Origin of the sequence: Pantoea sp. ACRSC (assembly GCF_022346785.1) — a bacterium.
GTDB classification, from domain to species: domain Bacteria; phylum Pseudomonadota; class Gammaproteobacteria; order Enterobacterales; family Enterobacteriaceae; genus Pantoea; species Pantoea alvi.
Genome location: NZ_JAKRNN010000009.1, coordinates 57,247 through 114,917, shown reverse-complemented (window position 1 = coordinate 114,917; position 57,671 = coordinate 57,247). Strand labels below are relative to the sequence as shown.

Annotated in this window: 45 protein-coding genes, 1 tRNA gene, 1 other RNA gene and 1 pseudogene (2 of these 48 only partly in view); 35 read left to right on the top strand and 13 right to left on the bottom strand. The window is 59.8% G+C overall.

The window, feature by feature from the left end; all coding sequences use genetic code 11:
• The 4 genes from hslV to priA all read right to left on the bottom strand — a co-directional run.
• Positions 1-313: the 5' portion of an ATP-dependent protease subunit HslV gene (gene hslV, locus MHZ97_RS11110; RefSeq protein WP_103797267.1), read on the bottom strand. It extends 218 nt beyond the left edge of the window; only the first 313 of its 531 coding nucleotides appear in the window; its start codon is at positions 311-313; the stop codon falls past the left edge of the window.
• A gap of 90 nt (positions 314-403) precedes the next feature.
• Positions 404-1,351: a cell division protein FtsN gene (gene ftsN / locus MHZ97_RS11105; protein ID WP_239314570.1), complete on the bottom strand. Its 948-nt coding sequence runs from the start codon at positions 1,349-1,351 to the stop codon at positions 404-406.
• 153 nt (positions 1,352-1,504) lie between these two features.
• Positions 1,505-2,539, bottom strand: coding sequence for a DNA-binding transcriptional regulator CytR (cytR, locus tag MHZ97_RS11100; RefSeq protein ID WP_103797265.1), 1,035 nt, complete (start codon positions 2,537-2,539; stop codon positions 1,505-1,507).
• A gap of 145 nt (positions 2,540-2,684) precedes the next feature.
• Positions 2,685-4,880, bottom strand: coding sequence for a primosomal protein N' (gene priA / locus MHZ97_RS11095; RefSeq protein ID WP_224481573.1), 2,196 nt, complete (start codon positions 4,878-4,880; stop codon positions 2,685-2,687).
• Positions 4,881-5,113: 233 nt separating this feature from the next.
• On the opposite strand from priA, the gene rpmE reads away from it, so the two are divergent.
• Positions 5,114-5,329, top strand: coding sequence for a 50S ribosomal protein L31 (rpmE, locus tag MHZ97_RS11090; protein WP_033754439.1), 216 nt, complete (start codon positions 5,114-5,116; stop codon positions 5,327-5,329).
• Between the two features lie 412 nt (positions 5,330-5,741).
• Here the strand turns inward: rpmE and metJ are convergent, their stop codons facing one another.
• Positions 5,742-6,059, bottom strand: a complete 318-nt coding sequence (gene metJ / locus MHZ97_RS11085; protein WP_033754441.1) for a met regulon transcriptional regulator MetJ — start codon at positions 6,057-6,059, stop codon at positions 5,742-5,744.
• A gap of 265 nt (positions 6,060-6,324) precedes the next feature.
• Between metJ and metB the strand changes: the two genes are divergently transcribed.
• From metB to metF, 3 genes are all read left to right on the top strand, one after another.
• A complete protein-coding gene (gene metB / locus MHZ97_RS11080; RefSeq protein ID WP_103797263.1) occupies positions 6,325-7,485 on the top strand; it encodes a cystathionine gamma-synthase in 1,161 nt (386 codons plus the stop codon).
• Positions 7,486-7,487: 2 nt separating this feature from the next.
• Positions 7,488-9,923 (top strand): bifunctional aspartate kinase/homoserine dehydrogenase II, encoded by a 2,436-nt coding sequence (locus tag MHZ97_RS11075; RefSeq protein WP_239314569.1) that lies wholly within the window; start codon positions 7,488-7,490, stop codon positions 9,921-9,923.
• Between the two features lie 212 nt (positions 9,924-10,135).
• The gene (metF, locus tag MHZ97_RS11070; protein WP_239314568.1) at positions 10,136-11,032 is read left to right on the top strand and encodes a methylenetetrahydrofolate reductase; all 897 of its coding nucleotides are present in this window, start codon (positions 10,136-10,138) and stop codon (positions 11,030-11,032) included.
• A gap of 34 nt (positions 11,033-11,066) precedes the next feature.
• Here the strand turns inward: metF and MHZ97_RS11065 are convergent, their stop codons facing one another.
• Together MHZ97_RS11065 and MHZ97_RS11060 are read right to left on the bottom strand one after the other, a co-directional pair.
• A complete protein-coding gene (locus tag MHZ97_RS11065; RefSeq protein WP_239314567.1) occupies positions 11,067-12,668 on the bottom strand; it encodes a gamma-glutamyltransferase family protein in 1,602 nt (533 codons plus the stop codon).
• A 139-nt stretch (positions 12,669-12,807) separates the two neighbouring features.
• Positions 12,808-12,996, bottom strand: a complete 189-nt coding sequence (locus MHZ97_RS11060; protein ID WP_239314566.1) for a hypothetical protein — start codon at positions 12,994-12,996, stop codon at positions 12,808-12,810.
• Positions 12,997-13,191: 195 nt separating this feature from the next.
• Between MHZ97_RS11060 and MHZ97_RS11055 the strand changes: the two genes are divergently transcribed.
• Positions 13,192-13,485: an HTH-type transcriptional regulator gene (locus MHZ97_RS11055; RefSeq protein ID WP_033754453.1), complete on the top strand. Its 294-nt coding sequence runs from the start codon at positions 13,192-13,194 to the stop codon at positions 13,483-13,485.
• 41 nt (positions 13,486-13,526) lie between these two features.
• Here MHZ97_RS11055 and MHZ97_RS11050 read toward each other — a convergent pair whose 3' ends face one another.
• A complete protein-coding gene (locus tag MHZ97_RS11050) occupies positions 13,527-14,120 on the bottom strand; it encodes an HD domain-containing protein (RefSeq protein ID WP_103797259.1) in 594 nt (197 codons plus the stop codon).
• 64 nt (positions 14,121-14,184) lie between these two features.
• Between MHZ97_RS11050 and MHZ97_RS11045 the strand changes: the two genes are divergently transcribed.
• The 17 genes and pseudogenes from MHZ97_RS11045 to MHZ97_RS10965 all read left to right on the top strand — a co-directional run bounded on the left by MHZ97_RS11045 (position 14,185) and on the right by MHZ97_RS10965 (position 37,483).
• Positions 14,185-14,649, top strand: coding sequence for a MarR family winged helix-turn-helix transcriptional regulator (locus MHZ97_RS11045; protein WP_103797258.1), 465 nt, complete (start codon positions 14,185-14,187; stop codon positions 14,647-14,649).
• An 88-nt stretch (positions 14,650-14,737) separates the two neighbouring features.
• Positions 14,738-15,166 carry an organic hydroperoxide resistance protein gene (locus MHZ97_RS11040; protein WP_081137898.1) on the top strand — a complete coding sequence of 143 codons (429 nt, stop codon included), beginning with the start codon at positions 14,738-14,740 and terminating at the stop codon, positions 15,164-15,166.
• 265 nt (positions 15,167-15,431) lie between these two features.
• Positions 15,432-17,105, top strand: a pseudogene (gene eptB, locus MHZ97_RS11035) (kdo(2)-lipid A phosphoethanolamine 7''-transferase); the annotation flags it as partial.
• A gap of 131 nt (positions 17,106-17,236) precedes the next feature.
• Positions 17,237-17,313 (top strand) — tRNA-Pro (locus MHZ97_RS11030).
• A 33-nt stretch (positions 17,314-17,346) separates the two neighbouring features.
• Positions 17,347-17,475, top strand: a non-coding RNA gene (locus MHZ97_RS11025) — RtT sRNA.
• A gap of 1,110 nt (positions 17,476-18,585) precedes the next feature.
• Positions 18,586-20,196, top strand: coding sequence for a dipeptide ABC transporter periplasmic-binding protein DppA (dppA, locus tag MHZ97_RS11020; protein WP_103797255.1), 1,611 nt, complete (start codon positions 18,586-18,588; stop codon positions 20,194-20,196).
• Positions 20,197-20,494: 298 nt separating this feature from the next.
• Positions 20,495-21,514, top strand: a complete 1,020-nt coding sequence (dppB, locus tag MHZ97_RS11015) for a dipeptide ABC transporter permease DppB (protein WP_103797254.1) — start codon at positions 20,495-20,497, stop codon at positions 21,512-21,514.
• Between the two features lie 9 nt (positions 21,515-21,523).
• On the top strand, positions 21,524-22,426 hold the full coding sequence (gene dppC, locus MHZ97_RS11010; protein WP_103797253.1) for a dipeptide ABC transporter permease DppC: 903 nt from the start codon (positions 21,524-21,526) through the stop codon (positions 22,424-22,426).
• 11 nt (positions 22,427-22,437) lie between these two features.
• The gene (gene dppD / locus MHZ97_RS11005; protein ID WP_103797252.1) at positions 22,438-23,424 is read left to right on the top strand and encodes a dipeptide ABC transporter ATP-binding protein; all 987 of its coding nucleotides are present in this window, start codon (positions 22,438-22,440) and stop codon (positions 23,422-23,424) included.
• Positions 23,414-24,436 (top strand): dipeptide ABC transporter ATP-binding subunit DppF, encoded by a 1,023-nt coding sequence (gene dppF / locus MHZ97_RS11000; protein WP_239314565.1) that lies wholly within the window; start codon positions 23,414-23,416, stop codon positions 24,434-24,436. The genes dppD and dppF overlap by 11 nt, the downstream gene beginning before the upstream one ends.
• 450 nt (positions 24,437-24,886) lie before the next feature.
• A complete protein-coding gene (bcsO, locus tag MHZ97_RS10995) occupies positions 24,887-25,522 on the top strand; it encodes a cellulose biosynthesis protein BcsO (protein WP_239314564.1) in 636 nt (211 codons plus the stop codon).
• Positions 25,513-26,316: a cellulose biosynthesis protein BcsQ gene (bcsQ, locus tag MHZ97_RS10990; RefSeq protein WP_224481571.1), complete on the top strand. Its 804-nt coding sequence runs from the start codon at positions 25,513-25,515 to the stop codon at positions 26,314-26,316. Before bcsO ends, bcsQ begins: the two co-directional genes overlap by 10 nt.
• A gap of 51 nt (positions 26,317-26,367) precedes the next feature.
• Positions 26,368-28,467, top strand: a complete 2,100-nt coding sequence (gene bcsA, locus MHZ97_RS10985; protein ID WP_239314563.1) for a UDP-forming cellulose synthase catalytic subunit — start codon at positions 26,368-26,370, stop codon at positions 28,465-28,467.
• On the top strand, positions 28,464-32,069 hold the full coding sequence (gene bcsC, locus MHZ97_RS10980) for a cellulose synthase complex outer membrane protein BcsC (protein WP_239314562.1): 3,606 nt from the start codon (positions 28,464-28,466) through the stop codon (positions 32,067-32,069). The genes bcsA and bcsC overlap by 4 nt, the downstream gene beginning before the upstream one ends.
• A gap of 115 nt (positions 32,070-32,184) precedes the next feature.
• Entirely contained in the window at positions 32,185-34,212 is a 2,028-nt protein-coding gene (gene hmsP, locus MHZ97_RS10975; RefSeq protein ID WP_239314561.1) for a biofilm formation regulator HmsP, read from the top strand.
• A 259-nt stretch (positions 34,213-34,471) separates the two neighbouring features.
• Positions 34,472-35,758: a dicarboxylate/amino acid:cation symporter gene (locus tag MHZ97_RS10970; RefSeq protein ID WP_103797426.1), complete on the top strand. Its 1,287-nt coding sequence runs from the start codon at positions 34,472-34,474 to the stop codon at positions 35,756-35,758.
• A gap of 240 nt (positions 35,759-35,998) precedes the next feature.
• Positions 35,999-37,483, top strand: a complete 1,485-nt coding sequence (locus MHZ97_RS10965; RefSeq protein ID WP_103797427.1) for a pitrilysin family protein — start codon at positions 35,999-36,001, stop codon at positions 37,481-37,483.
• Between the two features lie 4 nt (positions 37,484-37,487).
• On the opposite strand, the gene MHZ97_RS10960 is transcribed toward MHZ97_RS10965, so the two are convergent.
• Together MHZ97_RS10960 and MHZ97_RS10955 are read right to left on the bottom strand one after the other, a co-directional pair.
• Positions 37,488-38,360, bottom strand: coding sequence for an alpha/beta hydrolase (locus MHZ97_RS10960; RefSeq protein WP_239314560.1), 873 nt, complete (start codon positions 38,358-38,360; stop codon positions 37,488-37,490).
• Positions 38,361-38,695: 335 nt separating this feature from the next.
• Positions 38,696-39,628 (bottom strand): sugar kinase, encoded by a 933-nt coding sequence (locus MHZ97_RS10955; RefSeq protein WP_103797429.1) that lies wholly within the window; start codon positions 39,626-39,628, stop codon positions 38,696-38,698.
• A gap of 280 nt (positions 39,629-39,908) precedes the next feature.
• Between MHZ97_RS10955 and pdeH the strand changes: the two genes are divergently transcribed.
• Together pdeH and MHZ97_RS10945 are read left to right on the top strand one after the other, a co-directional pair.
• Entirely contained in the window at positions 39,909-40,682 is a 774-nt protein-coding gene (gene pdeH, locus MHZ97_RS10950; protein WP_103797430.1) for a cyclic-guanylate-specific phosphodiesterase, read from the top strand.
• A 63-nt stretch (positions 40,683-40,745) separates the two neighbouring features.
• The gene (locus MHZ97_RS10945; RefSeq protein ID WP_239314559.1) at positions 40,746-42,806 is read left to right on the top strand and encodes an AsmA family protein; all 2,061 of its coding nucleotides are present in this window, start codon (positions 40,746-40,748) and stop codon (positions 42,804-42,806) included.
• On the opposite strand, the gene ppiC is transcribed toward MHZ97_RS10945, so the two are convergent.
• Positions 42,807-43,088, bottom strand: coding sequence for a peptidylprolyl isomerase PpiC (gene ppiC / locus MHZ97_RS10940; protein WP_033754522.1), 282 nt, complete (start codon positions 43,086-43,088; stop codon positions 42,807-42,809). It abuts the gene before it with no gap.
• A gap of 74 nt (positions 43,089-43,162) precedes the next feature.
• Here ppiC and rep point away from each other — a divergent pair, with 74 nt between their 5' ends.
• Positions 43,163-45,184 carry a DNA helicase Rep gene (gene rep, locus MHZ97_RS10935; protein ID WP_103797432.1) on the top strand — a complete coding sequence of 674 codons (2,022 nt, stop codon included), beginning with the start codon at positions 43,163-43,165 and terminating at the stop codon, positions 45,182-45,184.
• 104 nt (positions 45,185-45,288) lie between these two features.
• Here the strand turns inward: rep and gppA are convergent, their stop codons facing one another.
• Both gppA and rhlB read right to left on the bottom strand, forming a co-directional pair.
• Positions 45,289-46,773, bottom strand: coding sequence for a guanosine-5'-triphosphate,3'-diphosphate diphosphatase (gene gppA / locus MHZ97_RS10930; RefSeq protein WP_103797433.1), 1,485 nt, complete (start codon positions 46,771-46,773; stop codon positions 45,289-45,291).
• An 8-nt stretch (positions 46,774-46,781) separates the two neighbouring features.
• A complete protein-coding gene (gene rhlB, locus MHZ97_RS10925) occupies positions 46,782-48,074 on the bottom strand; it encodes an ATP-dependent RNA helicase RhlB (RefSeq protein WP_103797434.1) in 1,293 nt (430 codons plus the stop codon).
• Between the two features lie 117 nt (positions 48,075-48,191).
• Between rhlB and trxA the strand changes: the two genes are divergently transcribed.
• The 10 genes from trxA to rffA all read left to right on the top strand — a co-directional run.
• Positions 48,192-48,524: a thioredoxin TrxA gene (gene trxA / locus MHZ97_RS10920; RefSeq protein ID WP_033754540.1), complete on the top strand. Its 333-nt coding sequence runs from the start codon at positions 48,192-48,194 to the stop codon at positions 48,522-48,524.
• A 343-nt stretch (positions 48,525-48,867) separates the two neighbouring features.
• A complete protein-coding gene (gene rho / locus MHZ97_RS10915) occupies positions 48,868-50,127 on the top strand; it encodes a transcription termination factor Rho (RefSeq protein ID WP_033754542.1) in 1,260 nt (419 codons plus the stop codon).
• Positions 50,128-50,406: 279 nt separating this feature from the next.
• Positions 50,407-51,492: a UDP-N-acetylglucosamine--undecaprenyl-phosphate N-acetylglucosaminephosphotransferase gene (gene wecA, locus MHZ97_RS10910; protein WP_239314558.1), complete on the top strand. Its 1,086-nt coding sequence runs from the start codon at positions 50,407-50,409 to the stop codon at positions 51,490-51,492.
• Between the two features lie 16 nt (positions 51,493-51,508).
• The gene (wzzE, locus tag MHZ97_RS10905; protein WP_239314592.1) at positions 51,509-52,561 is read left to right on the top strand and encodes an ECA polysaccharide chain length modulation protein; all 1,053 of its coding nucleotides are present in this window, start codon (positions 51,509-51,511) and stop codon (positions 52,559-52,561) included.
• Entirely contained in the window at positions 52,558-53,688 is a 1,131-nt protein-coding gene (wecB, locus tag MHZ97_RS10900) for a non-hydrolyzing UDP-N-acetylglucosamine 2-epimerase (protein ID WP_293649619.1), read from the top strand. Before wzzE ends, wecB begins: the two co-directional genes overlap by 4 nt.
• The gene (gene wecC, locus MHZ97_RS10895; RefSeq protein ID WP_239314556.1) at positions 53,685-54,944 is read left to right on the top strand and encodes a UDP-N-acetyl-D-mannosamine dehydrogenase; all 1,260 of its coding nucleotides are present in this window, start codon (positions 53,685-53,687) and stop codon (positions 54,942-54,944) included. Before wecB ends, wecC begins: the two co-directional genes overlap by 4 nt.
• Entirely contained in the window at positions 54,941-56,020 is a 1,080-nt protein-coding gene (gene rfbB / locus MHZ97_RS10890; protein ID WP_239314555.1) for a dTDP-glucose 4,6-dehydratase, read from the top strand. The genes wecC and rfbB overlap by 4 nt, the downstream gene beginning before the upstream one ends.
• Before the next feature lie 22 nt (positions 56,021-56,042).
• A complete protein-coding gene (gene rfbA, locus MHZ97_RS10885; protein WP_103797439.1) occupies positions 56,043-56,924 on the top strand; it encodes a glucose-1-phosphate thymidylyltransferase RfbA in 882 nt (293 codons plus the stop codon).
• On the top strand, positions 56,902-57,609 hold the full coding sequence (gene rffC / locus MHZ97_RS10880) for a dTDP-4-amino-4,6-dideoxy-D-galactose acyltransferase (RefSeq protein ID WP_239314554.1): 708 nt from the start codon (positions 56,902-56,904) through the stop codon (positions 57,607-57,609). Before rfbA ends, rffC begins: the two co-directional genes overlap by 23 nt.
• On the top strand, positions 57,596-57,671 hold the 5' end (the start) of the coding sequence (gene rffA, locus MHZ97_RS10875; protein WP_239314553.1) for a dTDP-4-amino-4,6-dideoxygalactose transaminase. The gene runs 1,055 nt beyond the window's last position; only the first 76 of its 1,131 coding nucleotides appear in the window; it begins with the start codon at positions 57,596-57,598; its stop codon lies off the right edge, out of view. The genes rffC and rffA overlap by 14 nt, the downstream gene beginning before the upstream one ends.

Genomic DNA, 57,671 nt, shown 5'->3' with positions numbered 1-57,671 from the left:
GCGAGGCGTTTTCATCAGCGACCGCCAGCAGCGCTTCCAGACGGCGCAGCATACGGTCGGTGCGCCAGTCTTTCGCCAGCTCGACGGCAGCTTTCACCAGGTGGCCCTGATGCATTTCCAGTTTACGTTCGAAGAGTTCAAAGAGCGTGAAGGCATCTGCAGTGCCGCCAGCGAAACCGGCAATTACTTTATCGTTGTAAAGACGACGCACTTTTTTCACGTTGCCTTTCATAACGGTATTGCCGAGCGTTGCCTGGCCATCACCGCCGATAACGACTCGTCCGTTGCGTCGTACGCTTACTATTGTTGTCACGGGCAGACCCCTTGTTGCAGTAGAAAAAAAGCGCCGCGCGGCAAGGCGCGGCGCATCATGCAACCAGATATGGGGCGGGTTTGGCGGGTTTCAACCCCCGACGGCGAGCGGAATACAGTTTGAATGGCCGTTGCCGCGCAGCCGCTTCAGCGTACTGTCGGCGGCGCTGCGATCCTTCAGCGGACCTATCACCACGCGATTCCAGCCACCGCCGGTGGTAATCCGGCTTTCGAAACCTTCGAACGCCAGACCGGCGCGTACCGATTCCGCCTGGTCGGTGCCTTTAAATGAACCGCACTGCACCATCCAGCGCTGCGAAGAGGCCGGTTTTTCCGCCGCTTTCTTCGCTGTCTCCTGCGCAGGTTCGCGCGTAACGGGCGCAGGCTGCTGCGTTTGAGGCTGAGTCTGGCGCGGCTGTGCCGCCGGACGCGTACTCGGCTGCTGCTGAGACTGATGCGTGGTCTGCGTCTGGCGCGCAGGCTGGCTCGGCTGCGTGGTTTGCGGCTGACGCGCCGGCGCGCTTTGCGGCGCCTGCTGTTGACGCGACTGCATCTGAAGCTGCTGCTGGCGCTGCAGGGTCTGCTGACGCTGCGCCGGCGTCTGTTCGTTCCACGGCACTTCGTTCAGCTGCGTCGGCGACTGGCGCATATCCGCCTGCATCTGCTCCAGCAGCTGGCGCTGTTCGTCGGTGAGCTGCGTGTGCGACTCGATCTCGCCGCCCGCCGAAGGTTCGGTTGGCGTCGGCACCGTGACCTGACGGTTCTCCAGCTCTTTAATGTATTTCCAGCGCTCTTCAGGCTTCGGCGGCAGACCGTTGCCGTTGGCTTTATGATCCGGGATCACCGGCACATCTTCTTTTTTATGATGCGCAAGGAACCATAAACCACCGGCAAAGGTCACCAGCACCGCAACGGCCAGTCCGATAAGAAGTTTGGAAACACCTGAACCGCCTTTGCTTTTCTTTCCACGGCTGGTGCTGCTTTTTTTGCGACGCGTCCCTGTTGAACGCCCGCGGCCTACATAATCTCTCTGTGCCACTCTCGTTCTGATACCCTTCAAAAAATCGTGCCAATGGGGCGAAAACGCCTGGAAAGACCGCCCGGCAAGGAGTCCGCCATGTTACTCAAGGGTTGGAACTTTGACCAGCAGTGTTCGCTTTAAGAATCTACTGAAAATAACGCAAAAGTGCGGTTATTTCTCGTGCTTCTTCTCAGGCGCCGTGCTGCCGCGCACGGTGAGTTCGGCGTCCAGCAGACGTGAACCGTTGTTTACGCGCTTGCCCTGCAGCTCATCCAGCAGCAGCAGCATCGCTTCGCGTCCAATCTGATAGCGCGGCTGCGTCACGGTGGTGAGCGGCGGCTCGCAGTAGCGCGAGAGTTCGATATCGTCGAAGCCGACAATCGAGAGATCCTGCGGCACGCGCAGGCCGAGGCGTTTCGCCTGATTCATTGCGCCGAGCGCCAGCATGTCGCTGTGACAGAAGAGCGCGCGCGGCGGCTGCGGCAGCGCCATCAGCTGTTTCAACGCCTGCGCACCCGCTTCAAAGCTGAAGTCGCCCCGCACGATATAGGTGGGATCGACGGTAAGATTGCTGCGGCGCAGCGCCTGGATATAGCCCTGGGTGCGGTACTGGCACAGCGGCATCTCTTCCGGCCCGGCGATGCAGGCGATCTGGCGATGACCCAGCTGCAGCAGATGGTTAACCGCCTCAAAAGCGGCCGTCAGGTTGTCGATATGCACGGTAGGCAGCGCCATCTCCGGCGCGAACTCATTCGCCATCACCATCGGCGGCAGATTGCGCTGATCCTCATTAACGGGATCGAACGGGATCCGCGAACCGAGCAGCACCATGCCGTCGATCTGACGCGTCAGCAGCAGATCGAGAAAGGTCTTCTCTTGCTGATTCTGGTGCGCGCAGTCGCCAATCAGTACCAGATAGCCTTCCTGCGCCGCCGTCACTTCGACGCCGCGAATAATTTCGCTAAAGAAGGGATCGCAGATATCGGGGACAATCACCAGAATCGTCTGCGTGTCGCCGCGACGGGCGTTGCGCGTCAGGCCGTGCGACGCATAGCCGACGGCAATAACCGCCTGTTCGACTTTTTGCCGCGTCGCCGCCGAGACTTTTTCAGGATTCATCAGCGCGCGTGAGACGGTTGCGGTTGAAACGCCCGCCTTTTCAGCCACATCTTTCATGGTGGCGGGCGCTTGAGGGGTCTGCTCCAACACTCTACTCCTGACGCATTCAAAGGATAGTTATGGCCGAAAAAAGCCACGCCGCTCACATTGTTAACGATTGCGCGGCCGGTTTGTTACTTAATTTGCATAAAAATTGTGACTTGTGCGACTTTTTTCGATCTGGCTCGCAGGCTCAGCTCTCGGTGGGGTCGATATCAAGCGTCCATTTGACTTTGCGCGCGGCGGGCAGCGTCGTAATCAGCGGCAGCGAGCCGTCAAGCAGCTGCTGCAGGCGCTTACGCGAGGGGTGCTGTACCAGCAGCTGCCAGCGCCAGCGTCCGCCGCGCTTCGGCTGCAGCGCCGGAACCGGCCCCATCAGCCACATCGCGCTATCTTTCAGCGGGCTGGCGTCAAGCAGGTTGCGCAGCTGCTGCAAAAATTCGGCGGCCTGCTGGTTGTCGTGATCCTCGGCGCGAAACAGCGCATGGCTGGTCCAGGGCGGCAGCATGACCGACTGGCGCTCCAGCAGCGTCTGCTGGGCGAAGGCGAAATAGCCCTGATGCAGCAGCGTCTGCAGCAGCGGATGTTCCGGATGGTGGGTCTGCAGCAGCACTTCGCCCTGTTTGCCGGCGCGGCCGGCGCGGCCGGCGACCTGGGTATAGAGCTGCGCGAAGCGCTCGGCGGCGCGGAAGTCGGCGGAGAAAAGCGCGCCGTCCACGTCCAGCAGCGACACCAGCGTGACGTCCGGGAAGTGGTGGCCTTTTGCCAGCATCTGCGTGCCCACCAGAATGCGCGCGCCGCCGCGATGCACATCGGCCAGATGCTGCTCCAGCGCGCCCTTGCGGCTGGTAGTATCGCGATCGATGCGCGATACCGGCACGCCGGGAAACAGCGTGCCGAGCTGCTGCTCCAGCTGCTCCGTGCCGACGCCGACCGGCAGCAGATGGGTTGAACCGCACTGCGGGCACTGATTAGGCAGCGGACGCTGGCTGTCGCAGTGGTGGCAGCGCAGCTGGCGCTGCTGCTGGTGCAGGGTATAGTAACGTTCGCAGCGCTGACACTCCGCAATCCAGCCGCAGTCATGGCAGAGCAGGGCGGGCGAATAGCCGCGACGGTTAAGGAACAGCAGCACCTGATTATCCGCCTGCAGATGCTGGCGCATTTTGCCGATTAGCGCGGGCGCCAGCCCACCGATAAGCTGCTGGCCTTTGAGATCCACCAGCTGCTGCAGGGCCGGTTTCGCATTGCCGGCGCGTTTCGTAAGGTCGAGCTGACGATATTTGCCGCTGCGCACGTTGTGCAGCGTCTCCAGCGCGGGCGTCGCCGACCCCATAACAATCGGGATATTCTCTTCGCGCGCGCGGAATACCGCCAGGTCGCGCGCCTGGTAACGCCAGCCTTCCTGCTGTTTATAAGAGCTGTCGTGCTCTTCATCAATAATGATCACGCCCGGACGCGCCAGCGGGGTAAACAGCGCCGATCGCGTGCCGATGATAATGGCATTTTCGCCCTGGCGCGCGCGCAGCCAGACGGCAAGGCGCTCGCTGTCGTTAAGAGCGGAGTGCAGCACGTCGACCGGCGCGTCGAAGCGCTCGCGGAAGCGGGCGATGGTCTGCGGCGTCAGGCCGATCTCCGGCACCAGCACCAGCGCCTGCTTGCCGCGCGCCAGCACATTTTCCAGCACGCTGAGATAGACTTCGGTTTTGCCGGAGCCGGTGATGCCGGCCAGCAGCCAGGCGGCGTAGTGCTCATCCTCGCTGCGGATGGCGCCAACCGCCATCGCCTGGTCGGTATTGAGCCGCAGGCGCTCGCCCTTAACGGCATAGCGCGGACGCCAGTCCAGCTGCTGCGGCTGATGCTCGCGCAGGTCGCACAAACCTTTTGCGCGCAACGCCTGAAAGGCGGTTTCGGTCAGATCCTGCTCGGCGACCTGATGGCGATAGAGCGGCTGATTGCGCAACGCCGCCAGCGCCTGCTGCTGCTTCGGCGCGCGCTTCAGGCTTTCGGGCGCGGTTGCCTGGCCCTGTTCGGTGATGACCCACTGCCACAGCGGCGCGTCCTGCGCCGGTTTCCCCTGGCGCAGCAGCACCGGCAGCGCATGGCTCAGCACCTCGCCAACGGGCGAATGATAGTAACCCGCCGCCCAGTTGAGCAGTCGCCACAGGGAAGGCGGATAGAGCGATTCGCCGTCCAGTACCTCGGCGACGCGCTTGAGCTGCGCCTCCGGCAGATCGCTCTGGTCGCGGAAACCCACCACCACGCCAACCATTTTCCGGTTGCCGAACGGCACGCTGACGCGCCCGCCCAGTACCGGCTGCGCGCCGTGCGGCGGCAGATAGTCAAACAGACGGGGGAGCGGAACGGGCAGGGCAACCTGAACGACGGGCATGGCAATCTCTTTCCGGTTCAATGAGTCATCGCGGGACGCCTAGTGTACACGCTGGCGCGACCAGCGGGTATCTTGCAGAAGATTTGCTAAAAGCGGTTATTTTCTGTATAGTATGCCGCCTTTGGTGAGAAAGGTCTCGCCAGAGCTAAACATTAATGTTCAACCGCGTGTGGTGCTGTGCAGGTTTTTTAGCCTGGCACGGAGAGCGACACGGCCTTTTATGAGGTTCTCCCATGAAACAAGGTATTCACCCGAAATACGAAGCTGTGACCATCACCTGCACCTGCGGTAACGTGATTCACACGCGCTCTACTATGGCTCACGACATGAACCTGGACGTCTGCGGTAAATGTCACCCGTTCTACACTGGTAAGCAGCGTGAAGTTGCAACCGGTGGCCGCGTTGACCGCTTCAACAAGCGTTTCAGCGTACCGGGCGCTAAAAAATAAGTTTTCTGAGCGGAATGATTCACGCCTGGCGCTGAGTCATTCTGCTCTGCTGTTTCCCTTCGCGTTACCTCTCTGATTGTCTCTTCCCGTTCTGCACTGTCAACAACCCCCTTTCTCTGCCTCTACGCGCAGCGCACGCCTGTGTCCCATTGTCGCCTGACTCTTTTTTATTGCTCGCTAATGACACGCCAGCAAATTCCCTGCCGCGTTCTGTAGAGAACAGCGCGTCATTAAAGCGGCTTTTCTTGCGTCTGAAGAACGATTTATTTCTGAGAGCAGGCAGAAAATTAAGCCGGGATGATTTTCTTCTGGCGACGATCTGCAGCCTAAAGGCGCGATTGCTAATAAGGCGGGAGAAACTATGGCAGCAGAGTCTCAAGCGATAGCCTGCTGCCAGCGGCTGGCAAAGGGATCAATATTCCCAGGTATCGGGATCGACGCCTTTTTCGCGCATGATTTTTTTTGCTTCTTCCGGAATTTCATCGCTGCGCTCTTTGCGCAGATCAACATCATCCGGCAGCGGCTGTCCGGTGAAGGCATGCAGAAAGGCTTCACACAGCAGTTCGCTGTTTGTGGCGTGACGCAGGTTGTTCACCTGACGACGGGTGCGCTCATCCGTTAAAATTTTCAGCACGCTTAACGGGATAGAGACAGTGATTTTTTTAACCTGCTCACTCTTCTTACCGTGTTCAGCGTAGGGGCTGATATATTCGCCGTTCCATTCAGCCATGGGTTACCTTAATAAAAAGTTGAAAGTGGGAAATCCGTGGATTATGCCCGATTTTACCGTGCCTGACCTCTTGAACTGCGGGGTTTCTTCATCCTGGCCGCAAAAGCGGACGCAAAACGCAGGCAATGAGGGGTAATTTTAGCGGGTTATAGCTTTCTGCTCAATCTATACGCAAAGACATTTAGATGTCCAGATGTATTGACGTCTAATTATGGAGTGTTATCCTGATGCCTCTTTATTACTCTCTTCAGGAACAAAAAGCACCATGACGCGTAAACAGGCAACCATCGCGGTCCGCAGCGGTTTGAATGATGACGAGCAATATGGCTGCGTTGTCCCACCGATTCACCTCTCCAGTACCTATAACTTCCTCGACTTTAACGAACCGCGCGCGCATGACTATTCGCGTCGCGGCAACCCAACGCGCGACGTGGTGCAGCGCGCGCTGGCTGAGCTGGAAGGGGGAGCGGGCGCGGTGCTAACCAATACCGGCATGTCGGCGATCCATCTGGTGACGACGGTGTTCCTGAAGCCGGGCGATCTGCTTGTCGCCCCGCACGACTGCTACGGCGGCAGCTATCGCCTGTTCGACAGCATGGCGAAGCGCGGCGCGTACCGCGTGAAGTTCGTCGATCAGGGCGACCGTGCGGCGCTGGAGGCGGCGCTGGCGGAAAAACCGAAGCTGGTGCTGGTAGAAAGCCCAAGCAACCCGCTGCTGCGCGTGGTAGATATCGCCGCCATCTGCGAGGCGGCGCGCAGCGCAGGCGCCGTTAGCGTGGTCGACAATACTTTCCTGAGTCCGGCGCTGCAAAATCCGCTGGCGCTGGGCGCGGACCTGGTGATCCACTCCTGCACCAAATATCTCAATGGCCACTCTGACGTGGTGGCGGGCGCGGTGATTGCAAAAGATCCGGCGCTGGTGACCGAGCTGGCATGGTGGGCGAATAATATCGGCGTTACCGGCGCGGCTTTTGACAGCTACCTGCTGCTGCGCGGGCTGCGCACGCTGGCACCGCGTATGGCGGCGGCGCAGCGCAACGCGCTGGCAATTGTGAGCTATCTGCAACAGCAGCCGCTGGTGAAAAAGCTGTATCATCCTTCGCTGCCGGAAAACGCCGGACACGAATATGCGGCGCGCCAGCAGCGCGGCTTCGGCGCGATGCTGAGCTTCGAGCTTGACGGCGACGAAGCCCTGCTGCGTCGTTTTCTTAAGGCACTGCAGCTCTTTACGCTGGCGGAATCGCTGGGCGGCGTAGAAAGCCTGATTTCCCACACCGCGACCATGACGCACGCCGGCATGTCGGCGGAAGCGCGCGCGGCGGCGGGTATCTCAGAGACGCTGCTGCGCATCTCTGTGGGCATTGAGGATCATGAAGATTTAATTGCCGATCTGGATAATGCATTCCGGACGGCGTCTGAGGGTTAAAAATGACGATTTCAGCCGGCGCGGCAACGCCGAATAGTAAGCAGTTGCACAAATTTGGCGGCAGCAGCCTGGCGGATGCGCGCTGTTACCAGCGCGTCGCCACTATCATGGCGGATTACAGTCAGCCGGGTGATTTGATGGTGGTTTCGGCGGCTGGCTCGACAACCAACCAGCTGATTAGCTGGCTAAAGCTCAGCCAGAGCGATCGCCTGGCCGCGCATCAGGTGCAACAGGCTTTACGGCGTTATCACAGCGAGCTGATCGCCGGGCTGCTGCCTGCCGAATATGCCGAGCCGCTGATTGCGAACTTTATTCGCGATCTGGAAAAGCTCGCCGCGCTGCTGGACGGCACCATCAGCGACGCGGTCTACGCTGAAGTGGTCGGCCACGGCGAAGTGTGGTCAGCGCGGCTGATGGCGGCGGTGCTGAGCCAGCGCGATATCGACGCCTGCTGGCTCGACGCGCGCGACTTCCTGCGGGCGGAGCGCGCTGCGCAGCCGCAGGTGGACGAAGGCAAATCCTGGCCGCTGCTGCAGACGCTGCTGGCGCAGCATCCGCACCAGCGCATCGTCGTTACCGGCTTTATCTGCCGCAACGACGCGGGCGAAACCGTGCTGCTGGGGCGTAACGGCTCCGACTACTCCGCCACGCAGATTGGCGCGCTGGCGGGCGTCAGCCGCGTCACCATCTGGAGCGACGTCGCTGGCGTCTACAGCGCCGATCCGCGCAAAGTCTCCGACGCCTGCCTGCTGCCGCTGCTGCGCCTTGATGAAGCCAGCGAGCTGGCGCGTCTCGCCGCACCGGTGCTGCACACGCGTACGCTGCAGCCGGTTTCCGGCAGCGATATCGACCTGCAGCTGCGCTGCAGCTATCAGCCGGAGCAGGGCTCGACCCGTATCGAACGCGTGCTGGCGTCCGGCACCGGCGCGCGCATCGTCACCAGCCATGACGACGTCTGCCTGATTGAGGTTCAGGTGCCGGATCGGCACGATTTCGCGGCGCTGCATAAAGAGGTCGAGCTTCACCTCAAGCGCGCGCAGCTGCGTCCGCTGGCGACCGGTGTGCATCCGGATCGCCAGCTGCTGCAGCTCTGCTATACCGCTGAAGTGGTCAACAGCGTGTTCCAGCTGCTGCAGGATGCGGGCCTGCCCGCTCATCTGCAGCTGCGTGAAGGGCTGGCGCTGGTGGCGCTGGTTGGCGCGGGCGTGACGCGTAATCCGCTGCACAGCCACCGTTTCTGGCAGGAGATCCAGGATCAGCCGGTGGAGTTTGTCTGGCAGTCGGAAGATCATATCAGCCTGGTGGCGGTGCTGCGCGTCGGTCCGACGCAGTCGCTGGTTCAGGGGCTGCATCAGTCGCTGTTCCGCGCGGAAAAGCGCATCGGCCTGATGCTGTTCGGCAAAGGCAATATCGGTTCGCGCTGGCTGGAGCTGTTCGCGCGCGAGCAGGAAGCGCTGTCGGCGCGCACCGGCTTTGAATATGTGCTGGCGGGCGTGGCGGACAGTCAACGCAGCCTGCTGAGCTATGAAGGGCTCGACGCCAGCCGCGCGCTCGCGTTCTTTGATGACGAAGCGGAGGAGCGCGACGAAGAGTCGCTGTTCCTGTGGATGCGCGCGCATCCGTTCGACGATCTGGTGGTGCTCGACGTCACCGCCAGCACGCCGCTGGCGCAGCAGTATCTCGACTTCGCCAGCCACGGCTTCCACGTTATCAGCGCCAATAAAGTCGCCGGGGCGTCCGACAGCCAGACCTGGCGGCAGATCCGCGACGCCTTTACCAAAACGGGCCGACACTGGCTCTATAACGCCACGGTCGGCGCCGGTTTGCCCATTAACCATACGGTGCGCGATCTGCGCGACAGCGGCGACACGATTCTGGCCATCAGCGGCATCTTCTCCGGCACGCTCTCCTGGCTGTTCCTGCAGTTCGACGGCACGGTGCCCTTTACCGAGCTGGTAGACCAGGCCTGGCAGCAGGGCTTAACTGAACCCGACCCGCGCGTAGACCTGTCGGGCCAGGACGTGAAGCGCAAGCTGGTGATCCTCGCGCGCGAGGCGGGCTACAACATCGAGCCTGACCAGGTGCGCGTCGAGTCGCTGGTGCCGGCCGGCTGCGAGGCCGGCTCTATCGACGACTTCTTCGAGCATGGCGAGGCGCTTAACGAGCAGATGCTGCAGCGTCTGGAGGCGGCGCAGGAGATGGGCCTGGTGCTACGCTACGTGGCGCGTTTCGACGCCAGCGGCAAAGCGCGCGTCGGCGTTGAAGCGGTGCGGCCGGAACATCCGCTGGCGTCGCTGCTGCCCTGCGATAACGTCTTTGCGATCGAAAGCCGCTGGTATCGTGACAATCCGCTGGTGATCCGCGGTCCCGGCGCAGGGCGCGACGTCACCGCCGGCGCAATTCAGTCCGATATTCATCGACTTGCCCAACTGCTGTAACCCTTCCCGCGCCTGCCCCCGTGGCAGGCGCTCAGCGCCTCTTTTTAACCCGCATGAATTTCCCTCACCTGGTTTGAATATTTGTCACGCCGCTTTATCACTTTTCAGTTGACGGCATGCTGAGATTGGTTCATTTTGTGCATCTGGACGTCTAAACGTATGGATGTTCGCAGGCGGTAAATTAACCCGATGTTTTTGATGAGGTGAGCAGGATGAGTTTCTTTCATGCCAACCAGCGCGAAGCGCTGAATCAGAGCCTGGCGGAGCTGAACGGGCAAATTAATGTCTCATTCGAGTTTTTTCCGCCCCGTACCAGCGAAATGGAAGAGACCCTGTGGCACTCCATCGATCGTCTTAGCAGCCTGAAGCCGAAATTTGTCTCCGTTACCTACGGTGCCAACTCCGGCGAGCGCGACCGCACCCACACTATTATTAAAGGCATCAAAGAGCGCACCGGCCTCGAAGCTGCGCCGCACCTGACCTGTATCGACGCCTCGCGCGACGAGCTGCGCGCCATTGCGCAAGATTACTGGAACAACGGCATTCGCCATATCGTGGCGCTGCGCGGCGATCTGCCGGCGAACGGCGGCAAACCCGATATGTACGCCTGCGATCTGGTGTCGCTGCTGAAAGAGGTCGGCGACTTTGATATTTCGGTGGCCGCCTATCCGGAAGTCCATCCCGAAGCGAAAAGCGCGCAGGCCGATCTCATCAACCTGAAGCGCAAAATCGACGCGGGCGCCAGCCGCGCCATTACCCAGTTCTTTTTCGATGTTGAAAGCTACCTGCGCTTTCGCGACCGCTGCGTCGCCACCGGCATCGACGTTGAGATCGTGCCGGGGATCCTGCCGGTTTCAAACTTCAAACAGCTGACGCGCTTCGCCACGATGACCAACGTGCGGGTACCGGGCTGGATGAACGCTATGTTCGATGGGCTGGATGACGATGCGGAGACGCGCAAAATGGTTGGCGCCAATATCGCCATGGACATGGTGAAAATCCTGTCGCGTGAAGGGGTAAAAGATTTCCACTTCTATACGCTGAACCGCGCGGAGATGAGCTACGCCATTTGCCATACGCTGGGCGTGCGGCCGGTGCTGGCAGCCTGATATTGAGGGCAGCGCTGCGCTGCCCGCTTTAGCGTTAAAACACCACCGCCTGACCATCCTTTCTGCTCTCGGTCGCCGCGATATAGAACCCTTGCGGGTCGCGGACGATCGCCTGCGCACCGCCGAAGTTATAGCCCTGCAGCGGATCCTCCAGCGTTATCTGATGACCCAGCCGACGCAGCGCCGCCAGCGTATTGCGCTCAAGCGCAGATTCGAACACCACGTGACGACCCTGCTCAACGCGCCAGCGCGGCGCGTCGATCGCCGCCTGCGGGTTCTGTTTGTGCTGCATAATGCGCAGCGCCAGCTGCAGATGGCCCTGCGCCTGCATTGGCCCGCCCATGACGCCGAACGACATCAGCGGCGCGCCCTGCGCGTCGAGCGCAAAAGCCGGGATAATGGTGTGGAAAGGGCGCTTGCCGCCCGCCACTACGTTAGGGTGAGTGGGATCGAGCGAAAAGCCCGCGCCGCGGTTCTGCAAACTGATGCCGGTGCCAGGCACCACCACGCCGGAGCCAAAGCCCATAAAGTTCGACTGAATAAAAGAGACCATCATACCGCTGGCATCGGCGGTGCTGAGATAAACGGTGCCGCTCTGCTGCGGCGCGCCGAAGACAAAGTCACCCGCGCGTTCAGGGTCGATCAGCGCCGCGCGCTGGCGCAGATAGCGCTCGCTCAGCAGCCGCTGCGCCGGAAACTCAAGATGATCTTCATCGCTGACGTAACGCGCCAGATCCACCAGCGCTAGCTTCATCGCTTCGATTGAGAGGTGCAGCCAGGGCACGGAGTCGGGCGCGTAGCGACCGATATCGAGCTGTTCGAGAATGCCCAGCGCAATCAGCGTGGCGATCCCCTGGCCGTTAGGCGGCAGCTCCTGCACCGAGCCGCCGGCGAACGGCTGCGACAGCACCGTAACCCAGTCGGCGCGATGTCTGTCGAGATCCTCCAGCGTCAGCGCGGCGTTGTGCTGACGGGCGAAGGCGACCATCTTTTCCGCCAGCTCGCCGCGGTAAAAGCTTTCTCCGTTGCTGGCAGCGATTTTTTGCAGCGTGTCGGCCTGCGCCGGATTGCGGAACAGCTCGCCGACGCGCGGCGGCCGGCCGCCGGGGGCAAAGCATTCGCGGAAGCCGGGCTGATGCTGGAGTTTGTCGAAGCCGCGCTGCCAGAGTTCGGCGATTAATGGCGAAACCGGAAAGCCGTTGCGCGCGTAATCGATAGCGGGCTGCGCCAGCGTGGTCAGCGGCAGCGTGCCGAAACGCGCCGCCAGCGTAACCCAGGCGGATACCGCGCCCGGCACCGTGACCGCTTCCCAGCCGATCTCCGGCATGCGGCTGCGGCCAACGAAACGTCCTGGATGCCAGGCCGCTGGCGCGCGGCCCGACGCGTTCAGGCCGTGTAGCTGGCTCCCGTCCCAGATAATGGCGAAGGCGTCGCTGCCGATGCCGTTGCCGGTCGGTTCCAGCACCGTCAGCGCCATGGCGGTGGCAATCGCCGCGTCCACCGCGTTTCCGCCCTGCAGCAGCATACGCAGACCCGCCTGCGACGCCAGCGGCTGAGAGGTGGCGACGGCGTTGCGGCCCATCACCGGCACGCGATGCGACGCGTAGCTGGCGTGAAAATCGAACCCAGAGTGCATTTCCCGTTCCTTAGCTGAGTGCAGCTGCGCCATAACGATGCGCCGAGGTGGTGCAACATCTCTGCTGTTGCAGCCTGGCGGAGAGGTGAAACAAGAAAAATCACAGGTTTTGCATACTGGCGCGATTCTTGCCTGCTTTTTACACAGCGCGGTCTACAGTAGCAGTGTAAACGCTAAGCATTTTTTGCAATTTTTGCGCTTTTTTTAAGCGCAGCGCGGCGGGTTTGCCTTGTGTGATCAATGGCTTGTTTTGCTTATAGCAAAAAGGACGGTTTTGGGTAAAAAAATAATTGATATTCACGCAGCAAATCGTCAGGTCTCTATCCATACTTAGAATCCCGGCGAGATGGCGCATTGCTCTGACAAAACAATCAGGCGGTACGCATCAGGCTGTGTCCCGTAGGGGTTTCTCAAACGATAACTATAAACCCTTGCGGGATACAGCCTGCAAAGATCGGTGTGTGAACCATTTGGTTTTACCTCTACTTTCACGTGATTCATAGTGAGTTTTAAGGAGTTCTCTATGGAAGTAAAAGATCCTGTTTTTGAATTGCTCAGCAGCCTTGAGCAGATTGTACTGACACGTGATGCAACACCTGCCACAACTGAAATTCAGCTTCAGCCCGCCATGCCAGAGCCGCAGCGCCTGCGTGAGTTAACCGGAATGAAAGTAGATGAATTTGCCAAAGTGATGGGCGTCAGCGTCTCCTCAGTAAAAAGCTGGGAAGCGCGCCGCACCCGACCTTCAGCGACGGCGCAAAAACTGATGAAATTGCTGCATGCCAATCCCTATCTCGGACGGCAGTTACTGGACTAAAAAATAAGAAAAAAAGAGAACCCGCCACGGCGGGTTTTTTTTTAACTCAGTCCGCCATATTTCGCCGCCTGTTTAACGAACCAGCTCTCCGGCACGCTGTAGGGCGGCTGACCAAGCTGCGCAATTCCCTGTTCGATAATGGTGCTGGCCTGCTGCCACAGCCGGGCGTCGCCCTGCTTAAGCAGTTCTATCTGAACGCGTTTCTCCACCAGATAAATCCGCGCGAAATGGGGATCGAAGCGGACGATGGCGCGCGTATTATCGATAATATCGGCCAGCTTGACGGTTTGCGCCTCGGGCGAGGCTTCAGCGGTATGGCGGAAGTGCGCCAGCTTGCGCGCGGCGCGATTTTTTGCCTGCGGCTGAGCGCTGTCGGTCAGCATTCCGACCAGCTGCGCGACGCGCGAACCGAAGTGCGATTCAATGTCGGCCAGGGTCGTGTCGGTGTCCTCTACCGTATCGTGCAGCCAGGCGGTGGCCAGCAGTTCGTCGTCGTCACTGACGCTGCGCACCAGCTCGGCGACGGCGGCGGGATGAACGATATAGGGTTCGTCGGTATATTTACGCCGTTGACCAGCCTCAGCGTGAGCGCGTGTGGCGTAGCGTCGCGCCTGCTCTTCCAGAGATTCCAGCATGCAAAAGCCCTCTTTGTTAAAAAGTTGCTTGCAATTATCTAGCGCGCTATTTATATTGAATGCCATGAACAGTAACCAAAATGACAAAAAAGTGAAGGCAACGCCACTGTTGGTCAATCAACAGCTCTGCTTTGCGCTCTATTCCGCCAACCTGGCGATGAATAAAGTCTATCGGCAACTGCTTTCGCAGCTCGATCTCACCTATCCGCAATATCTGGTGATGCTGGTGCTGTGGGCGCAGGACGATCTCACCGTGTCTGAAATCGGCGAACAGCTGTTTCTCGATTCCGCCACGCTGACGCCGCTGCTGAAGCGACTGGAGAGCGCGGGATTGATTAACCGTCAGCGTTCGCGCCAGGATGAACGCCAGGTGGTAGTGACCCTGACGGAGCAGGGCCGCGAACTGCAGAGCCAGGCGAGCACCATTCCAGAAACGGTGCAGTGCGCCACCGCCTGTGACGACGAGACGCTGCTGGCGCTGAAGAACGAGCTTGATTTACTGCGCGACAATTTAAATCGGTCGCGCTAGAGATTTACCGGGCGCTCGCGCCCGCTGAAACACCTGCTACACTTATATTAATCGCGTACGATTAAATCGTTTATACAGAGAGGAAGTTATGTCTTTAGAGAAAGTTGTTTATACCGCAAAAGCCAAAGCAACCGGCGGCCGTGATGGTCGTGCAACCTCTTCTGACGGCGTGCTGGACGTGAAGCTGGGCGTGCCGAAAGAGATGGGCGGCGCCGGCGGCGAAGTCACCAACCCGGAGCAGCTGTTCGCTGCCGGCTACTCCGCCTGTTTCCTCGGCGCGATGAAGTTTGTGGCGGGCCGCGACAAAATCGCCATGCCGAAAGATGCGTGGATTGAAGGTGAAGTCGGCATCGGTCCGATCCCTGACGGCTTCGGCATTGAAGCTAAACTGAATATTCATCTGCCGGAGATGGACGAAGCGGAAGCGCAGAAGCTGGTTGACGCTGCGCATATCGTTTGCCCGTACTCTAACGCTACGCGCAACAATATCGACGTCACCCTGAATATCATTCGCTAAGTTTTACGGGCCCACTGCGGGCCCGTTCTCATTTCTCCGTTTTTCTGACCGCTTCTCGCCCTCTGCCCTGTCGTCTTTTCTGGCCTGCCTGGTTAATTTATGTTCTACTGTGCAGCCTCGTGAAAGATCTGTCCGAGCCCGCTCAGATTCTTCCTGTTCGCCAGACAATCGTTATGTCCTGGCGCTAATGCAGCGAACTCTTCCGCGTTGCGATAGTCACAATAGCGTTCAACATCGTGCTTAAGTCCCGGGAAACCCCTTTAAGATGAATTATATTAAGACCATAACCCAGCAAAAGCTGTCGCTGCTGCTGGCGTTATACATCGGCATCTTGCTTAATTTGCCGATTTTCTACCGTCGTTTTGACGGCTTTCTCACTAAATCCACCCTGACTAACTGGCTGACGGCTGCTACTGAAGTGATGGCGATCGTCGTGCTGACCTTTTTCCTGATGCGTCTGCTGTCGCTGGGCGGCAAACGACTCTATCGCGTGCTGGCAACGCTGCTGGTGCTGGTTTCCGTCGCGGCGGCCTACTATATGGCCTTTTTCAACGTGGTGATCGGCTACGGCATCGTCGCCTCGGTGATGACTACCGACGTCGACCTGTCGAAAGAGGTAGTCGGCCTGCATTTCGTGCTCTGGATGGTCGGCGTCAGCGCGCTGCCGCTGCTGATGATCTGGCGTAATAACCTTAGCCAGACGCTGATGGAGCAGCTGCGCACGCCGGGACAGCGCCTTAAGCCTGCTTTGATGATGCTGCTGTGCGTGGCGCTGGTGTGGCTGCCGATCCGCTATTTCGACAAGCTGCAGAAGGCCAATGAAGAGCTTACCAATATCGATCTGCCGAGCTACGGCGGCGTGGTGGCGCACTCTTACCTGCCGTCGAACTGGCTGGCGGCGGTAGGGCTGTTTGCCTGGACGCGCATCGATGAGACGCTGGACAGCCAGGAGCTGCTCGATCCGGCGAAGAAGTTTACCTATGTCGCGCCGCCGGGCATTGATGATACCTATGTGGTGTTTGTGATTGGCGAGACTACGCGCTGGGATCATATGGGCTTGCTCGGCTACGATCGCGATACTACGCCGAAGCTTTCCAAAGAGAAAAACCTGGTGGCGTTCCGCGGCGAGTCGTGCGATACCGCCACCAAGCTGTCGCTGCGCTGTATGTTCGTGCGCGAGGGCGGCACCGAGGATAATCCGGGACGCACGCTGAAAGAGAAGAATATTTTTGCCGTGATGAAGGAGCTGGGCTTTTCGTCCGAGCTGTTCGCCATGCAGAGCGAGGTCTGGTTTTACGATAATGCGGAGGTCGATAATTTCGCTTTCCGCGAGCAGATTGGCTCGGAGCCGCGCAACGCCGGCAAGTCGGTTGACGATATGCTGCTGGTGCCGGAGCTGAAGGCGTCGCTGGATCGTTATCCGCACGGCAAGCATCTGGTGGTGCTGCATACCAAAGGTTCGCACTATCTCTATTCGCAGCGCTATCCGCGCAGTTTCGCGCGCTATCAGCCGGAGTGTATGGGCGTCGATGAGACCTGCAGCAAGGCGCAGCTGATTAACGCCTACGATAACTCGATTCTTTACGTCGATAGCATGCTGGACAGCGTGTTCGATCAGCTGCGCGACAAGAAAGCGATTGTGTTTTACGCTGCCGACCACGGCGAGTCGATTAGCGAGAATATGCATCTGCACGGTACGCCGCGCGAGCTGGCGCCGCCGGAGCAGTTCCGCGTGCCGATGATGGTGTGGGCGTCAGATAAGTATCTGGCTGATGCCAGCAACCGCGCTAATTTCGAGCGTCTGCAGGCGCAGCAGCGCGTCGGCAAGACGCATCGTCACGTTGAGCTGTTCGATACGATTCTGGGCTGTCTGGGCTACAGTTCGCCGAACGGCGGTATTAAGGCGGCGAATAACTGGTGTCAGGCACCGGTCTCATCGCACAGTGACGCGCGGGATGTGACTGAGAAGCACCAGAATTTTGGCGGGCAGGCTGCTTTCCAGGCGAACGCGGCTAAACCACTAAAAAGCGGTTGACGCTGGCAATTGGGCGCAGTAACATGCGCCCCCATCGGTGAGTGGCGCAGCCTGGTAGCGCACTTCGTTCGGGACGAAGGGGTCGGAGGTTCGAATCCTCTCTCACCGACCAGATTTAAGAAACCTGCTTGAAAAAGCAGGTTTTTTTTCGTCTGTAGAAAAGAGGATGAGAACCTCCGAAGGAGGTTTGCGCCGAGCGTAGCGAGACAACGTTGCGCAGCAACGGCCCGAAGGGCGCTTATCGAAGATAAGCGTTATCCTCTCTCACCGACCAGATTTAAGAAACCTGCTTGAAAAAGCAGGTTTTTTTTCGTCTGTAGAAAAGGGTACTGCTTTTTTAAAAAGACGCTGTGGGGCAGGTGCTTACGCGGATGGCATGGACGGATCGCAAAGTCGCTGTACGCATCCCTGCGCGCTCGGCCCGCGACATCCTTGTCGCGGGACGCTTTGCTCTTCCGTCCATGCCATCCGCGCCTAAGCGCTGGTGCGGTCTGTTTGAACAGGGGCTCACGACTTTTGCTGTTGCGTCCGAGCTATCTGCGTTTAAGCGCTGGTGCGGTCTGTTTGGAAATATGTTTAATGCGGCCTGTTTGCACTTGTTTTACTGTCACTCTTTTAATGGCTGAATGCGTAATCTAGTAAAAAACGGGCGCGGCCAGATTCGTTATTCGCATAAGTTTTTGTGAGGCGTTAACAGCGAGCGTTGAAGAATTTCGCTGCCTGTTTTTCAGGAGAATATCGGCACTGTTAGTTTTGGATTTTTTCCCGCAGGTTTATAACAAACCCGATGAAATCCCTCTTTGCCGCCGCTCAGGCCTGGTGAATCTGATTATTATCCCTTTTGACGCGCCAGCGCGCGCCGCGTCTGGCCCAGACGCTTATTTTGCATCGCGTTTTTCTTATGACCTTTTTTATTGTCATGTCGATTTCTTATAGCTGTATCCCAGCATTTTCCACTACCTGGACGCGATAACGCACGCTAAATCGTTCAGTTATTCAACATTTATCGCGCAAGTGCCGGTGTTTTTTAGCGGTGATAATCACTGGAAATTATCGTTCGTCTTAGCGAGATATATGGTCTGGTGAGCAAAAACGCTGTGCAATATGCGGCAATTAACCGTGAAGGCTTTTTTTTACCGTTGCTTGCTATTCCTCACACTCTGTGTAAATAACTCGCGGCTGTATTGACGTTCATTGCAACTGTTGACAAATTGATGCGTCAATAAAGTTGCAGAAGCGGCGTGATCCGGCAGTTTCCACGGCGTCGGAAAAACACAACAAGAACGCTCCGCACTTTCGACCACGTCAGTGGTCTGCCTGAACCGCATAAAAAAAACAGAGGTCGGGCAATACACACAACAACACATCACAATGGAGCAAAAGCATGATCAACTCCCTGGCCAAATCCAGGATGCTGAAGGTCGGTCTGAGCCTGATTGCTATGACCGTCGCCGCAGGTGTTCAGGCAAAAACCCTCGTTTACTGTTCAGAAGGCTCGCCGGAAGGCTTTAACCCGCAGCTGTTCACCTCTGGCACCACCTATGACGCCAGCTCCGTACCGATCTATAACCGCCTGGTTGAGTTCAAAACGGGCACCACCGAGCTGCAGCCTGGCCTGGCGGAGAAGTGGGACGTCAGCGATGACGGCAAAACCTACACTTTCCACCTGCGCAAAGGCGTGAAGTGGCAGACCACCAAAGAGTTTAAGCCGACGCGCGAATTCAACGCCGACGACGTCGTCTTCTCGTTTGAGCGCCAGCTGGATAAAAACAACAGCTTCCACAACGTTTCTGGCGGCAGCTACGAATATTTCGAAGGCATGGACATGCCGAAGCTGATCGGCAAAATCGAGAAGGTAGACGACTATACCGTGCGCTTTACGCTGACGCGTCCGGAAGCGCCGTTCCTTGCCGACCTCGGCATGGATTTCGCGTCGATTCTGTCGAAAGAGTATGCGGACAAGATGCAGAAAGCCGGCACGCCGGAGAAGCTCGACCTGAACCCGGTCGGCACCGGTCCGTTCGTACTGCAGCAGTACCAGAAAGACTCGCGCATTCTGTATAAGGCTAACCCCGATTTCTGGGGCACTAAGCCGAAAATCGATCGTCTGGTCTTCTCTATCACGCCGGATGCTTCCGTGCGTTACGCCAAGCTGCAGAAGGGCGAGTGCCAGGTGATGCCGTACCCGAACCCGGCCGACATCGCCAGCATGAAGAAAGACACCAAAATCAATCTGATGGAACAGCCCGGGCTGAACGTTGGCTACCTCTCGTTTAACACCGAGAAGAAGCCGATGGATAACGTCAAGGTCCGCCAGGCGCTGACCATGGCGGTGAACAAGCAAGCCATTATTGATGCCGTTTATCAGGGCGCAGGCCAGGCCGCGAAGAACCTGATCCCACCCACCATGTGGGGCTATAACGACGCTATCAAAGATTACGCTTACGATCCGGAAAAAGCCAAAGCGCTGCTGAAAGAAGCGGGTCTGCCGGACGGTTTCTCCATCGACCTGTGGGCGATGCCGGTTCAGCGTCCTTACAACCCGAACGCGCGCCGCATGGCCGAAATGGTTCAGGCTGACTGGGCGAAAATCGGCGTGAAAGCCAAAATCGTTACCTACGAGTGGGGTGAATACCTGAAGCGCGCGAAAGCGGGCGAACACCAGTCGGTGATGATGGGCTGGACCGGCGACAACGGGGATCCGGACAACTTCTTCGCCACGCTGTTTAGCTGCGCGGCGGCAAAAGATGGCTCCAACTACTCGCGCTGGTGCTACAAGCCGTTTGAAGATCTGATCCAGCCGGCGCGTGCGGAGCCAGACCACAATAAACGTATCGAGCTTTATAAGCAGGCGCAGGTGGTGATGCATGACCAGGCGCCGGCGCTGATTATCGCGCACTCTACGGTATATGAGCCGGTGAGCAAAAAAGTCTCTGGCTACGTGGTCGATCCGTTAGGTAAACACCATTTCGAAAACGTCGATATCCAGGAATAATTCCTGCGGTGCGGGCCGACCTGTTCGGCCCCTGAGCGGGCGCTTGCCCGCTCGGTCGACGCGCATTTTCGGCTAACTTCTTCGAATAAAACCCAACATCTTCGCGCTGCAGGAAAGCGGCGAGCCGACCAGTCTCCGGCGTTTGCCGCGGTAGACGTCGGGTCGGGGCCATCCGGCCTGCGCAGCGAATGATGACGGTTAACGCACTTTGCGTCGCGCCCGCGATTTTTCTCGGGAGCGCGTTGTGAGCAATAGATCCCGCGCCATCCGCGGCGGGAAAAGACTGAGAATCCGGCTTATGCTGCAGTTCATACTCCGACGTCTGGGACTTGTCATCCCGACATTTATCGGCATTACCCTGTTGACCTTCGCATTCGTGCATATGATCCCCGGCGATCCGGTGCTGATCATGGCGGGCGAGCGCGGGATCTCCCCGGAACGTCACGCCCAGCTGATGGCGGCCTTTGGCCTCGACCAGCCGCTGTGGAAGCAGTACGTTCACTACATTTACGGCGTGCTGCATGGCGATCTGGGCATTTCGCTCAAGAGCCGCATCCCGGTGTGGGATGAGTTTGTGCCGCGCTTTAAAGCCACGCTGGAGCTGGGCATCTGCGCCATGATCTTCGCCGTCGCCGTGGGCATCCCGGTGGGCGTTATCGCGGCGGTGAAGCGCGGCTCTGTCTTCGACCATACCGCGGTCGGCATCTCCCTGACCGGCTACTCCATGCCAATTTTCTGGTGGGGCATCATGCTGATTATGCTGGTGTCAGTGCAGCTTAACCTGACGCCGGTTTCCGGCCGCGTCAGCGATACCGTCTTCCTGGACGACAGCAATCCGCTCACCGGCTTTATGCTGATCGACACCTTCTTCTGGGGTGAGGCGGGCGACTTCAAGGATGCGGTAATGCATATGATCCTGCCCGCTATCGTGCTCGGCACCATTCCGCTGGCGGTGATTGTGCGTATGACGCGTTCGGCAATGCTGGAAGTGCTGGGCGAAGATTATATCCGCACCGCGCGCGCCAAAGGGCTGACGCGGATGCGCGTTATCATCGTCCATGCGCTGCGCAACGCCATGCTGCCGGTGGTCACGGTGATTGGTCTGCAGGTCGGCACGCTGCTGGCGGGCGCCATCCTGACGGAGACCATCTTCTCCTGGCCGGGCCTTGGTCGCTGGCTGATCGAAGCGCTGCAGCGTCGCGACTATCCGGTAGTGCAGGGCGGCGTGCTGCTCACTGCGGTGCTGATTATCCTGGTCAACCTGCTGGTTGATCTGCTGTACGGCGTGGTCAATCCGCGCATACGACACAAGAAATAAGGGGACGTCATGTCTGTTGTTGATCCCGCAAGCGTACCCGCTGCACCTAAGCCGATGACCCCCATCCAGGAGTTCTGGCACTATTTTAAACGCAATAAAGGCGCGGTCATTGGCCTGGTCTATGTGGTGCTGATGCTGCTGGTCGCCATTTTCGCCGGCGCGCTGGCGCCGCACGCGCCCGCAGAGCAGTTCCGCGATGCGCTGCTGCATCCGCCGGTCTGGCAGGAAGGCGGCAGCTGGAGCTATATCCTCGGTACCGACGACGTGGGCCGCGACGTGCTGTCGCGTCTGATGTACGGCGCGCGCCTGTCGCTGCTGGTGGGCTGCATGGTGGTAGTGCTGTCGCTGATCCTTGGCGTTGTATTCGGCCTGCTGGCGGGCTACCTCGGCGGCGTGGTAGACGCCATTATCATGCGCGTCGTGGATATTATGCTGGCGCTGCCCAGCCTGCTGCTGGCGCTGGTGCTGGTAGCAATCTTCGGTCCGTCGATCGTTAACGCCTCTGTCGCGCTGACCTTTGTCGCCCTGCCGCACTATATTCGTCTTACCCGCGCCGCGGTGCTGGTCGAGGTGAACCGCGACTACGTCACCGCCTCCAGCGTGGCGGGCGCGGGCATGCTGCGTCAGATGTTCGTCAATATTCTGCCTAACTGTCTGGCGCCGCTGATCGTGCAGGCGTCGCTGGGCTTCTCCAACGCCATTCTCGATATGGCGGCGTTGGGCTTTCTCGGTATGGGTGCGCAGCCGCCGACGCCGGAGTGGGGCACCATGCTCTCCGACGTACTGCAGTATGCGCAAAGCGCCTGGTGGGTGGTGACCTTTCCTGGTCTGACCATTCTGCTCACCGTTCTGGCCTTTAACCTGATGGGCGATGGCTTACGCGACGCCCTCGACCCGAAACTCAAGCAGTAAGAGGCACCGAGATGGCGTTATTAAATGTAGATAAATTATCGGTGCATTTCGGCGACGATAAGACACCGTTCCGCGCGGTTGACCGCATCAGCTATCAGGTTGAGCAGGGTCAGGTCGTGGGCATCGTCGGCGAGTCCGGCTCGGGCAAATCGGTCAGTTCGCTGGCAATCATGGGCCTGATCGACTTTCCCGGCAAAGTGATGGCGGAAAAGCTGGAGTTCAACCAGCGCGACCTGAAACGCATCTCCGAGAAAGAGCGCCGCCAGCTGGTGGGCGCGGAAGTGGCGATGATTTTTCAGGATCCGATGACCAGCCTGAACCCCTGCTATACCGTCGGCTACCAGATCATGGAGGCGATTAAGGTGCATCAGGGCGGCAACCGCCGCACCCGTCGCCAGCGCGCTATCGATCTGCTGACGCAGGTCGGCATTCCCGATCCGGCATCGCGACTGGATGTCTATCCGCACCAGCTTTCGGGCGGTATGAGCCAGCGCGTGATGATCGCCATGGCGATCGCCTGTCGGCCTAAGCTGCTGATCGCCGACGAGCCGACCACGGCGCTGGACGTGACCATTCAGGCGCAGATTATCGAGCTGCTGCTTGAGCTGCAGCAGCAGGAGAACATGGCGCTGATCCTGATTACGCACGATCTGGCGCTGGTGGCGGAAGCCGCGCACCACATCATCGTGATGTATGCGGGTCAGGTAGTAGAGAGCGGCAGGGCAGGCGATATTTTCAAGGCGCCGCGTCATCCCTATACGCAGGCGCTGCTGCGCGCGCTGCCAGAGTTCGCCGCCGATAAGGCACGGCTGGCGTCGCTGCCGGGCGTGGTGCCGGGCAAATATGACCGGCCGCTCGGCTGTCTGCTGAATCCGCGCTGCCCCTACGCCACCGATCGCTGCCGTAAAGAAGAACCTGCCTTACGCGACATTCCGGGGCGTCAGTCCAAATGTCACTATCCGCTGGATGATGCCGGGAGACCGACCTATGAGTCTTGAGAATACCAGGCAGGATTACCTGCTGCAGGCGATTGACCTGAAAAAACACTATCCGGTGAAGAAAGGCCTGTTTGGCCAGGAGCGCCTGGTAAAAGCGCTGGACGGCGTCTCCTTTAATCTGGAGCGTGGTAAAACGCTGGCGGTGGTCGGGGAGTCCGGCTGCGGTAAATCGACGCTCGGCCGCCTGCTGACCATGATTGAAACGCCAACCGAAGGCCAGCTCTACTGGCACGGTCAGGATCTGCTGAAGCACGACCCGCAGGCGCAGAAGCTGCGCCGTCAGAAAATCCAGATCGTGTTCCAGAACCCCTACGGTTCACTTAATCCGCGCAAGAAAGTCAGCCAGATCCTTGAGGAGCCGCTGCTGATCAATACCGCGCTGAGCAAGGCGGAGCGGAGAGAGAAGACGCTGGAGATGATGGCGAAAGTCGGCCTGAAAACCGAGCATTACGACCGCTATCCGCATATGTTCTCCGGCGGCCAGCGTCAGCGTATCGCCATCGCGCGCGGGCTGATGCTGGAACCCGATGTGCTGATCGCCGACGAACCGGTCTCAGCGCTCGACGTTTCCGTACGCGCGCAGGTGCTTAACCTGATGATGGATTTGCAGCAGGAGATGGGGCTCTCTTACGTCTTTATCTCGCACGATCTCTCAGTGGTAGAGCATATTGCGGATGAGGTTATGGTGATGTACCTCGGCCGCTGCGTAGAGAAGGGCAGCAAAGAGGCGATCTTTAGCAATCCGCGCCATCCTTACACTCAGGCGCTGCTTTCAGCCACGCCGCGCCTCAATCCAGACGACCGACGCGAGCGTATCAAGCTGACCGGCGAGCTGCCCAGCCCGCTTAATCCGCCACCGGGCTGCGCCTTTAACGCGCGCTGCCGTCGCCGCTTCGGCACCTGCGTGCAGCTACAGCCGAAGCTGAAGCGCTACGGCGAGCAGCAGATCGCCTGCTTCGCCGTCGACCAGGATGAGAACCAGCCGGTCGGCGCGGCGGAAGGTATCGTATAAAACAGAGGCTCCGTAAGGAGCCTTTTTACTGGCCACTCTTCACCCTGCCTGATAGATCCCCAGCCGCCACAACCCTGCCCGCCGTAAAAGATTATCGCCGCTGACGTGAGCGGCCGTAGCGACGCTTTCCCTGAAGCGCCAATGTGCCGTTAGCTCTGCATTAATAAAAAACGCAGCAAAGCCTCAACAGGCGACTGGCTGCGATATAACAGGTTAAAGGGTAAATTTTATTATTGAACCTCACATGGCCGCTTATCTGTTTTAGTTAAGGCCAATTTATTAATTTATTGGTAAAGCTGATAAAAAAGGCGCAGGCGGGTTTTAAATTAATCATAAAGATAAAACTCTTTTGTTGAATGTGCGCTTTTTATAATCAGATTTTTCTCACTGAGCCTAAATGAATGTGATATATTCCTGGCAAAATTTTCCCTGAATGCAGGCCACGGCCCGATGAAAAACTATGACGATTTGCAGCGTTTCAAGGAAAAAACGCAAACGCTCGATATCGCCTTTAAAGATATGTCAGGCCAGCTGCAGCAACCCGCCGAAAATAGCCAGTGGGCGCTTATTCGTCAGCTGGCGAATGAGGACGCCTCTACGCCGTTCAGCGGCAGCCAGCGTATCGATCTGCCGCAGCCGCGGCCGCTGCGCGGCGATGAGTTTCACGCGCCGGCGACCTCGCCGCTGATGCGCCAGCCGGCGGCTGCGCTGCCCGCCGCGCGCGGCAGCATTCTCGACAGCCTGACGGACCGCGCGCCTGCCGCTGCGGCGCGCCGTTCTTCGCTCTTTCCGGCACCCCCTGAAGCCGCGCCGGTTTCTATCGCGCCCGTTCAGGCGCCTGGCCTGTCCGCCGCGCCCCGTTCCTCGCTTTTCCCGGCGCCGCCTGAAGCCGTGCCCGCTCAGGCGCCTGGCCTGTCCGCTGCCGCGCCGGTTTCCATCACGCCCGCTCAGGCGCTTCGCCCGCCGGTAGCCGCGCCTGCGCCGCGCTTTGGCGGCCTGTTCCGCGCGCGCCACAGCGAGCCGGCCAGCCTGCCGAAAGAGACCCTGCTCAAACCGTTACTGGAGAAGATTGCGCTATGCCGTTAGTTTGTGTGTGCTCGCCGAAAGGGGGAGTCGGAAAAACCACGCTGGCGGCCAATCTGGCCTGGGGATTAGCGCGGTCGGGCAGCAAGGTATTAGCGATCGATTTTGACGTGCAGAACGCCCTGCGTCTGCACTTCGGCGTGCCCCTTAACGATGGCCGCGGCTTTGTCGCGCGCTCGGAAGAGCAGGCGGACTGGAGCCAGTCGATCCTCACCACCGGCGGCAATATTTTCGTTCTGCCCTACGGCGAAGTGACCGAGCCGCAGCGTGAACGCTTTGAAGAGAACCTGGCGAAAGATCCCCATTTCCTGCGGCGCGGGCTGGATACGGTGCTGAACTATCCCGGCCTGGTGATCGTCGCCGACTTTCCGCCCGGCCCCGGCCCGGCGCTAAAAGCGATGAGCGCGCTGGCGGAAATGCACCTGGTGGTTATGCTGGCCGATACCGCCTCGGTTTCGCTGCTACCGCAAATTGAAAATAACCGCATGATTGGCCAGCCGCTGAATAATCAGCTGGGGCACTTCTTCGTGCTGAACCAGAGCGACAACCGCCGCAATATCAGCCGCGACGTCACCGCCTTTATGCAGCAGCGGCTGGGCGATAATTTACTGGGCGTGGTGCACCGCGATGAGAGCGTGGCGGAAGCCAACGCCTCACAGCAGTCGGTCTACGATTTCAGCCCCGCGTCCGCCGCCGCGTTCGATATTGAACTGATCGGAAAACGCGTGGCGAATATCCTTAATATTTCCGTCGGCAACGGCGAAGTTCAGGCGCCAATCCGCAGCAGCCACTATTAATTCCCTGGCGTTGCCAGGCTATAAAAAACAGCGCTTTTCCCAGGGTGAATCATGAATAAAATCGGGTTTTACCTGTTGCTGCTGGTGCTTGCACCAGTGGCAGCGGTAATCGTCATTACGCCGATGGACAGCCAGAAACAATATATATTTGGCTTAATCAGTATTTTAATGATGTTTTTACTGGGGATTATCAAGAGCCGTAAAATAACGGTAGTGATGGTTATTCTCTCCGCGCTGATGTCCACCCGATATATCTGGTGGCGCACCACGGAGACGCTCCATTTTAATTCCGAAACAGAGGCGATCCTCGGCATCGGCTTATATCTTGCCGAGCTTTATGTCTGGCTTATTTTAATTCTTGGCTTTCTGCAAACCACCTGGCCGCTGAAGCGCACCATTGAACCGCTGCCGGATGATGTCAGCCTGTGGCCGACCGTCGACGTCTACGTGCCGACCTATAACGAAAGCCTCGACGTGGTGCGCGATACGGTACTGGCGGCGCAGTGCATCGACTATCCGCGCGACAAGCTGAAGGTCTACCTGCTGGATGACGGCAAGCGGCCGGAGTTTGCGGTTTTCGCCGCCGACGTCGGCGTCGGCTACATTACGCGCGACGACAACAGCCACGCCAAAGCCGGCAACCTGAACCACGCAATGAAAATCACCAAAGGCGAGCTGATCTGCGTGTTTGACTGCGACCACGTCGCTACGCGCACTTTCCTGCAGGCCACCGTCGGCCCTTTTCTGACCGATCCTAAGCTGGCGCTGCTGCAGACGCCGCACTACTTCTACTCGCCCGATCCCTTTGAGCGCAACCTGCGCGCGGCGCGTACTATTCCCAACGAAGGCGCGCTGTTTTACGGCCCGGTGCAGCAGGGCAACGACAACTGGAACGCGACCTTTTTCTGCGGCTCCTGCGCGGTGATCCGTCGCGCGGCGCTGGAGGAGATCGGCGGCTTCGCGGTGGAAACGGTGACGGAAGATGCCCATACCGCGTTAAAAATGCAGCGTCGCGGCTGGGGCTCGGCGTTCCTGGCGATCCCGCTGGCGGCCGGTCTTGCTACCGAGCGTCTGGGCCTGCACGTGGTGCAGCGCACCCGCTGGGCGCGCGGCATGACGCAGATTTTCCGCGTCGACAATCCGCTGCTGGGACGCGGCCTCAAGTGGCAGCAGCGCCTCTGCTACCTCAACGCCATGCTGCATTTTCAGTTCGGCCTGCCGCGCGTGGTGTTCCTTACCGCGCCGCTCGCCTATCTGTTGTTCAATCTCAATATCATCCACTCGTCAGCGTCGCTGATCTTCGCCTATGTGCTGCCGCATCTGGTGATGTCGCTCTACGTCAATTCGCGCATGAACGGCCGCTTTCGCTACACCTTCTGGGGCGAAATCTACGAAACCGTGATGTGTTTCCACCTGGTGATCCCGACGCTGCTGACCCTGCTGTCGCCCAGGCACGGCAAGTTTAACGTCACCGACAAAGGAGGCCTGCTCGATCAGGGCTTCTTCGATTTTCATATTGTACGCCCGCACGTCATCGTGGCGGCGCTGCTGGCCATCGGCATCGCCGCAGGCGTGGTGCGCGCGGTGATGCACGACTACTTTGGCGTCGACCCTTACGTTATTGCCCTGAATGTCGGCTGGGCGCTCTTTAGCCTGATTATCCTGATGGCGGCGATTGCGGTGGCGCGCGAGACGCGGCAGGTGCGCAAGACCATCCGCATTGAAGTAGAGATCCCGGCGATTATCCACTACGCCAGCGGCATTTCATCGCGCACCCGCACCAGCGATCTCTCGATGGGCGGCGCGCAGCTGGATGCGCCGGATAACCGTCATGAAAGCGATGAGATTGAAGAGATCGATCTGCTGCTGCAGTCGGGTGCCATCACCATTCCGGTGAGCAAAATTTCCGGCGACGACAAGTCGATTCGCCTGCGCTTCGCCGCGATGCCGCTGGCGCGTCGGCGCGAGCTGGTGCGCGTGGTGCTGGCGCGTGCCGACGCCTGGCTTCAGCCGGAGTACAAAAAAGACAATGCGCTGCTGTCGCTGGGCACCATTATTCGCACCGTGTTCGAGCTGTTCTGGCTGACCTGGAAGGATCGACGCGGCAAAGGGCGCGCTGATGGCGCGGCAAAAGAGGATAGCGCAGCATGAAAATCCAGAATTACGCTCTGCTGGCGGCGGCGCTGTGGCTGAACGCCGGCTGGGCGGAGATGCCCGCTAACCCTGCCGCGCCGGTTAATAGCGCAGCGCCTGCTGCGCCGGAATCGGCTGCGCCCGCCGCGCCGGTTAATAGCGCCGCGCCTGCTGCGCCGGAGTCGGCTGCGCCTGCCGCGCCGGTTAATAGCGCAACGCCTGCTGCGCCGGAGTTGGCCGCGCCTGCCGCGTCGGTTAATAGCGCCGCGTCCGACGCCAGACCGGAAGTCTCGCCGGTGGAGTGGCTGCTGACGCAGGTCCGCACCGGCGAATCGACCGGTAAATACGATCTGGTGCAGCAGGCGCTCTACCGGCTGGAGAAGATCGATCCCGATAATCCGCAGGTGCTGGCGGCGCGTCTGCGTCTGGCGCTGCATCAGGGCGATATCGCCGCCGCGCAGACGCTGCTGACGCAGCTGAAAAAGGTGGCACCCGATTCGGCGGCAACGCGCGAGTCGGCCGTTGGCATGGCGCTGGTCTCCTCTGAGGGTCGGCAGAAGCTGCAGCAGGCGCGCCTGCTCGCCACCTCCGGCCGTCTTGCGGAGGCGAAAAGCGCCTATGACGCGCTGTTTAACGGCGTCTTCCCCGATGCGAACACCGCACTGGAGTACTGGCGGCTGGCGGCGCGCATTCCCGGCCAGGAGGATGCTGCCTGGCAGCAGCTGCAAAAGCTGGAGCAGCGCTATCCCGGCAATATCGGCGTTGAGCTGCAGCTCGCGCGCATGGCGTTCGATCGCCAGCAGCCGACCCAGGCGGTCGAGCAGATAAAGCAGCTGGCGAAGAGCAGTGCCGGTCGCGACGCCGCGGCAGATCTCTGGCTGCAGCAGATCAACAGCCAGCCGGTGAGCGACAGCAGCGTGGCGCAGCTGAAAACCTATCTGACCATCTTTACCGACGGCGACGCGCAGCAACAGGGGCAGGAGGCGCTGGCGAAGCAGCAGGCGCTGCTCGCCGATCCCGCCTATCGCGAGCGCATGCGCGGCCTGGGGCTGGTGGACGCGGGCGGCGGAGCCGAGGCTATCCCGGCGCTGAACGTTGCCCTGAAGGCGAACCCCAACGACGCAGACCTGATGGGTGCCATGGGCCAGGCGCAGGCGCGCGCCAACAACCGCGCCGCCGCCGTTCTCTGGCTGGAGCGCGCGATTCAGGCCGGTCAGCAGAGCACCCAGGTGGGCAAGTGGCAGTCGCTGCTGCAGACCAACCGCTACTGGCTGGCGATCGACCAGGGTGACAAAGCGCTGGCGCAGCGCGATATCGACGGCGCAGAACGCTTCTATCGCGAGGCGCAGACGCTGGATAGCAGCGACAGCTACGCCCTGATTGGCCTTGGCGATGTGGCGCTGGCGCGCAATAACGCGCCGGGCGCCGAACAGCTCTTCCAGCGTGCGCTGCAGCTCGACGCCAGCAACACCACCGCGGTTCGTCGCCTGGCGGGGCTCTATCAGACCCAGTCGCCGGCGCGCGCGATGGCCTTTATTAACGGTCTGCCCGCCGCGCAGCAGCGCGCGCTGGCCGACACGCTGCGCGCCCTGCGCAGCGACAGCCTGCGCGCCGAGGCTGACGCGCTGGCACAGCAGAGCCGCTGGCAAGCGGCGGCGGAGAAATATCGCCAGGCGCAGGCCTTATCGCCGGATGACGTCTGGCTCAGCTACCGGCTGGCTGGCGCGCTGCGCAACGGCGGGGCGCCGCAGCAGGCGGATGCCGTTATCGCGACGCTGCAGCAGCAGCATCCGCGGGATGCGACCGCGCTCTATGCGTCGGCGCTCTATCTCTCCGGCACCGATAATGATGAGGCGGCGCTGGCGACGCTGCGCCGCCTGCCGGAAGCGCAGTGGAGCAACAATATGCGCGAGCTGGCGCAACGCCTGACGCAGAATAAGCTGTTTGCGCGCGCTGAGGCGCTGCGCGCGGCAGGGCAGGAGAGCGACGCCATCGCACTGCTGCGCCAGCAGCCCGCCTCGAACCGCCGCGATCTGACGCTGGCCGACTGGGCGCTGGCGCGCGGCGACGCGCAGCAGGCGCTGGCGATGTATCAGCAGGTGCTTGAGCGGGAGCCTGCCAACGGCGATGCCTCGCTCGGGCGTATCGAAGCGCTGGTGGCGCTGCAGCGCAGCAGCGAGGCGCGCGCGGCGCTGAAGGCGCTGCCGCCCGCGCAGGCGAGCCTGAACGCCGATCGCCGCGTGGCGCTGGCGTGGCAGGCGGTGGGCGACACCACCCAGGCCGCCGCGCAGTTCGCGGGCCTGAAGCAGCGCGCCGCGGCGCAGCTTGAGCGCGCGCAGCAGCAGCCTGATGCCGCGCTGGCCGACTATCGGCAGGCGATGGCCGCCAGCGGCATCGGCGACGGCGATAATGTCAGCCGCCTGACGCGCAATAACCCGCAGGATGACTGGCTGAAGCGCAGCATCCGCAGCGACACCGCCGATCTCTATCGCCAGCAGGACACCACGCTGATGCTGGAGCAGGACTATTCGCGCAACAAGGGCACCGCCGGCGTCTCCGATTTTAGCGCCCATACCACCATGCTGCAGGCGGAGACGCCCCTTGCTGACGGCCGCGGCTTCCTGCGGCTCGATCGCGTTCAGATCTCGGCGGGCACCTTCTCTACCACTAACGGCACCTTTGACGAGACCTTCGGCAGCTGCGACGACGCCAACTCAGGCGGCTGCAGCCGCTACGCCAGCCAGCGCGACGAAGGCACCGCGCTGGGCGTCGGCTGGAGCAATGAGGTCTGGTCAGCGGATCTCGGCACGACGCCGCTCGGCTTCGAGGTAACCAACTGGGTCGGCGGCGTCAGCTGGAAAACCGACGTGAAAGAGGTGGGCGTAACGCTTACCGCCTCAAGACGCCCCATCTCCAGCTCGCTGCTCGCCTATGCGGGCGCGCGCGATCCGGCGGCCAACGGCGGCAAAACCTGGGGTGGGGTGGTGGCGACCGGCGGCAGCGTTGGGCTGAGCTACGATCGCGGCGGCGCACACGGCGTCTGGGCCGATATCAGCGCCCATCAGATCACCGGCGAGAACGTGGCGGACAACAGCCGCGAACGCCTGATGGCGGGCTATTACTACAAGCTGATCAATAGCGATAACCGCCGCGCCACGGTGGGTCTTAACACCATGCTCTGGCATTACCAGAAGGATCTCAGCGACTATACCTTCGGCCAGGGGGGGTACTACAGCCCGCAATCCTATCTCTCCTTTTCCGTGCCGGTCACCTGGCGGCAGCGCACCGGGAACTGGTCGTTTGACCTCGGCGGCTCGGTCTCCTGGTCGCATTCGAAAACCGACGCGCAGCAGCGCTATCCGGTTAATCCCGGCTTTACGCTGGCGAGCAATCCCTCTTCGGCGAGCAGCAGCGGGGGCGGTGTCGGCTATACTTTACAGGCCGTCATCGAGCGACGCGTCACGCCGCACTGGTTTATCGGCGCTGGGGTGGATATTCAGCAGGCGAAGGACTATACCCCGAGCCACGGGCTGCTCTATGTGCGCTACTCCGCCGCCGGCTGGGATGGCGATCTCGATATGCCGCCGCAGCCGCTTACGCCTTACGCCGATTTCAAATAATCGCTGGGCCGCGCAAAACTCGGACTCTGACAGGCAGTAAAAAAAGTGAGTTCCAGGATATACTTGCTGCGCACTTTCCTGTCTGATAGCAGTGCTTTTTAGCCTGGAGAAGATTTTGCGCGTCAGCCGTTCACTTACGATAAAGCAGATGGCGACGGTTTCCGCGGTGGCGCTGATTACCGTCTCTGTCTTTATCGTTATTCAACTCTTCCATTTTGTGCAGCAGCGCAGGATCGACTACGCCCAGCAGATGGAGAATATCGCCCATACGGTGCGCCAGCCGCTCTCTGAGGCGGTATTAAAGGCGGATATCGCCCAGGCCGAGCGCATCCTGCAGACCCTTAAGCCCGCTGGCGTCCTGTCGCGCGCCGACGTGGTACTGCCCAACGCTTTTCAGGCGCTGCACGCCAGTTTTGAAAATGAAAAGCCGATCCCGCTGCTGATTGCCCGCCTGTTTGAGCTGCCGGTGCAGATCACCCTGCCGCTCTATTCGGTTGAGAGCAGCGGGTCGCCTAAGCCGCTCGCCTATCTGGTGCTGCAGGCCAATTCGACGCGCGTTTACCAGTTTATCCTCAGCACCGTCTCCACCATGGTCACCACCTATCTGCTGCTGGCGCTGATCCTGTCGGTGGCGATCAGCTGGTGCATTAACCGGCTGGTGGTGCATCCGCTGCGCAGCATCTCGCGCGAGCTGCAGGAGCTGCCGCCGCAGGCGATCCTGACCCACAAGCTGACGCTGCCCGCCAGCCATCGCGACGATGAGATCGGCATGCTGATCCGCAGCTATAACCGCAACCAGCAGGTGCTGGAGTCGGTGCATGACGAGATGAGCCGGCTGACCACCCATTATGCCGTCACCGATCTGCCCAACCGCGCGCTCTTTCTGGCGCTGCTCGACCAGCATACCCGCAGCCACAGCAAAGGCTTCGGGCTGATGGTGATCCGCATCGAAACGCTGCAGGAAGCCAACGGCGTGCTGAGCGACGAGCAGCGCGACACCCTGATGCTGACGCTGGTGGAGAAGATCCGCAGCACCGTTGACGACCATACTCTGCTGGCGCAGACCGGGCCGAGCGACTTCGCGCTGCTGATGAAACGCGCCGGGACGCCGTTTCGCGCCATGCGGCTGGCGCGCAATCTGATGATCCGCCTGAACCAGCCGGTGACGCTGCACCAGCTGCAGCTGCGGCCCAACGCCAGTATTGGGCTGGCGCTCTATGATGAAGAACGCCTCTCCGCCAATGAGCAGCTCGATCGCGCCACGTCGGCGATGATGTCGGCGCGCCATTTAGGCAAAAACCAGATCCTCTTCTTTGACGCCGCGCTGACCGAGCGCGCGCAAAAGCGCCTGACGCAGGAGCATGACATTCTGCAGGGGCTACAGGATGAGCAGTTCCGGCTGTTCCTGCAGCCGCAGATCGATATGCAAACCGGCGAGCTGGTTGGCGCCGAGGCGCTACTGCGCATGCGCATGCCGGACGGCAGCTACGGCCTGACGGAGGAGTTTATCGCCAGCGCGGAGGAGATTGGCGTCATCGCCGCCATCGGGCGCTGGGTGTTTGAAGAGGCGTGCCGCATTCTCGCCGGCTGGCAGAAGCACGGCATACTTATTCCGCTTAGCGTTAATATCTCCGCCGTGCAGCTGCGCGACGCCAGCATGGTGCATCACCTGCAGGGCCTGCTGCAGCGCCATCAGATCGCGCCCGGCAGCTTTGTGCTGGAGATTACCGAAACCGCGCAGATCGGCGATGCCGAAGTGGCGATGGCGCTGCTGCGTTCGCTGCAGACGGTGGGCGTCGCGGTGGCGCTGGACGACTTCGGCATGGGCTACTCCAATCTCAACTACCTGCATCAGTTCAAGTCGCTGCCGGTCAATAAGCTGAAGATGGATCGCAGCTTCGTTGCCGCGCTGCCGGATGACGACACCATGGTGCGCATCGTGGCGGCCATCGCCGAGATTATCGATCTCGACGTTATCGCCGAAGGCGTAGAGACCGCCGAGCAGCGAGACTGGCTGCTGGCGCGCGGCATCCATATCGGCCAGGGCTATCTCTATGCCGAAGCGCTGTCGCTGGAACGCTTTACGCAAACCTGGCTGCCGGCGCTCGCCTCCAGCCAGAACGCGCCCGCCGCCGATGATTAACTGCACCCTTTCTCAACAGGCGCGCCCGGCGGGAGTTGCTGCCTGATTCGTTGATTTTGCGCGTTTTTTAGTTACAAAAGGTCGTGCTGAAGCGTTTCAGTTCATAGTTGCGTTTCCAGAAAACCCTCGGCCTTTGTAAGCCTGTATTAATCCCGTTAACAGGGTGTTATTTTTTGCCAACCGCCAGCGCCGGGGCGTGCGCTGCTTGCGGACACAATAAAACGACAACCTCACAACCCTGTTGTAGTGGACACCTTTTATGAAAACCTCACTGTTTAAAAGCCTCTATTTTCAGGTGCTGTTAGCCATCGGCATCGGCGTTCTGTTAGGCCATTTCTATCCAGAGTTAGGCACGCAAATGAAGCCGCTTGGCGATGGCTTCGTTAAGCTGATCAAGATGATCATCGCGCCCGTGATTTTCTGTACGGTCGTGACCGGGATCGCCGGCATGGAGAGCATGAAAGCGGTGGGGCGTACCGGTGCGGTCGCGCTGCTCTATTTTGAAATCGTCAGCACCATCGCCCTGATTATCGGCCTGGTGGTGGTTAACGTGATTCAGCCCGGCGCTGGCATGAACATCGACCCGGCGACGCTGGATACCAAGGCGATCGCGGTCTATGCCCAGCAGGCGGAGCAGCAAGGCATTGTTCCCTTCCTGCTGGACGTTATCCCTGGCAGCGTTATCGGCGCCTTCGCCAGCGGCAACATTCTGCAGGTGCTGCTGTTCGCGATCCTGTTCGGCTTTGCGCTGCATCGTCTCGGCAGCTCCGGCACGCTGATCTTCAACGTTATCGAGAGCTTTTCGAAGGTTATCTTCGGCATTATCAATATGATTATGCGCCTCGCCCCTATCGGCGCGTTCGGCGCAATGGCCTTCACCATCGGTAAATATGGCGTCGGCTCACTGGTGCAGCTCGGCCAGCTGATCGTCTGCTTCTATATCACCTGTGCGCTGTTCGTGGTGGTGGTGCTGGGGCTTATCGCACGCGTCGCCGGCTTCAATATCTTCCGCTTCGTCGCCTATATCAAAGAGGAGCTGCTGATTGTGCTCGGCACCTCTTCCTCTGAGTCCGCGCTGCCGCGCATGCTGGATAAGATGGAGAAGCTGGGCTGTAAGAAATCGGTGGTGGGGCTGGTGATCCCGACCGGCTACTCCTTCAACCTCGACGGCACCTCGATTTACCTGACCATGGCGGCGGTGTTTATCGCCCAGGCCACCAACGCGCATATGGACATCTTCCACCAGATTACCCTGCTGGTGGTGCTGCTGCTCTCTTCGAAGGGCGCGGCGGGCGTGACCGGCAGCGGCTTTATCGTGCTGGCGGCGACGCTGTCGGCGGTGGGGCATCTGCCGGTGGCGGGTCTGGCGCTGATCCTCGGCATCGACCGCTTTATGTCCGAAGCGCGCGCGCTGACCAATCTGATCGGCAACGGCGTGGCGACGGTGGTGGTGGCGAAGTGGGTTGGCCAGCTCGATGAACATCAGCTGAAGGCGACGCTTTCTGGCGACGCAAAAGCGAAAAAACTGCCGGAAACCTCTGCATAAGTACAGCTTTACAGCAAAATCCCTCTAAATGCCCGCTGTCGCTTGCCCTGACAGCGGGCATTTGCATAATAATGCCCACTTATTTTTTTCATGGTTTTTCACTTCGTTGCGCGACTTCCTGGCCTTCACGTGGTCAAAGACTCTGTTGTCGAAAAACGACGCGGCTAAAACGAGAAAAACTCACCGCGTATTACAACGGCGAATGTGCCAGTGATAACGACTTTTAGATTAGAGGTTCACATGCAGGGCACCAGAATTCGGCTTTTGGTTGGGGGGGTAGCATGGATGGCCGCCAGTTTTGGCGCCTGTGCCGAAACGCTGCAGCCCGATCCAGCCTGGCAGGAAGGGAAACTGGATAACGGATTAAGCTGGCAGCTGCTGACCACGCCGCAGCGCCCCAGCGATCGCATTGAACTGCGCATGGTGGTGAATACCGGCTCGCTGGTGGAAACCACCCAGCAGACCGGCTTCAGCCACCTGCTGCCGCGTCTGGCGATGGTGCATAACGCCGCGCTCGACACCAACCAGCAGCGCGCGCTGTGGCAGCAAGCGATGGACCCGCAGCATCCGCTGCCCCCCGCGATCGTCTCCTACGACTTTACCCAGTACAACCTTAGCCTGCCCAACAACCGTCCGGAGCTGCTGAAAGAAGCGCTCAACTGGCTGGCGGCGACGGCGGGCAAAATGTCTATTAATGAGCAGGTGGTCAACACCGCGCTGAGCGCCTCCGATCCTACTGCGACCTGGCCCGCCAGCACTCAGGATGTGCTGTGGCGCTACCGCCTGAAGGGCTCGACCCTGCTGGCGCACGACCCGGCCGAACAGCCGCGCGCGCCGATCGACCTGAGCGCGCTGAATGACTTTTACCAGCAGTGGTATACCCCGGACGCCATGACGCTCTACGTGGTGGGCAACGTCGAGAGCCGCAGCCTGGCGGAGCAGATCAACAAAGCCTTCTCTTCGCTGACCGGCAAGCGCAGCAATCCCGCGCCGCTGCCGACCCTGTCGCCGCTGCCGCACCAGCCGATTAATCTGGTCAACGGCGCGATGAGACAGGATCGTCTGGCGCTGATCTGGGATACGCCCTGGCAGCCGATTCGCGATTCGCAAAACCTGCAGCGTTACTGGCAGAGCGATCTGGCGCGCGAGGCGCTGTTCTGGCATCTGCAGCGCACGCTGGGCGACAGCAAAACGCAGAACCTGCAGATCGGCTTCGACTGCCGCGTGCTCTATCAGCGCGCCCAGTGCTCGGTTAATCTCGACGCGCGCAACGATGCGCTGGAGTCGGGCCTGAACCTGGTGGCGCGCGAGCTGGCGGTAGTGCGTGACAAAGGGCTGCCGCAGGAGGAGTTCGACGCGCTGATGGCGCAGAAGCTGCTGGAGCTGAACAAGCTGTTTGCCACCTATGCGCGCACCGATACCGACGTGCTGATGAGCCAGCGCCTGCGTTCGCAGCAAAATGCCGTGGTGGATATCGCGCCGGAGCAGTATCAGAAGCTGCGTCAGGCATTTCTGAGCGAGCTGACGCGCGATCGGCTGAACCAGGAGCTGCGTCAGCAGCTGTCGCAGGAGCTGACTATGGTGCTGATGCAGCCGGAAGGCGAAGCGGAGACCAACGTGAAGAGCCTGCAGGCGATCTGGGACAAAGTGATGGCGCCGCCAGCGACCGCCGACGCCGCCCCGCAGGAGAGCAGCGCCAGCGACAGCGCGCCGCCTTCTTCCTGATCCGTCAGGTTTTTGCCCTGAGCCACTCGGTGACCAGCATCGGCCAGCTGGCAAGGGGCAGATCCGCCACGCCACGGATGCCGAATCCGTGGCCGCCTTTCTGGTAAAAGTGCAGCTCTGCGGGCACCTTGTGTTCGCGCAGCGCGCTGAAAAACGCCATGCTGTTGTTCACCGAGACCGTTTCATCATCCGCCGCGTGGATCAGCAGCGTCGGCGGCGTCTGCGCGTGTACCCGCGTCTCCAGCGAATAGGCTTCGATGGTTTTCGCATCGGGCCAGGCGCCGAGCAGCCGCGTGCGCGAACTCTCATGGGTCACGCCGTCGCGCATGCTGATCACCGGGTAGACCAGCACCATCGCGTCGGGACGCGGCGAGAGGCTGTCCGCGGCGTCCTGCACCGGATAGATTTTTTCGGCGAAGCGCGTGCCCAGACTGGCGGCGACGTGGCCGCCGGCCGAGAAGCCCGTCATCACGATATATTTCCCGTTCAGGCCGCGCTGGGCGCGCTCGCGCAGCACGCGCACCGCGCGCTGTGCATCAGCCAGCGGCGCGTCTGCGCCTTCGTGATGGCCGTCGTAGGGCAGCCGATAGGTCATCACCGCCAGGGTGTAGCCCATCGCGGTAAAAAAGGTCGACAGCGCGCTGCCTTCGCGGTCGATCAGCACGCGCTGATAGCCGCCGCCCGGCGCCACCAGCAGGGTGATGCCATTGGACTCTTCGGGATGCCAGATGGCGATCTCCGGGCAGCGCACGCCGGTCGCCGCGCGATCGTAAGGCTCATACTCTTTTGCCAGATCGACGATCTGCGGCTGCGCGCGCGAATCGCTGGCGCCTGGCGCGTCGCCATTTGGCCAGATATTGATAATTTCTGTGTGCATAAAACGGTCCTGATGCGAGAAGTGTTGTCGTTTTTTTGTCGCGGCCGGCTAAACAGCGTCCTGCTGTTGTTGAGGAAAAGATGGTCTTTTTTGCGGCAGTCGTCCATCCGAAAACGGCCCGGAGCGGTGGATTCAGACTATGCCTGGAGCAAAGGATTAGCGGGGATTCAGGTGGCAAAAAGCGGCCCGGCGCAGGCGTAAAAATCAGCGCCAGCGTTAATTTTTTTACTAACGGCGATTCGCCGTGGAGTGTCGGGCGCTAACGCAAATTGCCGGTGGTTTCGGCCGCACATGCGGCGGAGCGGGGTTATCCGCCCCGCTCAGCGGAACCAAAGCTATGCCGGCATCGCCGACAGCGGAATGATCGCCCCGCGATGCTGGATCACCGTGCTGGCCGTCAGGTGCCCGCGCGCGGCCGCCGCCTGGGGCGAACCGCCCGTCAGGCGCTGCGACAGGTAGCCGGCGCTGAAAGAGTCGCCCGCCGCGGTGGTGTCGATGATGCGGGCCGCATCAAGGCGCACGGCAGGCACCTCAATCAGCGCGTCGTCGCCGATGGCGATCAGACAGGCGTCCGCGCCGCGCTTAATCACAATCTCGCTGGCGCCTGCGGCGCGCGTGCGCTCAATCACCGCGCTCAGCGGATGCTCGCCCCACAGCAGCTGTTCGTCATCCAGCGTCAGAAAGGCGATATCGGTGCGCTGCAGCATGGCGCTGTAGGCCTGCTGCGCGCTTGCCTGGTCGGCCCACAGGCGCGGGCGGTAGTTGTTGTCGAAAATAACCTGGCCGCCGTTAGCGCGGCAGCGGTCGAGCAGCGCCATCAGCTTCTCGCGGCTGCTGGCAGGCAGAATCGCCAGCGAAATGCCGCTCAGGTAGAGATAGTCGTAGTGCGCCAGCTCGTCGACGATAGCGGCAGATTGCGGGCCGTCGAGCCAGTAGCGCGCGGCGGCGTCGCTGCGCCAGTACCAGAAGGTGCGCTCGCCCTTATCGTCGGTTTCAATGACATACAGGCCGGGCATTTTGTTTTCCAGCCGCTGGATCAGGCGGGTGTCGACCTTCTCCTGCTGCCAGGCGGCGATCATCTGATCGCTAAAAGAGTCGATGCCCAGCGCCGTCACATAATCGACGCTGAGCTGCGCCTTATCGACCTGCCGCGCCAGATAGACCGCCGTATTCAGCGTATCTCCGCCAAAGCCGCGTTTAATGCTCTCACCCTTCTCGGACAGCTCAATCATGCACTCGCCGATAACGGCTATTTTTTTATGCGTCATGGTATTTGGCCTGTAGTGAAATAGTCTCTTAGTCTCGCGTCTGGTATGGCAGACGTCAACGCTTTTTAAAACACCGTTTTAATTCCACTTAAGGTAAAAAAAGCCTGTCTTCGCGGCGATTTAGCGGCCAAAGCCGGGCTTTTTTTCACGATTGCGCCCGATTCTGATTGGTACACTCTGGAGTCTTATGTGGCCAGCAGGCGGACCGAGACAGGGCGGGCACAGCCGATACTTGCCGCCGGGCTGACGCATGGCACTTGCCACCAACCAGGAAAAAACCATGGTGATGAAGAATATTAGTCATCGGCTACCTTCTTCAACTGACATCAACCCACAGCAGGAAGCGCGTCTCTTCTGGCAGCAATGCCAACGATTCTACACTTTCCAGCCGATATACCAGGTATCGGGCCGGTTGCTGGCAATTGAAATCCTGACCGCGGTCACGCATCCAGCCGCGCCGGAAAAGAGACTCTCGCCAGAAGCCTATTTTGAGGCGCTGGCGATTAACCAGCGTTTGCATGTCGTCCATGAGCAGCTGGCGCTGCTGAAAGCGTGGCGGCCCTTTTTTTGCGACAACCAGGTTGTGGCGTCGGTGAATATCGACGGTCCCACGCTGATGGCGATTCAGCAGCATCCGCCGATTCGGCGCCTGATCGCCGAGCTGCCGTGGGTGCGCTTCGAACTCACCGAACACCACGCGCTGCCGCAGGAAGAGATGATCGCGCAGATGCCGGAGCTGGGGCCGCTGTGGCTGGACGATTTCGGTTCCGGCATGGCCAACTTTTCCGCGCTGACGGAGCTGAAGTATGACTACATCAAGCTGTCGCGCGAGCTGTTTATCCTGCTGCGTCGAACCGAAGAGGGCAAAGCGCTCTTTTCGATGCTGCTGGCGTTGATTAACCGCTACTGTAACGGCGTTATCGTCGAAGGTGTCGAGACCGAAGAGGAGTGGCGGCAGGTGTGCAGCTCGCCCGCAATGGCGGCGCAGGGCTACTTTTTTTCAAGGCCGGTCCCTTTTTCGCAACTTAACCATCTGCCGCTTCAGCTTGTCTGATGCCGTTCCACCCCGTCTCGACTATCTTTAACGGAGACTGTGGAGAGGCAAGGAGGAAGCGAGATGTCGCGCACGGGAAAAGTTGTTAGCTGGATAGTCGGGATTTTTTTGTTGCTGATTGTGGTGGTGGTGATCATCATCGCGACCTTTGACTGGAATCGTCTCAAGCCCACCATCAACCAGAAAGTTTCGACGGAGCTGAATCGTCAGTTTGCGATTCGCGGCGATCTCGGCGTTGTCTGGGAGCGCAACCGCGAGGAGCCGGGCTGGCGAAGCTGGATACCCTGGCCGCACGTGCACGCGCAGGACATCATATTAGGCAATCCGCCCGAGATGGCGGAGGTCACTATGGTGCATCTGGAGCGCGTCGACGCCACCCTCGCGCCGCTGGCACTGCTGCATAAAGAAATTTACCTCCCGTGGATCAAACTCCAGCAGCCCGATGCGCGGCTGATTCAGACCGCCGACAAAAAGAACAACTGGACCTTTAATCTCGCCGGGAGCGACAACCCTGACGCTAACGCGACGCCGTCCGCCTGGTCATTCCGCCTCGACAATATCCTGTTCGATCAGGGGCAGCTGCGCTACCGCGATGCGGTCAATAAAGCCGACGTGACGGTTAAAATCAATCCGCTCGGCAAGCCGGTGCCTTATGGGCAGATTGCCGGCGGCAGCGACGCGCAGAAAGGCGCGGGCGACTTTGTTTTTGGCTGGCAAGCGCGCGGCACCTATAACAACGAGCAGCTGGAAGGGGAAGGCAAAACCGGCGGCATGCTCTCGCTGCGCAGCAAAAATACGCCGTTCCCGATTCAGGCCGATATCCGCAACGGCTCGACGCGCGTGCAGGTCACGGGCGGCATTCAGGATCCGATGAATCTCGGCGGCGTCAACGTGCGGCTGCGCTTCTCCGGCGATACGCTGGCCAATCTCTACGGTCTGACCGGCGTGCTCTTGCCCGATACGCCGCCCTATGAAACCGACGGCCATCTGACCGCCCGCTTCGCCGGCAAAAACGGGCCGGAATACCACTACGAAAACTTCAACGGCCATATCGGCGACAGCGATATTCACGGCACGCTCACCTACACTCAGGGCAAACCGCGTCCGGCGCTGGTGGGCGAGCTGAGTTCGAAACAGCTGCGTATGGCGGACCTGGGGCCGCTGATCGGCGTCGATTCCGGCAAAGGCAGCGCTAAAACCGAGCAGGCGAAGACGAAGCGCGGTGAAAAGTCGACGCAGCCTGCCGATCGGGTACTGCCGCACGACACCTTTGATACCAAAAGCTGGGACGTAATGGACGCCGACGTGAAGTTCACCGGCAAGCGCATCGAACATGGCAGTTCGCTGCCGTTAAGCGATCTCTATACCCATCTGCAGCTAAAAAATGGCGATCTGCTGCTCGATCCGCTGCGCTTCGGCATGGCGGGCGGCACGCTGAACAGCACCATTCGTCTGGAAGGGGATAAGTCGCCGATGCGCGGCCGCGCCGATATCCACGCGCGTCGCCTGCACCTGCGTCAGCTCTTCCCGAACGTCGAAGCGATGCAGCGTAGCCTGGGCCAGCTAAACGGCGACGCCAGCTTTACCGGCAGCGGCAATTCGGTGGCGGATTTGCTGGCGACCAGCAATGGCCAGCTGAAGCTGCTGATGAATAACGGCTTAATCAGCCGCAGCCTGATGGAGATCGCCGGGCTGAACGTCGGCAACTACGTGGTTGGCAAGCTGTTCGGCGACGATGAGGTGCGCATCAACTGCGCCGCGACCGATGTGAAGCTGCAAAACGGCGTGGCGACGCCGAACCTGTTTGTGTTTGATACCGAAAATGCGGTGATCAACGTTACCGGCAACGCCAACTTCGCCAGCGAGCGGCTGGATCTGTCGATTAACCCCGAGAGTAAAGGCATCCGCATCGTAACGCTGCGTTCGCCGCTTTACGTGCGCGGCACCTTTAAAAATCCTGACGCCGGGGTTAAAGCCGGGCCGCTGCTGGCGCGCGGTGCCGCTGCCGTCGCGCTCGGCACCGTGATCGGTCCTGCCGCCGCGCTGCTGGCGTTGATCAGTCCAAGCGACAATGAGGATAACCAGTGCAGCACTGTGCTGCAGCAGATGAAAAGCAAAAAGTGATCAGCTGCGGTAGAGCACTTTAATGATGTGATAGCCAAACGCGGTTTTCACCGGCCCGAAAGGTTTTATCAGCGGGCAGGTGAAGACCGCTTTATCAAAGGCCGGCACCATCTGGCCCTGTCGGAATTCCCCTAAATCGCCGCCGTTGCGCCCGGATGGGCAGGTGGAGTGTTTCTTTGCCAGCTGCTGAAAACTGGCGCCCTTTTCCAGCTTCGCCAGCAGTTCGTTAGCCAGCGCTTCCTCTTTCACCAGGATGTGTAAAGCCGCCGCGGTTTTCGCCATGATAGTCCTCTGATTGTGTATACTGACCGCCCATTATTTCATCCTCCTCTCTTTTTACTGAGCGATTTTTTACTATGCGTTTAAACCCCAGCCAACAACGCGCCGTCGAGTTTGTTACCGGCCCCTGTCTGGTGCTGGCGGGAGCGGGATCGGGCAAAACCCGCGTCATCACCAATAAGATTGCCCATCTGATCCGCGAGTGCGGCTATCAGGCGCGTCATATCGCGGCGGTTACTTTTACCAATAAAGCCTCGCGCGAGATGAAAGAGCGCGTCGCCCAGACGCTGGGGAAAAAAGAGGCGCGCGGCCTGATGATCTCTACCTTCCATACGCTGGGACTGGAGATTATCAAGCGCGAATACGCCGCGCTGGGCATGAAGTCCAATTTCTCGCTGTTTGACGATACCGACCAGCTGGCGCTGCTGAAGGATTTGACGCAGCCCTGGCTGGAAGAGGACAAGACGCTGCTGCAGCAGCTGATTTCCACTATCTCCAACTGGAAGAACGACCTGGTCGATCCGCCGCGCGCCGCCGCGCTGGCGCGCAGCGAGCGCGACAATATCTTCGCCCACTGCTACAGCCTCTACGATCAGCATCTGAAATCGTGCAACGTGCTCGACTTCGACGATTTAATCCTGCTGCCGACGCTGCTGCTGCAGCGCAACCAGGAGGTGCGCGAACGCTGGCAGCAGCGCATTCGCTATCTGCTGGTGGATGAGTATCAGGATACCAACACCAGCCAGTACGAGCTGGTGAAGCTGCTGGTAGGCGCACGGGCGCGCTTTACCGTGGTTGGCGACGATGACCAGTCGATCTACTCGTGGCGCGGCGCGCGGCCGCAGAACCTGGTGCTGCTGAAAGAGGATTTCCCGGCGCTGGAAGTGATCAAGCTGGAGCAGAACTACCGTTCGTCGCAGCGCATCCTGAAAGCGGCGAATATCCTGATCGCCAATAACCCGCACGTGTTCGAAAAGCGGCTTTTCTCCGAGCTTGGCCTCGGCAGCGAACTGAAAGTGCTGACCGCGAACCATGAAGATCACGAGGCGGAGCGCGTGACGGGCGAGCTGATCGCGCACCACTTTATCAATAAAACGCAGTATAAAGATTACGCGATCCTCTATCGCGGCAACCATCAGTCGCGCGTCTTTGAAAAGATGCTGATGCAGAACCGCATTCCCTATCGCATCTCCGGCGGCACCTCCTTTTTCTCGCGGCCGGAGATTAAGGATCTGCTCGCCTACCTGCGCGTGCTCACCAATCCAGACGACGACAGCGCATTTCTGCGCATCGTTAACACACCGCGCCGCGAGATTGGCCCGGCGACGCTGCAAAAGCTGGGCGAGTGGGCGAACCTGCGCAATAAAAGCCTGTTTAATGCCAGCTTCGACGTTGGCCTGGGGCAGACGTTAAGCGGACGCGGGCTGGAACATCTGCAGCGCTTTACCCACTGGCTGCAGGAGATTGTGCAGATGACCGAGCGCGAGCCGGTCAATGCGGTGCGCGATCTGATCCGCGGCATCGACTACGAAAGCTGGCTGTTTGAAACCTCGGGCAGTCCAAAAGCGGCCGAGATGCGGATGAAGAACGTCAATACGCTGTTTCAGTGGATGACGGAGATGCTGGAAGGCAGCGATATCGATGAGCCGATGACGCTGACGCAGGTGGTGACGCGCTTTACGCTGCGCGACATGATGGAGCGCGGCGAGAGCGACGAAGAGCTCGATCAGGTACAGCTGATGACGCTGCACGCCTCGAAAGGGCTGGAGTTCCCCTACGTCTTTCTGGTCGGCATGGAAGAAGGGCTGCTGCCGCATCAGAGCAGCATCGATGAGAACAACATCGAAGAGGAGCGTCGCCTGGCCTACGTCGGCATCACTCGCGCGCAGAAAGAGCTGACCTTTACGCTTTGCCGCGAGCGCCGTCAGTATGGCGAGCTGGTGCGCCCGGAGCCGAGCCGCTTTTTGCTGGAGCTGCCGCAGGATGATGTCGTCTGGGAAACCGAGCGCAAGGTTGTCAGCGCCGAAGAGCGGATGAAAACCGGGCAAACGCGGGTTGCCGGGCTGCGGGCGATGCTGGAGAAGGCGAAAAAGGGCTAACTACTGCTTCTGCTGCGCCCTGTCAGCGTATTAACTGGCGGATAAGACAGGCGTAATAGCCCTTTTAACGGGGCTGTTATGCGTATCTGTGGCTGATAACCGTTTTAAGACAGCTGCAGCAGCCAGTGGACATAGGACTGGTAATGGCTCTCTTGCTCCAGCAGCTCGGCGCGCAGCGGATGCGCTTCCAGCCAGCCCGAAGGCAGCGTGAGATGCAGCGTATCGTCGTCAGCCTGTAACCGCACCGCGGGCAGGGTATCGTCGCGACGACGGCTGGAGAAAAGGATCGCCAGCCGCAGCAGGCGACACAGACGCTCGGCAAGACGGGGCGGAAGAGCGTTTTGCTGGGTCAGCAGCGCTAAATCGATGCTGCCGCTCTGGTTCTGCAGCAGGCAGGCCAGCAGTTTTTTCTGCGCGGGCGTAAAGCCGGGCAGATCGAGATGGCGCACCAGATAGGCGGCGTGCTGCGGAGCCTGGCGAAAATCGACGCTAAGGCCGATTTCATGTATCGCACTGGCGCTGAGCAGCAGCTCCCGGCAGCGCTGATCCAGTTTCCATACCGCGCTCACCTGGCGGAAAAAGATGTCGGCCAGCTGACGCACGCGCGCCGCCTGTTCTACATCGATAGAAAAACGGCGCTGGACGTTTTGCAGCGTGCGGCTGCGAATATCGCGATCGACCGGAAGATGCAGCATGCCGTACACCAGCCCTTCGCGCAGCGCGCCGCCGGCCAGCGTCATGCTTTGGATGCCAAGCTCCTGAAACACCGCAATCAGAATCGAGAGGCCGCTGGGGAACACCAGCGCGCGCTCCAGCGTTAAGCCCTCAATCTCCAGCTCTTCCAGCTTGCCGCACTGAATGGCGCGCTGCTTGAGCTGCTCCAGCTTGCTGAGGGTGATGCGTTCATCCATGCCCTGCGCCACCATAATCTCCTGCAGCGCCTGTACGGTGCCGGAGGCGCCGACGCAGGCTTCCCACCCGTGGGCGCGCAGCGGCGAGGCGATGGGGCGGATCATCTCGCGCGCGGCCTGCTCGGCAGCGTCGAAATTCTCTTTCGCCAGGTGACGGTCGCTGAAGAAGCGCTCCAGCCAGGTGACGCAGCCCATAGAGAGGCTAAACAGAACGGAGGCGTGCGAGCCGTCGCCGGTGGCCAGTTCGGTACTGCCGCCGCCGATATCGACCACCAGCCGCTTGTCCGAGCCGCCGGTGGTGTGCGCAACGCCCTGATAGATCAGGCGCGCTTCCTCTTCGCCGCTAATAACGTTAATCGCGCAGCCAAGGATCTGCTGAGCGGTAAACAGGAATTCGCTTGCGTTAGCCGCAAGGCGCAGCGTGGCGGTGGCGACCACGCGGATTTGTTCGGACGGAATATCCTGCAGCTGTTCGGAGAAGAGCTTCAGACACTCCCAGCCGCGCGTCATCGCCTCAGCGGAGAGGTGGTTATTTTTATCCAGGCCGGCCGCCAGACGCACCTTGCGCTTAATGCGCGCGACGGTCTGAATGCTTCCGGATACTTCGCGCACCACCAGCATATGAAAGCTGTTGGATCCCAGATCAATCGCAGCATAGAGTGACGATGCGCTTAGCATAATGTGGATTAACCTGAACGTTTACGGTTGTTGTTACGCGGCGCTCCACGACGATTCGCGTTGTTGCCGCCGCGGCGCGGACCGTTGCCGGTGCGGGCACGAGCCAGACGCTTCGGTGGGGGCAGGTTATCCATCAGCGCGTCGCTGTTGTACTTGCTCACCGGAATGCTGTGGCCAATATACTCTTCAATCGCCGGCAGGTTCAGGGCGTACTCTTCACAGGCCAGGCTGATCGAGTGTCCGCTGGCGCCAGCGCGGCCGGTACGGCCGATACGGTGAACGTAATCTTCGCGATCGTCAGGCAGGTCGTAGTTAAAGACGTGCGTGACCGCAGGGATATGCAGGCCGCGCGCCGCAACGTCGGTCGCCACCAGGATATCGACATCCCCTTTGGTGAAGTCGTCCAGAATGCGCAGGCGCTTCTTCTGCGGCACGTCGCCGGTCAGCAGGCCGACGCGATGGCCGTCCGCCGCCAGATGGCCCCAGATATCTTCGCAGCGATGCTTGGTGTTGGCGAAGACGATAGCGCGATCCGGCCACTCTTCTTCCAGCAGCGTCTGCAGCAGGCGCATTTTTTCTTCGTTCGACGGGTAGAAGAGCTCTTCTTTAATACGGTGACCCGTTTTCTGCTCTGGCTCTACCTCAACGTACTCGGCGTTGTTCATATGTTCGAACGCCAGTTCGCGCACGCGCCAGGAGAGCGTGGCGGAGAAGAGCATGCTCAGACGCTGCGTTGCAGGCGGCATGCGGCGGAATAGCCAGCGAATATCTTTAATAAAGCCGAGATCGAACATGCGGTCGGCTTCGTCCAGCACCAGCACCTGGATCGCGCCGAGGTTAATGTGGTTCTGTTTCGCGTAATCGATTAAACGACCGGTGGTGCCAACCAGGATGTCGACGCCGTCGGCCAGCACTTTCAGCTGCTTGTCGTAACCGTCGCCGCCGTAAGCCAGACCCAGCTTCAGACCGGTGGCCTGCGCCAGCGGTTCGGCGTCGGCATGGATCTGCACCGCCAGTTCGCGCGTCGGCGCCATGATCAACGCGCGTGGCTGGTTGATCTGACGGCCTTCCTGGGCAGGGTGAGTGAGAAGATGATGAAACGTTGACGTTAAAAACGCCATCGTTTTGCCGGTACCGGTTTGCGCCTGGCCTGCAACATCACGCCCTGAGAGCGTAAAGGGCAGAGCTAACGCCTGAATAGGCGTACAGTTATGAAAGCCTTTTTTATCAAGGGCTTCCACGACCAGAGGGTGCAGGGCGAAGTCGGAAAACTTCTGTTCTGTTAAGTGTGTTTTGCTCATAGTGTGGTAGAATATCAGCTTACTATCGCTTTACGAAAGCGTATCCGATGAAATAAAGTCAACCTTCGTTGGTAAACTTTACGCCAATTCGCCAGGCATAATCTTGTGGAGTAATACATGAGCAGCGATAAAATCGTTCACCTCACCGATGACAGTTTCGATGCAGACGTTCTGAAAGCAGAAGGTGTCACACTGGTAGATTTCTGGGCTGAATGGTGTGGTCCTTGCAAAATGATCGCCCCGATTCTCGATGAAGTTGCCGAAGAGTACGACGGTAAGCTCACTATCGCCAAGCTGAACATTGACGATAACCCGGGCACCGCGCCGAAGTACGGCATCCGCGGCATCCCGACGCTGCTGCTGTTCAAAAACGGTGAAGTCGCCGCGACTAAAGTCGGCGCGCTGTCTAAAAGCCAGCTGAAAGAGTTCCTGAACGCCAACCTGGCGTAAGGACGAGAACGTTCGGCGGTGGCGAATTTTCTTCCACTGCTGGACGTTCGCATTTTAGCGTGCTAAGTTACTTTCACTGCATTACGCACTTACCTTGTAGTTTGCATCTAAAGATTTCCTTTGTTAAACCCTGAAGCACGTTCCGTATACAGCGGTTTAGCAATTCTGACGGTTAGCACCAACTTTGGCATCGCATTTCAACCGTCTCTCTCGCTTCCAGTCGCCATCCCTGACGATGATCGTCGAGAAGAGTTGAAAGCGCCATTAACAGGCATGGAATATTAAGCCATACCATTCACGACCAACATTTCGAGAATTACCCCGAGTTTAAGAACCCATCACTATGAATCTTACCGAATTAAAGAATACGCCGGTTTCTGAGCTGATAACCCTCGGCGAAAATATGGGGCTGGAAAACCTGGCGCGCATGCGCAAACAGGATATTATTTTCGCCATCCTCAAACAGCACGCGAAAAGCGGCGAAGACATCTTCGGTGATGGTGTGCTGGAGATATTGCAGGACGGATTTGGTTTCCTCCGCTCCGCAGACAGCTCTTACCTCGCCGGTCCCGACGACATCTACGTTTCTCCCAGCCAAATTCGCCGTTTTAACCTTCGCACTGGTGACACCATCTCCGGCAAAATTCGTCCGCCGAAAGAGGGCGAGCGTTACTTTGCGCTGCTGAAGGTTAACGAGGTTAACTACGATAAGCCTGAAAACGCACGTAATAAGATTCTGTTTGAAAACCTGACGCCGCTGCACGCCAATAGCCGTCTGCGCATGGAGCGCGGCAATGGTTCGACGGAAGACCTTACCGCACGCGTGCTGGATCTGGCTTCGCCGATCGGCCGCGGCCAGCGTGGTCTGATTGTTGCACCGCCGAAAGCGGGTAAAACCATGCTGCTGCAGAATATCGCGCAGAGCATCGCCTATAACCATCCAGACTGCGTGCTGATGGTGCTGCTGATTGACGAGCGTCCGGAAGAAGTTACCGAGATGCAGCGTCTGGTCAAAGGTGAAGTCATCGCCTCTACCTTCGACGAACCGGCATCACGCCACGTTCAGGTTGCTGAAATGGTAATCGAGAAGGCGAAGCGTCTGGTTGAACACAAGAAAGACGTTATCATACTGCTCGACTCCATCACCCGCCTGGCGCGCGCCTACAACACCGTGGTGCCGGCATCAGGTAAAGTCCTGACCGGTGGTGTTGACGCCAACGCCCTGCATCGTCCGAAGCGCTTCTTCGGCGCCGCGCGTAACGTGGAAGAGGGCGGTAGCCTGACCATTATCGCAACCGCGCTGGTTGATACCGGTTCGAAGATGGACGAAGTGATTTACGAAGAGTTTAAAGGCACCGGTAACATGGAGCTGCATCTCGCGCGTAAAATCGCTGAAAAACGCGTCTTCCCGGCCATTGACTACAACCGTTCCGGTACGCGTAAAGAAGAGCTGCTTACTTCCCAGGAAGAGCTGCAGAAGATGTGGATCCTGCGCAAAATCATTCACCCAATGGGCGAAATCGACGCGATGGAGTTCCTCATCAACAAACTGGCGATGACCAAAACCAACGACGAATTCTTCGACATGATGAAGCGCTCGTAATCCTGCCCGGCTAACCGAGACGGTGAAACCGACTTTTTTAGCCTAAATGCGCAGGAAATCGCCCTGACGCCACGTCTTAACGTGGCGTTTTTTATTTGTGCGCATTAGGATTACCGCTGGCAGGAGTATTTATAATGACTGCGGCGGCAGTGCGCAAAAAATCACCATGCGCGCGTAGTCGGAAGCAGAATTCGGACTCGGGATGAAAGGCAAAAACATGCAGTTTGTTTATCCTGTCCCTGATTTTAGCTGAGAGCGTTAAACGTGAATTTACTCACTATGAGTACTGAGCTGGGCCTTACTTTTCTATTTTCTTTAGTCTTTATCTTTTTTGCGCGTAAAGCAGCTAAAAAAATAGGTCTGGTTGATACGCCCAACTCCCGTAAACGTCATCACGGCGCCATCCCCCTGGTCGGCGGCATTTCCGTTTATGCCGGCATCTGCTTTATGTTTCTTATCACTCGCTTCTACCTGCCGCACGCCACGCTCTATCTTATCTGCGCCGGTCTGCTGGTGCTGGTTGGCGCGCTCGACGACCGTTTCGATATCAGCGTAAAAATCCGCGCCGTGGTGCAGGCCGCCGTGGCGGTGGCGATGATGGTGGGCGCCAAACTCTATCTGCTCAGCCTCGGCTTTATTATCGGCCCGGTAGAGCTGGTGGTCGGGCCGTTCGGCTACGTGCTGACGCTGTTCGCCGTCTGGGCGGCGATTAACGCCTTTAATATGGTGGACGGCATCGACGGCCTGCTGGGCGGGCTCTCCTCGGTCACCTTTGCGGCGATGGGCATTATTCTCTGCTTCGACGGTCAGTACAGCCTCGCCGTATGGTGCTTTGCGATGATCGCCGCCACGCTGCCCTATATTCTGCTTAACCTCGGTTTTCTCGGCCGCCGCTACAAAGTCTTTATGGGCGATGCCGGCAGCACCATGATCGGCTTCACGATTATCTGGATCCTGCTGGAAACCACCCAGGGATTAAGCCATCCGATTACGCCCGTGACCGCGCTCTGGCTGATCGCCATTCCGCTGATGGACATGGTCGCGATTATGTATCGCCGCCTGCGTAAAGGCATGAGCCCCTTTTCCGCTGACCGACAGCATATTCACCACTTGATCATGCGCGCCGGCTTTACCTCGCGTCAGGCGTTTGTCTTGATCACCGTGGCGGCCGCTATTCTCGCCGGCATTGGGGTGCTCGGCGAGTATCTCGCCTTTATCCCCGAATGGGTGATGCTGGTGCTGTTTATGGTGGCGTTTATGTTTTACGGCTACTGCCTGAAACACGCCTGGCGCGTGGCGCGCCTCATCCGTCGTATAAAGCGTCGCCTGAACGCTCACCGCGACGGCAAGAAAAAATTACCCTGATAAGGATTGCCTTGTGATGACCTCTGAGGTTGCAGATAACGAACTGGATATTCGCGGCCTGGGCTGCACCTTATGGCGCGGCAAGCGCTGGATTATCGGCCTGGCGCTGCTTTTCGCGCTGGTTGCCTGGCTGGCTTCACTGCTGATGAAACAGGCGTGGAGCACCACGGCGATCACCGATCGTCCCACGGTGAATATGCTCGGCGACTATTATGCGCAGGAGCAATTTCTGAATAATCTCGACGTGCGCAACAACACGCTCAATCTGGCGGCGCCCTCGCCGACCATTATGGATGAGGTCTATCAGGAATTTATTATGCAGCTGGGCGCCTGGGATACGCGCCGCGACTTCTGGCAGCAGACGGAATATTACAAAAGCCGCCGCTCAGGCAACGCCCATAATGACGCCGCGCTGCTGGACGATATGGTCGCCAATATCCAGTTTTTGCCCGCCGACGCGGCGCACAATTCGCGCGACAGCGTTAAGCTCATCGCGGAAACCGCCGGGGACGCTAACAATCTGCTGCGCCAGTATATCGCCTTTGCCAGCGAGCGCGCGGCGCGCCACCTTAACGGCGAGCTGAAAGGTGCCTGGCAGGCGCGCAGCGAGCAGCTGCAGGCGCAGGTAAAACGCCAGGAGGATGTGGCGAACGCCGTTTTCCAGCGCCAGCAGCACCGTCTGCAGCAGGCGCTTAAGGTCGCCAGCCAGCAGGGCATTCATGAAAACCGCTCGCGCGACGCGCGCGAACCGATCGCCGACAGCGACCTCTTTCTGCTGGGCGAGCCGCAGCTGCAGGCGCAGCTGGAAACCCTGCAGGCAACCGGACCGAGCTACGATATCAGCTATGATCAGAACAGGGCGATGCTCACCACCCTGAGCGCCGGCCCGACGTTGAACCGAACCTTCCAGACCTACCGCTACCTGCGTACGCCGGAAGAGCCGGTTTCGCGCGACAGCCCGCGTCGCCTGTTTATGATGGTTATGTGGGGCGCGTTAGGCGCATTAACGGGCGCTGGCGTGGCGCTGGCGCGTCGTTCCTCCGTCAGACCAGCGAGAGAAACCGCGTGAAAGTGCTAACAGTATTCGGGACCCGCCCGGAGGCGATAAAAATGGCACCGCTGGTGCAGGCGCTGGCGCAGGATCCTGCGTTTGACTCTCGCCTGTGCGTTACGGCGCAGCACCGCGAAATGCTCGATCAGGTGCTGCGGCTCTTTGCGCTGCAGCCAGATTACGACCTGAACATCATGCGTCCTGAGCAGGGGTTAACGGAGATCACCTGCCGCATTTTGCAGGGCATGAAAACCGTGCTGCTCGACTTTAAACCTGACATCGTGCTGGTGCACGGCGATACCACCACTACCCTTGCCGCCAGCCTGGCGGCGTTTTACCACCAGATCCCGGTCGGTCATGTTGAGGCGGGGCTGCGCACCGGCGATTTGACGTCGCCGTGGCCGGAAGAGGGCAACCGCAAGCTGACCGGCCATCTTGCCCGGTTGCACTTTACGCCAACCGAACGCTCGCGCCAGAATCTGCTGGCGGAAAATTTGCCTGACGCGCGCATCTTCGTCACCGGCAATACGGTGATCGACGCGCTGCTGTGGGTGCGCGATCGGGTTATCGCCGATCCCGGCCTTAACGCGCAGCTCGCCGGATGCTATCCCTTCCTCGACAGCGAGAAGAAGCTGGTGCTGGTTACCGGCCATCGGCGCGAGAGCTTTGGCGAAGGCTTTGAGCGTATCTGCAGCGCGCTGGCGCGCATCGCCCGTCAGCATCCCGACGCGCAGATCGTCTATCCGGTACACCTTAACCCCAACGTCAGCGAGCCGGTTAATCGCATCCTCAGCGGCATCGACAATATCGTGCTGATCGAGCCGCAGGAGTATCTGCCTTTCGTCTGGCTGATGAACCGGGCCTGGCTGATCCTTACCGATTCCGGCGGCATTCAGGAAGAGGCGCCTTCGCTGGGCAAACCGGTGCTGGTGATGCGCGACGCGACCGAACGGCCTGAAGCGGTGGATGCCGGCACCGTGAAGCTGGTCGGCACCGACGTGGAAAAAATCGTGGCCGAAGTCGGCCTGCTGCTGACCGACGAGGCGGCGTGGCAAACCATGAGCCGCGCGCATAACCCTTACGGCGACGGCAACGCCTGTCAGCGTATTCTACAAGCCTTAAAAGATACCCGAGTTGACCTATGAGTTTTGACACCATTTCCGTGATTGGGCTGGGCTATATTGGGCTGCCGACCGCAGCCGTTTTTGCGTCGCAAAAGAAAAACGTCGTGGGGGTCGATATCAACGCTCACGCGGTAGAAACCATTAATCGTGGCGCGATCCATATCGTCGAACCCGCGCTGGATAAAGTGGTCCACGACGCTGTCGCCCAGGGCTATCTGCGCGCCACCACGCAGCCCGAAGCGGCCGATGCTTTCCTGATCGCCGTGCCGACCCCCTTTATGGCGGATCATCAGCCCGATTTGCGCTTTGTGAAGGCGGCGGCGGAATCGATCGCGCCGGTGCTGAAAAAGGGCGACCTGGTGATTCTTGAGTCCACCTCGCCGGTCGGCACCACGGAGCAGATGGCGGAGTGGCTGGCGGTCACGCGTCCGGATCTGCGCTTCCCGCAGCACGGCGGCATGCCCGATATCTTTATCGCCTACTGTCCGGAGCGCGTGCTGCCGGGCAAAATTATGCAGGAGCTGATTCACAACGACCGCGTGATTGGCGGCATGACGCCCGCCTGCTCGGCGCAGGCCAGTGCGCTCTACCATATTTTTCTGCAGGGCGAATGCGTGGAAACCAACGCGCGCACGGCGGAACTGTGCAAGCTGACGGAAAACAGCTTCCGCGACGTTAATATCGCTTTCGCCAATGAGCTGTCGCTGATTTGCGCCGATCAGGGGATTAACGTCTGGGAACTGATCGCGCTGGCGAACCGCCATCCGCGCGTTAATATCCTGCAGCCGGGGCCTGGCGTCGGCGGACACTGTATTGCGGTCGACCCCTGGTTTATCGTGGCGCAAAATCCGTCGCTGGCGCGCCTGATCCGCACCGCGCGGGAAGTGAACGACAGCAAGCCGCACTGGGTGCTCAGCCAGGTTAAAGCGGCGCTGGCCGACTGCCTGACCGAAAGCGGCAAGCGCGCCGACGAGATTGTGATCGCCTGCTTCGGGCTGGCGTTTAAACCCAATATCGACGATCTGCGTGAAAGCCCGGCGATGCAGGTGGCGCAGATGATCGCCGAATGGCATCGCGGCCAGAACTGGGTCGTGGAGCCGCATATCAACGCGCTGCCGGCCGCGCTCGGCGATAAAGCCACGCTGGTGTCTCGCGAGCAGGCACTGGCGCTGGCCGATGTGCTGGTGATGCTGGTGGACCACGATCATTTCCGCGCCGTTGAGGCGTCGCAGGTTACCCAAAGCTGGATTGTGGATACGCGGGGAGTCTGGCGGTGAAACAGTTCTTAATCACCGGCGGCGCAGGTTTTATCGGCTCGGCGCTGGTGCGTTTTCTTATCGAAGAGACGGATCACCGCATCGTTGTGGTCGACAAGCTCAGCTATGCGGGCAATCTCGCCTCGCTGGCGAGCGTTATGCAGGACGCGCGCTTCGCTTTCGAGCAGGTGGATATATGCGATCGCCCGGCGCTGGACGCCGTTTTCGCGCGCTATCAGCCCGACTGCGTTATGCATCTGGCGGCGGAAAGCCACGTTGACCGCTCTATTGACGGCCCCATCGCCTTCGTCGAAACCAATATTGTCGGCACCTATCAGCTGCTGGAGGCGGCGCGTAGCTACTGGAGTGGACTTGAGCCAGCGCGGCGCGAGAGCTTTATCTTCCACCATATCTCCACCGACGAAGTGTTTGGCGATTTGCAGGACCCAGCGGCGTTTTTTACCGAAACCACCCCCTACGCGCCGAGCAGTCCTTATTCAGCGACCAAAGCCAGCAGCGATCATCTGGTGCGCGCCTGGCTGCGTACCTATGGCCTGCGGGTTATCGTCACCAACTGCTCGAACAATTATGGCCCCTGCCATTTCCCGGAAAAGCTGATCCCGCTCACTATCATCAATGCGCTGGCGGGCAAGCCGCTGCCTGTTTACGGCAACGGCGAGCAGATCCGCGACTGGCTCTATGTTGAGGATCATGCGCGCGCGCTCTATCGCGTGGTAAGCAGCGGCAAGGTGGGCGAAACCTACAATATCGGCGGCCATAATGAGCAGCGCAATATTGACGTGGTGCACACCATCTGCGATTTGCTGGAGCAACTGGCGCCAGAGCGTAAAGCCGCTGGCCTGGCGCACTACCGCGATTTGATTACTTTCGTGGCGGATCGCCCCGGGCACGATCAGCGTTATGCTATCGACGCCAGTAAAATTGCGCGCGAGCTGGGCTGGACGCCCGAAGAGACATTTGACAGCGGAATGCGTAAAACCGTGCGCTGGTATCTGGAAAATCAGGCATGGTGGCAGGCTATTCTGGACGGGCGTTATCGCGGCGAGCGGCTGGGCCTGGCTGCGTCGCGTTCATGAAGGCGTCGGAGGAGCGGAAGCGATGAAAGGTATTATTCTGGCAGGCGGTTCCGGCACGCGTCTGCATCCCATTACGCGAGCCATTTCTAAGCAGCTGCTGCCCGTGTACGACAAGCCGATGATCTACTATCCGCTGTCAGTGCTGATGCTGGCAGGCATCCGCGATATTCTGCTTATCACCACGCCGGACGATCGCGATCATTTTGTGCGCCTGCTGGGCGACGGCAGTGAGTTCGGTATCCATATCAGCTATGCGGTGCAGCCAAGCCCGGACGGCCTGGCGCAGGCGTTTATTATCGGCGAGCGTTTTATCGACGGCGATAGCTGCTGCCTGGTGCTGGGCGACAACCTCTATTTCGGCCAGGGCTTTAGTCCTAAGCTGAAGAAAGTCGCCGCACGCGAGCAAGGCGCAACGGTGTTTGGCTATCAGGTGATGGATCCCGAACGGTTTGGCGTCGTGGAGTTTGACGACGCCTTCAACGCAATCTCTATCGAAGAGAAACCCAGCGCGCCGAAATCGCGCTGGGCGGTAACCGGCCTCTATTTTTACGATAATCAGGTCGTCGAGTTTGCAAAGCAGGTGAAGCCTTCTGCGCGCGGCGAGCTGGAAATTACCGCCATCAACCAAATGTATCTGGCGCGCGGTCAGCTTTCTGTTGAGCTGTTAGGCCGAGGGTTCGCCTGGCTCGATACCGGCACGCACGACAGCCTGATTGAGGCCAGTACCTTTGTCCAGACGGTGGAGAAGCGTCAGGGTTTCAAAGTCGCCTGTCTGGAGGAGATCGCCTGGCGTAACGGCTGGCTGAGCGACGAGCGGCTGCGCGCCGCCGGCGAAGCCTTAACGAAAACCGGCTACGGCCAGTATCTGCTGGATCTCTTACATGCCCGTCCGCGTCAGTATTAGTCCACTGGCGTGGGAAAGCGCCTTTTTCAACCGTGCCACGGTGCGGCTCGATCTGGACGGCGATCGGCCGCTGGATGAGGCGCTGCGCCATCCAGCCGATCTCTGGCAGATCAAAGTGCCCGCCGACCGGCTTGAGGCGATTGACGCCCTTTGTCAGCGGGGCTTCCAGCTGGCGGAGGGGGAGGCGGACCTGGCCATCAATATTAAGCGCACCGAACGGCAGAGCGGCATCCGCATCGCGCGCGAGGCGCAAATCGACGCGCTGCGCGCGGCGGCGTCGCAGATCTTCGTGCGCAGCCGCTTTCGCGCGCCCTGGTTCGACGCGGACGCCAGCGCGCGCTTTTATGCCCAGTGGATTGAAAACGCGGTGCGCGGCACCTTTGATCATCAGTGTCTGATCGCCAGCGACGAGGCGGGCGCGCCGCTCGGCTTTATCTCGCTGCGCGAGACGGAAGGCGAAGTGCGGGTCGGGCTGCTGGGCGTGCTGCCGCATGCGCAGGGCAAGGGCGTCGGGCAGCGGCTGCTGCTGGCAGGCGCGGACTGGGGACGGGTGCGCCAGCTCGGCCGTCTGCGCGTCGCGACGCAGCTCAGCAACCTGTCGGCGATGCGACTCTATTTACGCAGCGGTGCCCGGCTGGAAAGCACCGCTTACTGGTTCTACAGGAAAGGTCATGATCCCATTTAACGCGCCGCCGGTTGTCGGCAGCGAACTTGAATATATGCAGTCGGCGATGGCGAGCGGCAAGC

Coding starts and splice junctions, on each gene's coding strand:
- MHZ97_RS11065 (WP_239314567.1), bottom strand. CDS start 12,668: ATGCACTCTGGGTTCGATTTTCACGCCAGCTACGCGTCGCATCGCGTG.
- MHZ97_RS10945 (WP_239314559.1), top strand. CDS start 40,746: ATGTCGCGCACGGGAAAAGTTGTTAGCTGGATAGTCGGGATTTTTTTG.
- bcsQ (WP_224481571.1), top strand. CDS start 25,513: ATGCCGTTAGTTTGTGTGTGCTCGCCGAAAGGGGGAGTCGGAAAAACC.
- MHZ97_RS10970 (WP_103797426.1), top strand. CDS start 34,472: ATGAAAACCTCACTGTTTAAAAGCCTCTATTTTCAGGTGCTGTTAGCC.
- pdeH (WP_103797430.1), top strand. CDS start 39,909: ATGGTGATGAAGAATATTAGTCATCGGCTACCTTCTTCAACTGACATC.
- MHZ97_RS10965 (WP_103797427.1), top strand. CDS start 35,999: ATGCAGGGCACCAGAATTCGGCTTTTGGTTGGGGGGGTAGCATGGATG.
- bcsO (WP_239314564.1), top strand. CDS start 24,887: ATGAAAAACTATGACGATTTGCAGCGTTTCAAGGAAAAAACGCAAACG.
- trxA (WP_033754540.1), top strand. CDS start 48,192: ATGAGCAGCGATAAAATCGTTCACCTCACCGATGACAGTTTCGATGCA.
- wzzE (WP_239314592.1), top strand. CDS start 51,509: ATGACCTCTGAGGTTGCAGATAACGAACTGGATATTCGCGGCCTGGGC.
- dppD (WP_103797252.1), top strand. CDS start 22,438: ATGGCGTTATTAAATGTAGATAAATTATCGGTGCATTTCGGCGACGAT.
- bcsC (WP_239314562.1), top strand. CDS start 28,464: ATGAAAATCCAGAATTACGCTCTGCTGGCGGCGGCGCTGTGGCTGAAC.
- metJ (WP_033754441.1), bottom strand. CDS start 6,059: ATGGCTGAATGGAACGGCGAATATATCAGCCCCTACGCTGAACACGGT.
- dppA (WP_103797255.1), top strand. CDS start 18,586: ATGATCAACTCCCTGGCCAAATCCAGGATGCTGAAGGTCGGTCTGAGC.
- metF (WP_239314568.1), top strand. CDS start 10,136: ATGAGTTTCTTTCATGCCAACCAGCGCGAAGCGCTGAATCAGAGCCTG.
- MHZ97_RS11050 (WP_103797259.1), bottom strand. CDS start 14,120: ATGCTGGAATCTCTGGAAGAGCAGGCGCGACGCTACGCCACACGCGCT.
- MHZ97_RS11040 (WP_081137898.1), top strand. CDS start 14,738: ATGTCTTTAGAGAAAGTTGTTTATACCGCAAAAGCCAAAGCAACCGGC.
- wecA (WP_239314558.1), top strand. CDS start 50,407: ATGAGTACTGAGCTGGGCCTTACTTTTCTATTTTCTTTAGTCTTTATC.
- metB (WP_103797263.1), top strand. CDS start 6,325: ATGACGCGTAAACAGGCAACCATCGCGGTCCGCAGCGGTTTGAATGAT.
- gppA (WP_103797433.1), bottom strand. CDS start 46,773: ATGCTAAGCGCATCGTCACTCTATGCTGCGATTGATCTGGGATCCAAC.
- MHZ97_RS11045 (WP_103797258.1), top strand. CDS start 14,185: ATGAACAGTAACCAAAATGACAAAAAAGTGAAGGCAACGCCACTGTTG.
- dppC (WP_103797253.1), top strand. CDS start 21,524: ATGTCTGTTGTTGATCCCGCAAGCGTACCCGCTGCACCTAAGCCGATG.
- wecC (WP_239314556.1), top strand. CDS start 53,685: ATGAGTTTTGACACCATTTCCGTGATTGGGCTGGGCTATATTGGGCTG.
- bcsA (WP_239314563.1), top strand. CDS start 26,368: ATGAATAAAATCGGGTTTTACCTGTTGCTGCTGGTGCTTGCACCAGTG.
- MHZ97_RS11075 (WP_239314569.1), top strand. CDS start 7,488: ATGACGATTTCAGCCGGCGCGGCAACGCCGAATAGTAAGCAGTTGCAC.
- rep (WP_103797432.1), top strand. CDS start 43,163: ATGCGTTTAAACCCCAGCCAACAACGCGCCGTCGAGTTTGTTACCGGC.
- dppF (WP_239314565.1), top strand. CDS start 23,414: ATGAGTCTTGAGAATACCAGGCAGGATTACCTGCTGCAGGCGATTGAC.
- rhlB (WP_103797434.1), bottom strand. CDS start 48,074: ATGAGCAAAACACACTTAACAGAACAGAAGTTTTCCGACTTCGCCCTG.
- MHZ97_RS10955 (WP_103797429.1), bottom strand. CDS start 39,628: ATGACGCATAAAAAAATAGCCGTTATCGGCGAGTGCATGATTGAGCTG.
- dppB (WP_103797254.1), top strand. CDS start 20,495: ATGCTGCAGTTCATACTCCGACGTCTGGGACTTGTCATCCCGACATTT.
- rfbA (WP_103797439.1), top strand. CDS start 56,043: ATGAAAGGTATTATTCTGGCAGGCGGTTCCGGCACGCGTCTGCATCCC.
- MHZ97_RS10960 (WP_239314560.1), bottom strand. CDS start 38,360: ATGCACACAGAAATTATCAATATCTGGCCAAATGGCGACGCGCCAGGC.
- rpmE (WP_033754439.1), top strand. CDS start 5,114: ATGAAACAAGGTATTCACCCGAAATACGAAGCTGTGACCATCACCTGC.
- rffC (WP_239314554.1), top strand. CDS start 56,902: ATGCCCGTCCGCGTCAGTATTAGTCCACTGGCGTGGGAAAGCGCCTTT.
- MHZ97_RS11055 (WP_033754453.1), top strand. CDS start 13,192: ATGGAAGTAAAAGATCCTGTTTTTGAATTGCTCAGCAGCCTTGAGCAG.
- ppiC (WP_033754522.1), bottom strand. CDS start 43,088: ATGGCGAAAACCGCGGCGGCTTTACACATCCTGGTGAAAGAGGAAGCG.
- rho (WP_033754542.1), top strand. CDS start 48,868: ATGAATCTTACCGAATTAAAGAATACGCCGGTTTCTGAGCTGATAACC.
- priA (WP_224481573.1), bottom strand. CDS start 4,880: ATGCCCGTCGTTCAGGTTGCCCTGCCCGTTCCGCTCCCCCGTCTGTTT.
- MHZ97_RS11060 (WP_239314566.1), bottom strand. CDS start 12,996: ATGGATAGAGACCTGACGATTTGCTGCGTGAATATCAATTATTTTTTT.